The 55509-nt window shown below is 67.3% G+C and carries 57 protein-coding genes (1 of these 57 only partly in view); 42 read left to right on the forward strand and 15 right to left on the reverse strand.

What is annotated here, in order from left to right; translation table 11 throughout:
• Window positions 1-983: dihydrolipoyl dehydrogenase family protein (locus JC881_RS25755; protein WP_198788556.1), on the forward strand; the 983-nt coding region annotated here is incomplete at its 5' end.
• Window positions 984-1079: 96 nt separating this feature from the next.
• On the opposite strand, the gene JC881_RS25760 is transcribed toward JC881_RS25755, so the two are convergent.
• A complete protein-coding gene (locus JC881_RS25760; protein WP_198788557.1) occupies window positions 1080-1661 on the reverse strand; it encodes a C40 family peptidase in 582 nt (193 codons plus the stop codon).
• Between the two features lie 241 nt (window positions 1662-1902).
• On the opposite strand from JC881_RS25760, the gene JC881_RS25765 reads away from it, so the two are divergent.
• Window positions 1903-3033 (forward strand): PQQ-dependent sugar dehydrogenase, encoded by a 1131-nt coding sequence (locus JC881_RS25765; protein WP_198788558.1) that lies wholly within the window; start codon window positions 1903-1905, stop codon window positions 3031-3033.
• A gap of 9 nt (window positions 3034-3042) precedes the next feature.
• Here the strand turns inward: JC881_RS25765 and JC881_RS25770 are convergent, their stop codons facing one another.
• Together JC881_RS25770 and JC881_RS25775 are read right to left on the reverse strand one after the other, a co-directional pair.
• On the reverse strand, window positions 3043-3813 hold the full coding sequence (locus JC881_RS25770; RefSeq protein WP_198788559.1) for an alpha/beta fold hydrolase: 771 nt from the start codon (window positions 3811-3813) through the stop codon (window positions 3043-3045).
• 10 nt (window positions 3814-3823) lie between these two features.
• A complete protein-coding gene (locus JC881_RS25775; RefSeq protein ID WP_198788560.1) occupies window positions 3824-5461 on the reverse strand; it encodes a 4-hydroxyphenylacetate 3-hydroxylase family protein in 1638 nt (545 codons plus the stop codon).
• Between the two features lie 116 nt (window positions 5462-5577).
• Between JC881_RS25775 and JC881_RS25780 the strand changes: the two genes are divergently transcribed.
• The 9 genes from JC881_RS25780 (at window position 5578) to JC881_RS25820 (ending at window position 17062) form a co-directional block, all read left to right on the forward strand.
• Window positions 5578-6282 carry a TetR/AcrR family transcriptional regulator gene (locus tag JC881_RS25780; protein ID WP_198788561.1) on the forward strand — a complete coding sequence of 235 codons (705 nt, stop codon included), beginning with the start codon at window positions 5578-5580 and terminating at the stop codon, window positions 6280-6282.
• A 12-nt stretch (window positions 6283-6294) separates the two neighbouring features.
• Window positions 6295-6897: an isochorismatase family protein gene (locus tag JC881_RS25785; protein WP_198788562.1), complete on the forward strand. Its 603-nt coding sequence runs from the start codon at window positions 6295-6297 to the stop codon at window positions 6895-6897.
• Window positions 6898-6995: 98 nt separating this feature from the next.
• Window positions 6996-8963: a propionate--CoA ligase gene (locus JC881_RS25790; RefSeq protein WP_332875293.1), complete on the forward strand. Its 1968-nt coding sequence runs from the start codon at window positions 6996-6998 to the stop codon at window positions 8961-8963.
• A 179-nt stretch (window positions 8964-9142) separates the two neighbouring features.
• Window positions 9143-12019 (forward strand): 2-oxoglutarate dehydrogenase E1 component, encoded by a 2877-nt coding sequence (locus tag JC881_RS25795; RefSeq protein ID WP_198788564.1) that lies wholly within the window; start codon window positions 9143-9145, stop codon window positions 12017-12019.
• Between the two features lie 54 nt (window positions 12020-12073).
• Window positions 12074-13345 (forward strand): 2-oxoglutarate dehydrogenase complex dihydrolipoyllysine-residue succinyltransferase, encoded by a 1272-nt coding sequence (gene odhB / locus JC881_RS25800; protein WP_198788565.1) that lies wholly within the window; start codon window positions 12074-12076, stop codon window positions 13343-13345.
• 52 nt (window positions 13346-13397) lie between these two features.
• A complete protein-coding gene (locus JC881_RS25805) occupies window positions 13398-13841 on the forward strand; it encodes a GNAT family N-acetyltransferase (protein WP_332875287.1) in 444 nt (147 codons plus the stop codon).
• A 15-nt stretch (window positions 13842-13856) separates the two neighbouring features.
• Window positions 13857-15287, forward strand: a complete 1431-nt coding sequence (lpdA, locus tag JC881_RS25810; protein ID WP_198788567.1) for a dihydrolipoyl dehydrogenase — start codon at window positions 13857-13859, stop codon at window positions 15285-15287.
• A gap of 12 nt (window positions 15288-15299) precedes the next feature.
• Window positions 15300-16400: a cell division protein ZapE gene (gene zapE, locus JC881_RS25815; RefSeq protein WP_198788568.1), complete on the forward strand. Its 1101-nt coding sequence runs from the start codon at window positions 15300-15302 to the stop codon at window positions 16398-16400.
• A complete protein-coding gene (locus JC881_RS25820; protein WP_198788569.1) occupies window positions 16397-17062 on the forward strand; it encodes a hypothetical protein in 666 nt (221 codons plus the stop codon). The genes zapE and JC881_RS25820 overlap by 4 nt, the downstream gene beginning before the upstream one ends.
• An 11-nt stretch (window positions 17063-17073) precedes the next feature.
• Here the strand turns inward: JC881_RS25820 and JC881_RS25825 are convergent, their stop codons facing one another.
• The gene (locus tag JC881_RS25825) at window positions 17074-17862 is read right to left on the reverse strand and encodes a PP2C family protein-serine/threonine phosphatase (protein WP_198788570.1); all 789 of its coding nucleotides are present in this window, start codon (window positions 17860-17862) and stop codon (window positions 17074-17076) included.
• A 108-nt stretch (window positions 17863-17970) separates the two neighbouring features.
• Here JC881_RS25825 and JC881_RS25830 point away from each other — a divergent pair, with 108 nt between their 5' ends.
• Together JC881_RS25830 and JC881_RS25835 are read left to right on the forward strand one after the other, a co-directional pair.
• Complete coding sequence (locus JC881_RS25830; protein ID WP_041943815.1) at window positions 17971-18174, forward strand: YdcH family protein; 204 nt, start codon at window positions 17971-17973, stop codon at window positions 18172-18174.
• The gene (locus JC881_RS25835; RefSeq protein WP_198788571.1) at window positions 18171-20237 is read left to right on the forward strand and encodes an ATP-dependent DNA helicase; all 2067 of its coding nucleotides are present in this window, start codon (window positions 18171-18173) and stop codon (window positions 20235-20237) included. The genes JC881_RS25830 and JC881_RS25835 overlap by 4 nt, the downstream gene beginning before the upstream one ends.
• A gap of 14 nt (window positions 20238-20251) precedes the next feature.
• Here JC881_RS25835 and JC881_RS25840 read toward each other — a convergent pair whose 3' ends face one another.
• Window positions 20252-21058: an outer membrane protein assembly factor BamD gene (locus JC881_RS25840; RefSeq protein ID WP_198788572.1), complete on the reverse strand. Its 807-nt coding sequence runs from the start codon at window positions 21056-21058 to the stop codon at window positions 20252-20254.
• Window positions 21059-21129: 71 nt separating this feature from the next.
• Here JC881_RS25840 and JC881_RS25845 point away from each other — a divergent pair, with 71 nt between their 5' ends.
• The 20 genes from JC881_RS25845 (at window position 21130) to JC881_RS25940 (ending at window position 42084) form a co-directional block, all read left to right on the forward strand.
• Complete coding sequence (locus JC881_RS25845) at window positions 21130-22098, forward strand: RluA family pseudouridine synthase (protein ID WP_198788573.1); 969 nt, start codon at window positions 21130-21132, stop codon at window positions 22096-22098.
• Between the two features lie 129 nt (window positions 22099-22227).
• On the forward strand, window positions 22228-23136 hold the full coding sequence (scpB, locus tag JC881_RS25850; RefSeq protein ID WP_198788574.1) for an SMC-Scp complex subunit ScpB: 909 nt from the start codon (window positions 22228-22230) through the stop codon (window positions 23134-23136).
• Window positions 23123-24931 (forward strand): pseudouridine synthase, encoded by a 1809-nt coding sequence (locus JC881_RS25855; RefSeq protein ID WP_198788575.1) that lies wholly within the window; start codon window positions 23123-23125, stop codon window positions 24929-24931. Before scpB ends, JC881_RS25855 begins: the two co-directional genes overlap by 14 nt.
• A gap of 152 nt (window positions 24932-25083) precedes the next feature.
• Entirely contained in the window at window positions 25084-25509 is a 426-nt protein-coding gene (gene ndk / locus JC881_RS25860; RefSeq protein WP_013542117.1) for a nucleoside-diphosphate kinase, read from the forward strand.
• Window positions 25510-25530: 21 nt separating this feature from the next.
• Window positions 25531-26685: a 23S rRNA (adenine(2503)-C(2))-methyltransferase RlmN gene (gene rlmN / locus JC881_RS25865; RefSeq protein WP_198788576.1), complete on the forward strand. Its 1155-nt coding sequence runs from the start codon at window positions 25531-25533 to the stop codon at window positions 26683-26685.
• Between the two features lie 4 nt (window positions 26686-26689).
• A complete protein-coding gene (pilW, locus tag JC881_RS25870; protein WP_198788577.1) occupies window positions 26690-27544 on the forward strand; it encodes a type IV pilus biogenesis/stability protein PilW in 855 nt (284 codons plus the stop codon).
• The gene (locus JC881_RS25875; RefSeq protein ID WP_198788578.1) at window positions 27537-28502 is read left to right on the forward strand and encodes a helix-turn-helix domain-containing protein; all 966 of its coding nucleotides are present in this window, start codon (window positions 27537-27539) and stop codon (window positions 28500-28502) included. Before pilW ends, JC881_RS25875 begins: the two co-directional genes overlap by 8 nt.
• 5 nt (window positions 28503-28507) lie before the next feature.
• Window positions 28508-29809, forward strand: coding sequence for a flavodoxin-dependent (E)-4-hydroxy-3-methylbut-2-enyl-diphosphate synthase (gene ispG, locus JC881_RS25880; protein WP_198788658.1), 1302 nt, complete (start codon window positions 28508-28510; stop codon window positions 29807-29809).
• A gap of 16 nt (window positions 29810-29825) precedes the next feature.
• A complete protein-coding gene (gene hisS / locus JC881_RS25885) occupies window positions 29826-31136 on the forward strand; it encodes a histidine--tRNA ligase (protein WP_198788579.1) in 1311 nt (436 codons plus the stop codon).
• 6 nt (window positions 31137-31142) lie between these two features.
• Window positions 31143-31835, forward strand: a complete 693-nt coding sequence (locus JC881_RS25890; protein ID WP_198788580.1) for a YfgM family protein — start codon at window positions 31143-31145, stop codon at window positions 31833-31835.
• A gap of 7 nt (window positions 31836-31842) precedes the next feature.
• The gene (gene bamB, locus JC881_RS25895) at window positions 31843-32985 is read left to right on the forward strand and encodes an outer membrane protein assembly factor BamB (RefSeq protein ID WP_198788581.1); all 1143 of its coding nucleotides are present in this window, start codon (window positions 31843-31845) and stop codon (window positions 32983-32985) included.
• A gap of 60 nt (window positions 32986-33045) precedes the next feature.
• The gene (gene der / locus JC881_RS25900; protein WP_013542109.1) at window positions 33046-34389 is read left to right on the forward strand and encodes a ribosome biogenesis GTPase Der; all 1344 of its coding nucleotides are present in this window, start codon (window positions 33046-33048) and stop codon (window positions 34387-34389) included.
• A gap of 165 nt (window positions 34390-34554) precedes the next feature.
• Window positions 34555-34800, forward strand: coding sequence for an RNA chaperone Hfq (hfq, locus tag JC881_RS25905; protein ID WP_012747311.1), 246 nt, complete (start codon window positions 34555-34557; stop codon window positions 34798-34800).
• Window positions 34801-34856: 56 nt separating this feature from the next.
• Complete coding sequence (gene hflX, locus JC881_RS25910; RefSeq protein ID WP_198788582.1) at window positions 34857-36026, forward strand: GTPase HflX; 1170 nt, start codon at window positions 34857-34859, stop codon at window positions 36024-36026.
• Window positions 36027-36100: 74 nt separating this feature from the next.
• On the forward strand, window positions 36101-37483 hold the full coding sequence (hflK, locus tag JC881_RS25915; protein ID WP_198788583.1) for an FtsH protease activity modulator HflK: 1383 nt from the start codon (window positions 36101-36103) through the stop codon (window positions 37481-37483).
• A 17-nt stretch (window positions 37484-37500) separates the two neighbouring features.
• On the forward strand, window positions 37501-38400 hold the full coding sequence (gene hflC / locus JC881_RS25920; protein ID WP_042580877.1) for a protease modulator HflC: 900 nt from the start codon (window positions 37501-37503) through the stop codon (window positions 38398-38400).
• A gap of 16 nt (window positions 38401-38416) precedes the next feature.
• Complete coding sequence (locus JC881_RS25925; RefSeq protein ID WP_013542105.1) at window positions 38417-38605, forward strand: DUF2065 domain-containing protein; 189 nt, start codon at window positions 38417-38419, stop codon at window positions 38603-38605.
• Window positions 38606-38916: 311 nt separating this feature from the next.
• Window positions 38917-40077, forward strand: coding sequence for an ATP phosphoribosyltransferase regulatory subunit (locus JC881_RS25930; protein WP_198788584.1), 1161 nt, complete (start codon window positions 38917-38919; stop codon window positions 40075-40077).
• 22 nt (window positions 40078-40099) lie between these two features.
• Window positions 40100-41431: an adenylosuccinate synthase gene (locus JC881_RS25935; protein WP_198788585.1), complete on the forward strand. Its 1332-nt coding sequence runs from the start codon at window positions 40100-40102 to the stop codon at window positions 41429-41431.
• Window positions 41432-41559: 128 nt separating this feature from the next.
• Entirely contained in the window at window positions 41560-42084 is a 525-nt protein-coding gene (locus tag JC881_RS25940) for a phosphoribosyltransferase (RefSeq protein ID WP_013542102.1), read from the forward strand.
• Between the two features lie 11 nt (window positions 42085-42095).
• Here the strand turns inward: JC881_RS25940 and JC881_RS25945 are convergent, their stop codons facing one another.
• Window positions 42096-42569, reverse strand: coding sequence for a VOC family protein (locus JC881_RS25945; RefSeq protein ID WP_198788586.1), 474 nt, complete (start codon window positions 42567-42569; stop codon window positions 42096-42098).
• A 63-nt stretch (window positions 42570-42632) separates the two neighbouring features.
• On the reverse strand, window positions 42633-43505 hold the full coding sequence (locus JC881_RS25950) for a helix-turn-helix domain-containing protein (RefSeq protein ID WP_198788587.1): 873 nt from the start codon (window positions 43503-43505) through the stop codon (window positions 42633-42635).
• Window positions 43506-43594: 89 nt separating this feature from the next.
• Here JC881_RS25950 and JC881_RS25955 point away from each other — a divergent pair, with 89 nt between their 5' ends.
• The 3 genes from JC881_RS25955 (at window position 43595) to JC881_RS25965 (ending at window position 46033) form a co-directional block, all read left to right on the forward strand.
• Window positions 43595-44788, forward strand: a complete 1194-nt coding sequence (locus JC881_RS25955; RefSeq protein ID WP_198788588.1) for a PLP-dependent transferase — start codon at window positions 43595-43597, stop codon at window positions 44786-44788.
• A 105-nt stretch (window positions 44789-44893) separates the two neighbouring features.
• The gene (locus JC881_RS25960) at window positions 44894-45760 is read left to right on the forward strand and encodes a hypothetical protein (RefSeq protein ID WP_198788589.1); all 867 of its coding nucleotides are present in this window, start codon (window positions 44894-44896) and stop codon (window positions 45758-45760) included.
• 69 nt (window positions 45761-45829) lie between these two features.
• Entirely contained in the window at window positions 45830-46033 is a 204-nt protein-coding gene (locus JC881_RS25965) for a hypothetical protein (protein WP_042580885.1), read from the forward strand.
• Between the two features lie 77 nt (window positions 46034-46110).
• On the opposite strand, the gene JC881_RS25970 is transcribed toward JC881_RS25965, so the two are convergent.
• The gene (locus JC881_RS25970; protein WP_198788590.1) at window positions 46111-46746 is read right to left on the reverse strand and encodes an arylesterase; all 636 of its coding nucleotides are present in this window, start codon (window positions 46744-46746) and stop codon (window positions 46111-46113) included.
• 36 nt (window positions 46747-46782) lie between these two features.
• Between JC881_RS25970 and JC881_RS25975 the strand changes: the two genes are divergently transcribed.
• The 4 genes from JC881_RS25975 to rlmB are packed head-to-tail and all read left to right on the forward strand — an operon-like array spanning window position 46783 to window position 49823.
• Complete coding sequence (locus JC881_RS25975) at window positions 46783-47505, forward strand: ABC transporter ATP-binding protein (protein ID WP_042580887.1); 723 nt, start codon at window positions 46783-46785, stop codon at window positions 47503-47505.
• Window positions 47506-47544: 39 nt separating this feature from the next.
• A complete protein-coding gene (locus JC881_RS25980; protein ID WP_198788591.1) occupies window positions 47545-48048 on the forward strand; it encodes a ribosomal protein L7/L12 in 504 nt (167 codons plus the stop codon).
• 4 nt (window positions 48049-48052) lie between these two features.
• A complete protein-coding gene (locus JC881_RS25985) occupies window positions 48053-49033 on the forward strand; it encodes a hypothetical protein (protein ID WP_198788592.1) in 981 nt (326 codons plus the stop codon).
• Between the two features lie 43 nt (window positions 49034-49076).
• Complete coding sequence (gene rlmB, locus JC881_RS25990; protein WP_198788593.1) at window positions 49077-49823, forward strand: 23S rRNA (guanosine(2251)-2'-O)-methyltransferase RlmB; 747 nt, start codon at window positions 49077-49079, stop codon at window positions 49821-49823.
• 7 nt (window positions 49824-49830) lie between these two features.
• Here rlmB and JC881_RS25995 read toward each other — a convergent pair whose 3' ends face one another.
• The 3 genes from JC881_RS25995 to JC881_RS26005 form a co-directional block, all read right to left on the reverse strand.
• Window positions 49831-51033 carry an NAD(P)/FAD-dependent oxidoreductase gene (locus tag JC881_RS25995; RefSeq protein ID WP_198788594.1) on the reverse strand — a complete coding sequence of 401 codons (1203 nt, stop codon included), beginning with the start codon at window positions 51031-51033 and terminating at the stop codon, window positions 49831-49833.
• Between the two features lie 109 nt (window positions 51034-51142).
• Window positions 51143-51313 (reverse strand): hypothetical protein, encoded by a 171-nt coding sequence (locus tag JC881_RS26000; RefSeq protein ID WP_198788595.1) that lies wholly within the window; start codon window positions 51311-51313, stop codon window positions 51143-51145.
• Between the two features lie 102 nt (window positions 51314-51415).
• Window positions 51416-52018 (reverse strand): helix-turn-helix domain-containing protein, encoded by a 603-nt coding sequence (locus JC881_RS26005; RefSeq protein WP_198788596.1) that lies wholly within the window; start codon window positions 52016-52018, stop codon window positions 51416-51418.
• 42 nt (window positions 52019-52060) lie between these two features.
• On the opposite strand from JC881_RS26005, the gene JC881_RS26010 reads away from it, so the two are divergent.
• Window positions 52061-52582 carry a GNAT family N-acetyltransferase gene (locus tag JC881_RS26010; RefSeq protein WP_198788597.1) on the forward strand — a complete coding sequence of 174 codons (522 nt, stop codon included), beginning with the start codon at window positions 52061-52063 and terminating at the stop codon, window positions 52580-52582.
• Window positions 52583-52585: 3 nt separating this feature from the next.
• Here JC881_RS26010 and JC881_RS26015 read toward each other — a convergent pair whose 3' ends face one another.
• The 4 genes from JC881_RS26015 to JC881_RS26030 are packed head-to-tail and all read right to left on the reverse strand — an operon-like array spanning window position 52586 to window position 55342.
• Window positions 52586-53068, reverse strand: a complete 483-nt coding sequence (locus JC881_RS26015) for a DUF3237 domain-containing protein (protein WP_198788598.1) — start codon at window positions 53066-53068, stop codon at window positions 52586-52588.
• A 13-nt stretch (window positions 53069-53081) separates the two neighbouring features.
• On the reverse strand, window positions 53082-54050 hold the full coding sequence (locus JC881_RS26020; RefSeq protein ID WP_198788599.1) for an aldo/keto reductase: 969 nt from the start codon (window positions 54048-54050) through the stop codon (window positions 53082-53084).
• Between the two features lie 37 nt (window positions 54051-54087).
• A complete protein-coding gene (locus JC881_RS26025; RefSeq protein ID WP_198788600.1) occupies window positions 54088-54687 on the reverse strand; it encodes a chromate transporter in 600 nt (199 codons plus the stop codon).
• A 58-nt stretch (window positions 54688-54745) separates the two neighbouring features.
• Window positions 54746-55342 (reverse strand): chromate transporter, encoded by a 597-nt coding sequence (locus JC881_RS26030; protein ID WP_198788601.1) that lies wholly within the window; start codon window positions 55340-55342, stop codon window positions 54746-54748.
• 81 nt (window positions 55343-55423) lie between these two features.
• Between JC881_RS26030 and JC881_RS26035 the strand changes: the two genes are divergently transcribed.
• Window positions 55424-55509 carry the beginning of a YihY/virulence factor BrkB family protein gene (locus JC881_RS26035; RefSeq protein ID WP_198788602.1) on the forward strand. Its footprint extends 838 nt past the window's final position, so the window shows 86 of its 924 coding nt (coding positions 1-86); its start codon is at window positions 55424-55426; its stop codon lies beyond the right edge, outside the window.

The raw sequence follows: 55509 nt of genomic DNA on the forward strand, positions 1-55509 counted from the left end.
CCAAGGGCGATCCGCGCATCGTGGATTCCACCGGCGCGCTCGAAATGGGCACCGATCCCAAGCGCATGCTCGTCTTGGGCGGCGGCATCATCGGCTTGGAAATGGGCACCGTGTATTCCACGTTGGGCGCACGCCTGGATGTGGTCGAAATGCTCGACGGCCTGATGCAGGGCGCCGACCGCGACCTCGTGAAGGTCTGGCAGAAGATGAACGCGCCGCGCTTCGACAACATCATGTTGAAGACCAAGACAGTCGGCGCCGAAGCCACGAAGGAGGGCATCAAGGTCACCTTCGAGGGCGAAAACGCGCCCAAGGAGCCGCAGGTGTACGACCTCGTGCTGCAGGCCGTGGGCCGCAGCCCCAACGGCAAGAAGATCGGTGCCGAGAAGGCCGGCGTCACGGTGAGCGACCGCGGCTTCATCCCGGTGGACATCCAGATGCGCACCAACGTGCCGCACATCTTCGCCATCGGCGACATCGTGGGCCAGCCCATGCTGGCGCACAAGGCGGTGCACGAGGCCCACGTGGCGGCCGAGGTGATCGCCGGCGAGCAGAAGGGCGACAAGGAACTCTCCAGCGCCGCCTTCAATGCCCGCGTGATCCCCAGCGTGGCCTACACCGACCCCGAAGTGGCGTGGGTCGGCCTCACGGAAGACCAGGCCAAGGCCGAAGGCATCAAGGTCAAGAAGGGCCACTTCCCGTGGACCGCATCGGGCCGCGCCATCGCCAACGGCCGGGACGAAGGCTTCACCAAGCTGCTGTTCGATGCCGAGACGCACCGCATCCTGGGCGGCGGCATCGTCGGCACGCATGCGGGCGACATGATCGGCGAGATCGCGCTGGCCATCGAGATGGGCGCGGACGAGATCGACATCGGCAAGACCATCCACCCGCACCCGACGCTGGGCGAAAGCATCGGTATGGCGGCGGAAGTGGCGCACGGCACCTGCACCGACCTGCCGCCGGTGAAGAAGGCCGCCTGATAGCTCGGTAGAGGCAGAGGCGCTATCGGCGCCCATAAAAAAATCCCGCCTCGGCGGGATTTTTTTCGTCCTGATCCTTGAGGGATCGGAAGGTGATCAGTCGCCGGTACGGGCGTTGGCCGCTGCGGCCTTGATCTCTTCGGTCGGTGCGCCGCCGAGCACGCGGCGGGCGCCGTCGAAGCGGCGCTGCCAGTAGCTGCCGTTCATGTCTTCGACACGAACCTGGGCGCCCGAGCGGGGGGAATGGATGAACTTGCCTTCGCCGACGTAGATGCCGACATGGCTGAAAGCGCGGCGCATGGTGTTGAAGAACACGAGGTCGCCGGGCTTGAGCTGGCTGCGGTCGATCTTCTCGGTGGCGGCGGCTTGCTCTTCGGCGCGGCGGGGGAGCATGTGGCCGACGGTCTGGTTGTACATCGCGCGGACGAAGCCGCTGCAATCGAAACCGGATTCCGCCGTATTGCCGCCGCGGCGGTAAGGAACGCCCAGGAAGCCGATGGCGGTGACCACCAGGTCGGAAGTTCGTTCGGTGACGGTTTGACGGACCTGCTTGAGTTGCCCGATCAGACCCTTGTCTGCGAGCAAGCCGGCCAGTTCGTCATCGGTTCGGTCCTGTGAAGGGGCTGCATGGACAGCGACGGCAAACAGGAGGGACGCGGGTAGGACGAAAAAACGCATGGCGCGTAGGATATTGATGACGCGCAGTTATGTCAATTTAAACTGAATTAGCGAATGTGTCTGCAAATCATTGATTTGCTTGAATTTTTCCGATTCGGCCGAATAAAAAATGTAACGGTGGACCTTTATGTTCCATAAGTGGTTCGTTTCAAATGGGCCTTCGGGACCGAAGTGAACTGTCCGGTGGGGTAGATGCTGACGCTATTTCTCGCCAAGATGGCGCCAACTGCCCGGAAAAAACATGAACTTTCGGATTAACTTGGCCATTCGCCTCGCCGGCCGCGCCGTTTTCATTGCCGCGCTCGGAGTTGGCGGATTGTCTTTTGCCCAAGGGCGCCCCGAAACGGTGGCGAGCGGCCTCGAGAACCCATGGGGCGTGAGTTTTCTGCCGGGCGGCCGCTACATCGTCACCGAGCGCCCTGGTCGCATGCGGCTGATCGGCGCAGACGGCAAGATCGGCGCCCCCATCGCAGGCCTGCCCGCCATCGCCGCGGGCGGCCAGGGCGGTTTGCTCGACGTGCTGGCCGATTCGGGCTTCGAGAAGAACCGCACGCTGTACTTCTGCTTTTCCGAACCTGAGGCCAGCGGGTCCGGCAACAGCACCGCGCTGGCGAGCACGCAACTGTCGGCCGACGGCGCCCGGCTCGAGAACCTGAAGATCATCTTCAGCCAGAAACCCAAGGTGGCGAGCCGCTCGCATTTCGGCTGCCGCATCGTCGAGGCGCGCGACGGCACGCTGTTCCTCACGCTGGGCGACCGCTTCAGCCGCAAGGACGACGCGCAGAAGCTCGATAACCACCATGGCAAGGTCGTGCGGATCAACAAGGACGGCTCCGTGCCGAAGGACAACCCGTTCGTCGGCAAGCCGGGCGCGCTGCCCGAGATCTGGAGCTACGGCCATCGCAACGGGCAGGGCGCCACGCTCGCGCCCGACGGCCGCTTCTGGATGACCGAGCACGGCCCGCAGGGCGGCGACGAAATCAACATCCCGCAGGCCGGCCGCAACTACGGCTGGCCGGTGATCACCTACGGCGAGAACTACGGCGGCGGCAAGATCGGCGACGGCATCACGGCCAAGGACGGCATGGAGCAGCCGCTGCACTACTGGGTGCCGTCGATCGCGCCTTCGGGCATGGCGTTTCTCACGAGCGACCGCTATGGCGCGGCCTGGAAGGGAAACCTCTTCGTGGGCTCGCTGAAGTTCGGCTACCTCGACCGCATCGAACTGAAAGACGGCAAGGTGGTCGCCGAGCACAAGCTGCTGACCGACAGCCGGGCGCGCATCCGCGACGTGAAGCAGGGGCCGGACGGTTTGCTCTACGTGCTGACCGACGAGTCCGACGGCAAGCTGCTGCGCCTGCGCCCGAACTGAGGCGCCGCTTCAGCCGGGGCAGCCCGGCAGCGGCAGCGTCGGCAGCATGCGGCGCCAGAGCCGCGTCCACTCGGGCCAGTCGTGGCCGCCTTGCGTCGTGAAGACGCGGTCCGCCGGCAGCGCGGCCGCCAGCAGCCGGTGGCTGAAGGCAAAGCGGTCGTCCACCGCGTAGCCCAGATAGAGCGGCGGCCGCGCGCCGAAGGTGGCCGTGGTGCCCACGTAGCCGCGCATCCATCGCCAGAGCTGCGTTTCGTTCGGCGTGCGTGGATCGCTGCCGGGCGGATCGCTCAACGGGCCGGTCCAGCGGGCGATGCCGCCGGCATTGGCGATGTCGGTGCTGAGGCCGCGTTCGCCGAGATAGGGCGCAAGGGTGACGAGGCCCGCGAGCTCGCCGGGGTGTGTCTGCGCATAGAGCAGTCCGCCGAAGCCGCCGACCGAGATGCCGACGATCCAGATGGACTTGTAGCCTTGGCTGCGGGCCGGCGCCATCACGTCCTGGCTCAATCGCTCGAGGATGGTCTTGCTGTTGTAGTAGCCGAGGTGCGCATCGACCCGCATCACGTCCACCGCAAGGCGGTTGTCGTTCAGGGCGCTGACGAAGCCTTCGCGCACGAACTCGTCGGGGTGCGAGTACGCGCCGGGCAGCATCACGACGAGCGTGTCGGCGTTCCGCGTGCAGGTGCTTTTCTCGAGCGTGGTCTCCAGCGGCACCTTGGCCGTGCGCAGGCCGCCGCAGCCGGTGGCCAGGAGGGCCGCACAAAGCGCCGAGAGAATTCGCATCCGCCGGAGTCTAGGCGCGCTCGGCGCTCTCGTTGCGCCGCGAGGCCGGCAGGTCGACCATCACCGGCTGGCCGGGCGTGGTGCAGCCGGTGTCGCAGCATTTGCCGGGCTGGCGGTTCTTCGTGATGGCGCGTGCCGGGTCGTGTGGCGCCGCGGCCGGCGATCCGTCCGCCGCGATGCCGCGTTCCAGGATGCGCTCGACCAACTCGACCTTGGAGCCGACCGGGTAGTTGCGCCAGATCTCCTGCTTCATCGCCGCCGGCGAGCCGCCGCCGTGCAGGCTGATCACGCTGTACCAGCCGCCCTGGTAGCCGGCCGTCAGGTCTTCGATGAAGCGGGCCGTCTCGATCCGCTGCTCGTAGGGAATCGCCGGGTTGGCGCGCAGCACGTCCGACAGGCGCGCGGCGGTCTCGGGGTTGTGGTCTTCGTCGGGGCCGGGCAGCGTGACGATCAGGCCGCCGCTCACGTAGTGCGCGATGCGGTGCATGTCGTAGATCTTTGTCGCGAGCAACAGCTTGCCGATGTTGCTGAACACCGGGTCGGGCATGAAGACCTCGCAGTGTTCATCGGCCTTGCCGTAGACGCTGGCCGCCACGCCGCAGGCGAAGAAACTCTCGGTGATGGTGATGAGCTCGACCATCTGCTCGCGCAGGTGGCTTTCCTTGCCGGGGTCGAAGCCGTTGGCCTCGCACATCAGTGCGCCGGCGCCGATCAAGAGGTCGCCGAAACCCGCGCGCGCGCCGATGCAGCTGTGGCGATGGTGGGTGGCGTAGCTGTAGGTGAGGTGGCCCGAGTGTTCCCATTCGCCGGCGTAGAACACGCGCTCCCACGGCACGAACACGCGGTCGAACATGCACACGCCGGTGCTCTGGCCGTACTTGCGGCTGAAGAGGGCGTCGCCGTGCTCGAACTTCTCGCCGGGGCGGCCGGCAGGGCGCGCGACGATGGTGAGGCCGGGCGCGTCCAGCGGCACGGCGCAGCAGACGGCGAAGTCGGCGTCTTCCCGGCCCATGTTGCGGCAGGGCATGACCAGCAGTTCATGCACATAGGGCGCACCGGTCACGATCGCCTTGGTGCCCGAGATCACGATGCCGCGCGCATTGCGCTCGACCACGTGCAGGTAGCTGTCGACATTCGCCTGCTCGTGCGGCCGGCGGCTGCGGTCGCCCTTGGCGTCGGTCATGGCGACGCCCAACGTCAGGTCCTGGTCCTGCACGCGGTGCAGGTACTCGCGAAAGCGCGCGGTGTGCTCGGTGCTGCCGCGCGCGTCGTCGATGCGGGCCGACACCTGGGCGATGGCGTTGAGCGCGTCGTGCGTGAGGTAACGCTGGGCGCAGCCGGTTTCCTGGCAGACCAGCCGCACGGCCTCCAGCTTGTTGAGCAGGTCGCTCGAACTGGTGTTGATGTGCGAGAGCCGGTTCACCCGCTTGCCGCTGGTGTGCTGCACGGCGGTCATCAGGGGCTCGTACTGGGTCTTCAGCGCGTAGTCGTAGGTGAGGGCGATGGCATTGATGCCGGGCTGGAAGGCGGCTTCGTCGGCCACGCTGTCGACGCGGCGGCCATCGACAAACACGTTGGGGCTGTAGCGGCGCAGCGATTCGCGGTAGTCGGCGCCGGATATGAGGGCGGCGGGGAGCGGGGCGTTCATCGTTTTTTGTCTCCGGTTTTTTGATCGTCGGCGTAAATATTTGAACATCGTTCATTTTTTATATCAACGTTAAAAAATATGAACTGGCGCGCAATCCGGGGCTTATAGTGTCGCCCATGCACGCCAAGCTCCAACGCCGCCAGACCCTCACCGACGCCCGCCGTGCCCTGGTGCTCGACGCGGCCCGCACGGTGTTCTCGGAAGCGGGGATCGAGGGCGCGAGCATCCGCGAGATCGCGAAAAAGGCCGGCTACACGCCGGGCGCCATCTACTCGTACTTCGAGAGCAAGGAGGCGATCTACGCCGCGCTGCTCGATGAATCGCTGCTGCGCCTGCAGGCCGCGGTGGCCGAGGCGAAGGTGTCCAGGTCCCGGCCGGACAAGACCCTGGCTGCCAAGGCGCAGGCGTGGTTCGACTTCTACGCGGCGAACCCGCGCGACCTGGACCTCGGCTTCTACCTCGTGCATGGCATGCGCCCCCGCGGCCTGACCAGCGAGCTGGACCATGAACTGAACGACCGCCTCTACGACGCGCTGCGCCCCTGCGAAGACGCGCTGCTGGCCATGGGCCTGGACGCGGCGCTGGCGCTGCAGGAAAACACGGCCCTCTTCGCGCACGGCGTCGGCCTGCTGCTGATGCAGCACACCGGGCGCATCCGCATGTTCCGGCAGTCGGCCGATGCGCTGTTCAAGACCTACCTGGCGCAACTGACCGAGCGATCCGCCGCCCCGGCGACGAACGAAGACGCCACCGGGCCCGCCGAGGCGGGCCAACCCGATCTTTTCGGTGGTACGGTTCAGCCCCATCCAACCGATACCTGAAAGATCCCGTTCATGCTGCTCGATGCCTCGCTCTCCCAACTCGTTCTGGTCGACTACCAGGCGCGGCTGATGCCGGCGATCTTCGAGAGCGAAGCGGTCGCGCAGAACGCGGTGCGGCTGGGCAAGCTGGCGCGGCTGTTCGAGGTGCCGGTGTTCGGCACCGAGCACAACCCCTCCAAGCTGGGCGAGAACATGCCCGACATCCGCGCGCTGTGCCAGCGCACCCTGCCCAAGATGCATTTCAGCGGCGTGGAAGAGGGCCTGGGCGAGTGGCTGCGCGTGCCGGCCAAGGCGCCGCAGGGCAATGCCCGCAGCCTGCCCAAGCACCTGCAGAAGCCCGCCGCCGCGGCCGAGGAGCGCAACACCATCGTGATCGCCGGCTGCGAAGCCCATGTCTGCCTGTTGCAGACCGCGCTCGATTTGTTGGAAGACGAGTTCGAAGTCTGGGTGGTCACCGATGCCTGCGGCTCGCGCACCGAGCGCAACCGCGACGCCGCGTTCGACCGGCTGGCCGGCGCTGGCGCCGAGCTCGTGACGACCGAGATGGTTGCCTTCGAGTGGCTGCGCACCGCGGAACATCCGGCATTTCCTGAAGTGCTCGCGCTGGTCCGATAGCCCGATACCCCGATAGCTAAATTGCGGCCTGCCGGGCAGGGCTCGGCCGGATTGTTCCGGCCGTCAGCTTGCTGCAAGATCGGCCTCCATAATTATGAATTCAGTTTTGGCGAGGCTGCCGAAACCGGACCCATAACAGGAGACAAACCGAGATGAGCCGCTACGAAGAGTTCTACCGCCAGTCCGTCGACGCGCCCGAGGCCTTCTGGGCCGAGCAGGCGAAGCTGATCGACTGGCAGGCCCCCGCCACGCAGATCCTCGATGCCAGCCAGCCGCCGTTCGCGCGCTGGTTCGTGGGCGGCACCACCAACCTGTGCCACAACGCGGTCGACCGGCACCTGGCCGCGCGCGGCGACCAGCCCGCGCTGATCTTCGTTTCCACCGAAACCGGCGTGGAGAAGAGCTACAACTTCCAAGAACTGCACGCCGAGGTGCAGCGCACCGCCGCCAGCCTGGTCGAACTGGGCGTGGGGAAGGGCGACCGCGTGCTGATCTACATGCCGATGATTCCCGAGGCCGCCTTCGCGATGCTGGCCTGCGCGCGCATCGGCGCGATCCATTGCGTGGTGTTCGGCGGCTTCGCGAGCGGCTCGCTCGCCACGCGCATCGAAGATGCCGAGCCCAAGGTCGTCGTGAGCGCCGATGCGGGCTCGCGCGGCGGCAAGGTCATCGCGTACAAGCCACTGCTGGACGAGGCGATTCGCCTGTCGACGTACAAGCCGGCCGCCGTGCTGCTCACCGACCGCCGCCTCGCGCCCATGGACCTGACCGCCGGCCGCGACCACCTGGCCAGCGACCTGCGCCAGAAGCACATCGATGCCCAAGTGCCCTGCACGTGGCTCGCCTCGACCGACATCAGCTACACCATCTACACGAGCGGCACCACCGGCAAACCCAAGGGCGTGCAGCGCGACGTGGGCGGCTACGCCGTGGCGCTGGCCGCGAGCATGAAGCACATCTTCGACGGCCGGCCCGGCGAAACGTATTTCTCCACCAGCGACATCGGCTGGGTCGTGGGCCACAGCTACATCGTGTACGGCCCGCTGATCGCCGGCATGGCGACGATCCTGTACGAGGGGCTGCCCACCCAGGGCATCGACCAGCAGCCCGACGGCGGCATCTGGTGGCGCCTGGTCGAGAAGTACAAGGTGACGGTGATGTTCAGCGCGCCCACCGCGGTGCGCGTGCTCAAGAAGCAGGACCCGGCGCTGCTGAAGAAGTACGACCTCTCGACCCTGCGCGCGCTGTTCCTGGCGGGCGAGCCGCTCGACGAGCCGACGGCGCGCTGGATCAGCGAGGGCCTGGGCGTGCCGATCATCGACAACTACTGGCAGACCGAATCGGGCTGGCCGATGATCACCATCGCCAACGGCGTGGAGGCCAAGCCGAGCAAGTTCGGCAGCCCGGGCATCCCGATGTACGGCTACCGCATCAAGATCCTGCATGAATCGACGGGCGAGGAACTCACCGCGCCGAACGAGAAGGGCGTGGTGGTGGTCGAGGGCCCGACGCCGCCCGGCTTCATGCAGACCGTGTGGAAGGACGACAAGCGCTTCGTCGACACCTACTGGAAAAGCGTGCCCGGCAAGATGGTCTATTCGACCTTCGACTGGGGCATCCGCGACGCGGACGGCTATTTCTACATCCTCGGGCGCACCGACGACGTGATCAACGTCGCGGGCCACCGCCTGGGAACGCGCGAGATCGAGGAGAGCATCTCGGGCCATGCCAACGTGGCCGAGGTCGCGGTGGTGGGCGTGGCCGATGCGCTCAAGGGGCAGGTGGCGATGGCCTTCGTCGTGCCGAAGGACGGGCGCGCGGTGACCGACGCCGATGCGGCCCTGAAGCTCGAGGGCGAGATCATGAAAGTGGTGGCCGACCAGCTCGGGGCCCTCGCGCGGCCGGCGCGCGTGCGCTTCGTCTCGGGCCTGCCCAAGACCCGCAGCGGCAAATTGCTGCGCCGCGCCATCCAGGCCGTGTGCGAGGGGCGCGACCCGGGTGACCTCACCACCATCGACGACCCCGCCACGCTGCAGCAGATCAAACAGTTACTCGATAGAGGCTGATATCTTCCCCATGGGGGTTGCGGACCCCCATGCCGGCGTCATATGGTTGACGTGGCACAATGCCAAGGTACTCAGGCCCTTCCCCAGCCACAGTCGCATCCGCCAATCGGTTCAGCCGTGTCGCGGAAGGTTTCTTAACCAGCTAGTGCTTCCTTCAGGGAAGCGAAGGTCAGCGGATCATGAGCGATTCCTCTACGCCCACGGCGTACACCGCCTATCAAGGCAACACCTACCTCTTCGGCGGCAATGCGCCCTATGTCGAGGAGATGTACGAAAACTACCTCTCCAACCCCGGCAGCGTTCCCGACAACTGGCGTTCGTACTTCGACGCCCTGCAGAACGTTCCCGCGGCCGACGGCACCAACACCCGCGACGTCCCGCACCTGCCGGTCGTCAACGCGTTTGCAGAGCGCGCCAAGCAGGGCACGACCAAGGTCGTGCAGGCCAGCGGCGCCGACTCCGAACTCGGCCGCAAGCGCACCGCCGTCCAGCAGCTGATCGCCGCCTACCGCAATGTCGGCGCACGCTGGGCCGACCTGGATCCCCTGAAGCGCGCCGAGCGCCCGGCCATTCCGGAACTCGAGCCCTCGTTCTACGGCTTCACCGATGCCGACCTGGAGACGGTGTTCAACACCAGCAACACCTTCTTCGGCAAGGAGACCATGTCGCTGCGCGACCTGCTCAACGCCTTGCGCGAAACGTACTGCGGCACGATGGGCGCCGAGTACATGTACACCACCGACCAGAACCACAAGCGCTGGTGGCAGCAGCGGCTCGAAAGCGCCCGCACCAATCCGCAACTGAACGCGGACCAGAAGAAGCACGTGCTCAACCGCCTGACCGCGGCCGAGGGCCTGGAGCGCTTCCTTCACACCAAGTACGTCGGCCAGAAGCGCTTCTCGCTCGAAGGCGGCGAGAGCTTCATCGTCTCGATGGACGAACTGATCACCCAGGCCGGCGCCAAGGGCGTGCAGGAAATCGTGATCGGCATGGCCCACCGCGGCCGCCTGAACGTGCTGGTCAATTCGCTGGGCAAGATGCCCGCGGACCTGTTCGCCGAGTTCGACCACACCGCCCCCGAAGAGCTCCCCAGCGGCGACGTGAAGTACCACCAGGGCTTCAGCTCCGATGTGACCACCCCTGGCGGCCCGGTGCACCTGAGCCTGGCGTTCAACCCCTCGCACCTCGAGATCGTGAACCCCGTGGTCGAAGGCTCGGTGCGCGCCCGCATGGACCGCCGCGCAGACCCGCTGGGCAAGCAGGTGCTGCCAGTGATCGTGCACGGCGACGCCGCCTTCGCAGGCCAGGGCGTCGTGATGGAAACGCTGGCGCTGGCCGAAACCCGTGGCTATTCCACGGGCGGCACTGTGCACATCGTCATCAACAACCAGATCGGCTTCACCACCAGCGACCCGCGCGACAGCCGCTCGACGCTGTATTGCACCGACATCGTCAAGATGGTCGATGCGCCGGTGCTGCACGTGAACGGCGACGACCCCGAAGCCGTGGTGCTCGCCACCCAGCTCGCGCTGGACTTCCGCATGGAATTCCAGAAGGACGTGGTCGTGGACATCATCTGCTTCCGCAAGTTGGGCCACAACGAGCAGGACACCCCCTCGCTCACCCAGCCGCTCATGTACAAGAAGATCGCCCAGCACCCCGGCACGCGCAAGCTGTACGCCGACAAGCTGGCAGCTCAGGGCCTGGGCGACACGCTCGGCGACGACATGGTCAAGGCGCAGCGCGCGGCGTTCGACGAAGGCAAGAACACCGTCGATCCGGTGCTCACCAACTTCAAGAGCAAGTACGCCGTCGACTGGAGCCCGTACCTCAACAAGAAGTGGACCGACGCCGGCGACACTGCCATTCCGTCGTCCGAGTGGAAGCGCCTGGCCGAGAAGATCACCACGGTGCCGGCCGGCTTCACGGTGCACCCGCTCGTGAAGAAGGTGCTGGACGACCGCGCCGCCATGGGCCGCGGCGACGTGAACGTCGACTGGGGCATGGGCGAGCACATGGCCTTCGCGTCGCTGGTGGCCAGCGGCTATCCAGTGCGCCTGTCGGGCGAAGACTCGGGCCGCGGCACGTTCACGCACCGCCACGCCGTGCTGCACGACCAGAACCGCGAGAAGTTCGACACCGGCACCTTCACGCCGCTGCAGAACGTGGCCGAGAACCAGGCACCGTTCGTCGTCATCGACTCGATCCTGTCGGAAGAGGCCGTGCTCGCGTTCGAATACGGCTACGCCTCCAACGACCCGAACACGCTCGTCATCTGGGAAGCCCAGTTCGGCGACTTCGTGAACGGCGCGCAGGTGGTGATCGACCAGTTCATCGCCTCGGGCGAAGTGAAGTGGGGCCGCGTCAATGGCCTCACGATGATGCTGCCGCACGGCTACGAAGGCCAGGGCCCCGAGCACAGCTCGGCGCGCCTGGAGCGCTTCATGCAGCTGAGCGCGGACACCAACATGCAGGTGGTGCAGCCCACCACGGCCAGCCAGATCTTCCACGTGCTGCGCCGCCAGATGGTGCGCAACCTGCGCAAGCCGCTGATCATCATGACGCCCAAGTCGCTGCTGCGGAACAAGGACGCGACCTCGCCGCTGTCCGAGTTCACCAAGGGCAGCTTCCAGACCGTCATTCCCGACAGCAAGGGCCTGAAGGCCGAGAAGGTCAAGCGCCTGATCGCCTGCTCGGGCAAGGTGTACTACGACCTGGCCAAGAAGCGCGAAGAGCAGGGCAACGACGACGTGGCGATCATCCGCGTCGAGCAGCTCTATCCGTTCCCGCACAAGGCCTTCGCCGCCGAGATCAAGAAGTACCCGAACCTCGCGGACGTGGTGTGGTGCCAGGACGAGCCGCAGAACCAGGGCGCCTGGTTCTTCGTGCAGCACTACATCCACGAAAACATGCAGGACGGCCAGAAGCTGGGCTACTCCGGCCGCGCCGCTTCGGCATCGCCGGCGGTGGGGTACTCGCACCTGCACCAGGAACAGCAGAAGGCGCTCGTCGATGGCGCATTTGGCAAGCTCAAGGGCTTCGTGCTGACCAAGTAATCCAGGCCTCCTTTCACACGAACACCCTCAAGAAAAACACGGAGCAATCTCCAAATGTCTATCGTAGAAGTCAAAGTCCCCCAGCTTTCCGAATCCGTGGCCGAAGCCACCATGCTCACCTGGAAGAAGAAGGCCGGCGACGCCGTCGCCGTCGATGAAATCCTGATCGAGATCGAGACCGACAAGGTCGTGCTGGAAGTGCCCGCACCCTCGGCCGGCGTGCTGGCCGAAATCGTGCAGCCCGATGGCGCCACCGTGGTGGCCGACCAGCTGATCGCCAAGATCGACACCGAAGGCAAGGCCAGCGCCGCAGCGCCTGCTGCGGCACCCGCTGCCGCAGCCCCCGCTCCGGCCGCTGCTGCGCCGGCAGCCGCAGCAGCCGCCACCGGCGGTTCGAAGTCCGACGTTGCCATGCCCGCCGCCGCCAAGCTGCTGGCCGACAACAACCTGAAGACCGGCGACGTGGCCGGCACCGGCAAGGACGGCCGGGTCACCAAGGGCGACGTGCTCGGCGCCGTGGCTTCGGGCGCCAAGCCCGCAGCACCTGCTGCAGCCATTCCGGCACCGGCCGCCAAGCCCGCGCTGCCGCAGGTCGCGGCACCGGTCGGTGCGTCCGACCTGGGCGAGCGCCCGGAACAGCGCGTGCCGATGAGCCGCCTGCGCGCCCGCATCGCCGAGCGCCTGATCCAGTCGCAGTCGACCAACGCGATCCTCACCACGTTCAACGAAGTGAACATGGCGCCCGTCATGGAACTGCGCAAGCGCTTCCAGGACAGCTTCACCAAGGAACACGGCGTGAAGCTGGGCTTCATGTCCTTCTTCGTGAAGGCCGCGGTGCATGCGCTCAAGAAGTACCCGGTGATCAACGCCTCGGTCGACGGCAACGACATCCTGTACCACGGCTACTTCGACATCGGCATCGCCGTCGGTTCGCCGCGCGGCCTGGTGGTGCCGATCCTGCGCAACGCCGACCAGATGAGCTTTGCCGACATCGAGAAGAAGATCGCCGAGTACGGCAAGAAGGCGCAAGACGGCAAGCTGGGCATCGAAGAGATGACCGGCGGCACGTTCTCCATCTCCAACGGCGGCACCTTCGGCTCGATGCTCTCCACGCCGATCATCAACCCGCCGCAGTCGGCCATCCTGGGCGTGCACGCCACCAAGGACCGCGCCGTGGTGGAGAACGGCCAGATCGTCATCCGCCCGATGAACTACCTGGCCATGAGCTACGACCACCGCATCATCGACGGCCGCGAAGCCGTGCTGGGCCTGGTCGCGATGAAGGAAGCGCTGGAAGATCCGTCGCGCCTCCTGTTCGACATCTGATCCACGCGCGCTGCCGATGGAGTGGCATTGCAAGCCTTTCGACGCTTTGACGGTGTCGCAGCTCTACGCGATTCTGTCGGCGCGCAGCGAAGTCTTTGTCGTGGAGCAGCGCTGCGTGTACCTCGACCCCGACGGCAAGGACGCGCAGGCGCACCACCTCTTCGCGATGGACGATGTGAGCGGTGCGGACGGCGCACAGGGCCGGCCGCAGGTGGCTGCGTACCTGCGGCTCCTGCCGCCGGGCGTGTCCTACGAGGAGGCCTCGATCGGCCGCGTCCTCACGGGCACCGCGTACCGCGGCCGGGGCCTCGGGCAGGAGCTCCTGAACCGGGGTCTCGCACAGGCGAACGGGTTCTGGCCCAACGCCGCGCTGCGGATCGGCGCGCAGGCGTACCTGCAGAAGTTGTATGAGTCGGTGGGCTTTGCCTCGGTGGGCGAGCCCTACGACGAAGACGGGATACCGCACATCGAGATGGTGCGGCGCGTTCATCACTAAATTTTCGGAAATCAAATGACCACCAAACAATTCGACGTCATCGTCATCGGCGGCGGCCCCGGCGGCTACATCGCCGCGATCCGTGCGGCGCAGCTGGGCTTCAACGTGGCCTGCATCGACGAGTGGAAGAACGCCAAGGGCGGTCCCGCGCTCGGCGGCACCTGCACCAACGTCGGCTGCATTCCCTCGAAGGCGCTGCTGCAATCGTCGGAGCATTTCGAGCACGCCGGCCACGGCTTTGCGGACCATGGCATCAACGTGTCGGGCCTGTCGCTGGACATCGGCAAGATGCTGGCCCGCAAGGACCAGGTCGTGAAGCAGAACAACGACGGCATCACCTACTTGTTCAAGAAGAACAAGATCACGTCGTTCCACGGCCGTGGCTCGTTCGTGAAGGCCGCCGAAGGCGGCTACGAGATCAAGGTGGCGGGCGCCGCCGAGGAAACCATCGTCGGCAAGCACATCATCGTGGCCACGGGCTCCAATGCCCGCGCGCTGCCCGGTGCGGCCTTCGACGAAGAAAACATCCTGTCGAACGACGGCGCGCTGCGCGTCGGCGCCGTGCCCAAGAAGCTCGCGCTGATCGGCTCGGGCGTGATCGGCCTGGAAATGGGTTCGGTGTGGCGCCGTCTCGGCTCGGAAGTGACGGTGCTCGAAGCGCTGCCCACGTTCCTGGGCGCAGTGGACGAACAGATCGCCAAGGAAGCCAAGAAGGCGTTCGACAAGCAAGGCCTGAAGATCGAACTGGGCGTGAAGGTCGGCGAAATCAAGTCGGGCAAGAAGGGCGTCTCGATCGCCTGGACCAACGCCAAGGGCGAAGCCCAGGTGCTGGACGTCGACAAGCTGATCGTCTCGATCGGCCGCGTGCCCAACACCATCGGCCTCGCAGCCGATGCCGTGGGCCTGGCGCTGGACGAGCGCGGTGCGATCACCGTGGACAGCGACTGCAAGACGAACCTGCCCAACGTGTGGGCGATCGGCGACGTGGTGCGCGGCCCGATGCTGGCGCACAAGGCCGAGGAAGAGGGCGTTGCCGTGGCCGAGCGCATTGCCGGCCAGCACGGGCACGTCAACTTCAACACGATTCCGTGGGTGATCTACACGCACCCCGAAATCGCGTGGGTCGGCCAGACCGAGCAGCAGCTCAAGGCCGAAGGCCGCGCCTACAAGGCCGGCACCTTCCCGTTCCTGGCGAACGGCCGCGCACGCGCGCTGGGCGACACGACCGGCATGGTCAAGTTCCTGGCCGATGCGACGACGGACGAGATCCTGGGCGTGCACATGGTGGGCCCGCAGGTCAGCGAGCTGATCTCCGAAGCCGTGGTGGCCATGGAGTTCAAGGCCAGTGCCGAGGACATCGCACGCATCTGCCACGCGCACCCGTCGCTGTCGGAAGCCACGAAGGAAGCCGCTTTGGCGGTGGACAAGCGCACGCTCAACTTCTGATGCGCTGATCCCTTGGCCAGCGTCAAAGAGGCTTACGAGAAGGAACTCGCCGCGCGCGGGTTCCACAGCGATCCCGCGCAGCTGCATGCCGTGGCGGCGCTGGATCGCTGCGCGAACGAATGGGCCGAGTACAAGGCCCAGCGTTCCAACGCGCTGAAGAAGTTCATCAACCGGCCCGAGCTGCCGCGCGGCGTCTACATGTACGGTGGCGTCGGGCGGGGCAAGAGCTTCCTGATGGACTTGTTCTTCAACGCCGTGCCGCTGCGCCGCAAGACGCGGCTGCACTTCCACGAATTCATGCGCGAGGTGCACCGCGAACTGCGCGAATTGCAGGGCACGGTCAACCCGCTCGACGAATTGGGACTGCGGATTTCGAAGCGCTACAAGCTCATCTGCTTCGACGAGTTCCACGTGGCGGACATCACCGACGCGATGATTCTTCACCGTCTCTTGGTGTCGCTGTTCGAGAACGGCGTGGGCTTCGTCACTACCTCCAACTTCAAGCCCGACGACCTGTACCCCGGCGGGCTGCACCGCGACCGCATCCTGCCCGCGATCGCGCTGCTCAACGAGAAGCTCGAAGTGCTGAGCGTGGACAACGGCACCGACTACCGGCGCCGCACGCTCGAGCAACTGCGCATGTACCTCACGCCGAACGACGCGTCGGCCGAGAAGGAAATGCGCAAGGCCTTCGACAAGCTCGCAGAGACGGCCGACGAAAACCCGGTGCTGCACATCGAGGCGCGCGAGATTCGTGCGCGGCGCAAGGCCGGCGGCGTGGTCTGGTTCGACTTCAAGACGCTGTGCGGCGGACCGCGCTCGCAGAACGACTACCTGGAGATCGCCAGCCAGTTCCACACGGTGCTCCTGTCCGACGTGCCGCACATGCCGGTGCGCATGGCCTCGGAAGCACGCCGTTTCACCTGGCTGGTGGACGTCTTGTACGACCGGCGCGTGAAGCTCATCATGTCGGCTGAGGTTCCGCCCGAGGCGTTGTACACCGAGGGTCCGCTGGCGCACGAGTTTCCGCGCACGGTCTCCCGGCTCACCGAAATGCAGTCGAGCGAGTTCCTCTCCCTGGAACGCCGCATCGTCGATACCCGACTCACATGAAAAAAATCGCCCTTGCCTTGCTGATGACGTTGGCCAGCCTTCCGCTCTGGGCGCAGTCGAACGCCGCGGCCGGCAACGCCAACCTCGATGCCGAACGCAGCCGGCTCTCCAGCGAACGCGAAGCGATCGAAGCGCGCTTCGTGCTGGAGCGCACGGCCTGCTACAAGAAGTTCGCGGTCGAGGACTGCCTGCGCGAGAGCCGCGGCCGTCGGCGCACGGAGCTGGACAGCATCAAGCGCCAGGAAACGGCGATCAACGACATCCAGCGCCAGCGCGCCGGTGCCGCGGAGTTGCAGAAGCTCGACCAGAAGGCCGCGACGCAACGCCCGGCGGACACGAACGAAAAGAAAGAGCAGTCGCAGCAGGGCCAGAAGGACCGCGAGCAGCGCGCCGCCGACCATGCCACCAGCCGTGCCGCCACGGCCGCCGAGGCCGCCGAGCGCCAGCGGCAGTTCGACGACAAGCAGAAGGCGCACGCCGATGCACAGGCCAAGGCCGCACAGCGCCGCGCCGAGGCGCCGACCACCGCCGCGCAGTTCGCCGACAAGCAGAAGAAGGCCGAAGAGCACAGGGCGAGCCGCGAGCGGCAGAACGCCAACCGCACCAAGCCGCGCGGCGCGCCGCTGCCGCCGGCCACGGCCGCATCAGCGCCGGCGCGCTGAGCGCGATGCGATCAGGCGGTGGCCGCAGCGGCCGCCGTCTCCGGCAGCGAGTCGAACTTCAGCACGGCGATCGAGATGTTGTCGCCCGTGCCGCGAGCCCGGCGACGCGCTTCTCCCACCAGGATTTCGACCGCATCGCGCGGCGGCTGCGCATACAGCACGCTCGCCAACTCCGCGGGGCTGAAGTAGTGCCAAAGGCCGTCGCTGCAGGCCATCAGCAGGTCGCCCGGCTGCATCTTCGGGATGTAGTGGGGGTCTATGGGGGGCGGCGTCGTGGCCATGCCCAGGCACCCGAGCAGGATGTTGCCTTGCGGATGCACGTTGGCCTCGGCCTCGCTGATCTGGCCGCGGTCGACCAGCGCCTGTACGTACGAATGGTCGCGCGTGCGCTTGATGAGTTGCCCGTCGTGAAAGTGATAGATGCGCGAGTCGCCCGCATGAATCCAGGCGCAGTCGCCCTTGGGGTTCATGAGGAACGCGGCCAGCGTGCTGTGCGGTTCCTGCTCGCTGGAGATCGCCGTGAGCTTGATGACCGTGTGCGCGTCGTCGAGCAGTTGGCGCAGCACGGCCTCGGGGTCGTCGCGGTCAGGGTGGTAACGGGTGAAGAGCTGGCGCGCGGTCATCAGCACCTGGTCGGAGGCCTTGCGGCCACCGCTGCGGCCGCCCATGCCATCGGCGATGACGCCCAGGACACAGCCCGGCGTGCGCGGATGGCTCATCATCAACACCTGGTCCTGTTGATAGGGACGGTCTCCCTTGTGGAGGCCGGTGGCGGCGGCAAGTCGAAAGCCTTGGGTCATGAGCACATGTGCGCCGAAGGCGCGCTTCCTGTCTTCTCGTAAATTCGTATCAGGACGTATTATCGAATGAACATGCGCCGCGCAAACCCTGCGTTCGCACACCCACCGTTGGACTCCAATCTCCACTCCCTTTCCCGCCAGCTGATCGAACTGCGCATCGAGCACGCCGATCTGGACGCCACCATCGACCGCCTCGCCGAAGCCTCGCCGCAAGACGAGCTCCTGCTGCGGCGCCTGAAGAAGCGCCGTCTCGCGCTGCGCGACCAGATCACGCGCGTGGAGAACATGCTCGACCCGAGAGAGCCCGCGTGACCGATACGCTCGAGGACAAGGTGCGCGATGCGTTCGCGCAGGGCGGGGTGCTTTCGCACGCGGCCGAACAATTCCGCGAACGCTCGGGCCAGACCGACATGGCGATGGCGGTGGCCCGCACCATCGACCAGGGCGGCGTGCTGGTGGTCGAGGCCGGCACCGGTGTCGGCAAGACTTTTTCGTACCTCGTGCCGGCCCTGCTGAGCGGCGAGCGCGTGCTGCTGTCGACCGCCACCAAGACGCTCCAGGATCAATTGTTTGGCCGCGATCTGCCGCGGCTGGTCGAAGCCTTCGGGCTGCCGGTGCGCACGGCCCTCTTGAAGGGGCGCGGCAGCTACCTGTGCCTGCACCGGCTCGACACGGCGCGCCACGACGCCTCGCTGCCCGAGCGCGGGAGCCTGCGCACGCTCGCCAAGATCGAGCAATGGTCCAAGGCCACGCGCACCGGCGACCTGGCCGAGCTGCCGGGGCTGGACGAGCGCTCGCCGCTCATTCCGCTGATCACGTCCACGCGCGAGAACTGCCTGGGCGCGCAGTGCCCGCAGTTCAAGCCCTGCCACGTCAACCTGGCGCGGCGCGAGGCGCTGGCGGCCGACATCGTGGTCATCAACCATCACCTGTTCTTCGCCGATCTCGCGGTGCGCGAGACCGGCATGGCCGAACTGCTGCCGACCGTGAGCGTGGTGGTGTTCGACGAGGCACATCAACTCAACGAGACCGGCGTGCAGTTTCTCGGCGCGCAACTGGGCAGCGGCCAGGCGCTCGACTTCGCGCGCGACATGCTGGGCGCCGGCCTGCAGCATGCGCGCGGGCTGGTCGATTGGCAGCAGCTGGTGGCGGCGGTCGAACGTGCCGCGCGCGAACTTCGGCTCGTGGTCGGCAAGCAATGGCCCGGCGCCAAGCTGCGCTGGTTGGGGCAGTCGCCAGAGGGCGTCGATCCGGGTGCCTGGCAGGGGGCGCTCGAAGACCTGCAGCATTCGTTCGAGGCCGCCGCCGAGGGGCTCGATACCGTCAGCGAAATTTCTCCGGACTTCGTGCGCCTGAATGAGCGCGCGCAGCAGCTCGCCAAGCGCGCGGCACGCTTCGCGCTGCCATGCGCGGTCGATTCGGTGCGCTGGGTGGACGTGGGCTCGCAACTGCGGCTGATCGAATCGCCGCTCGACATCGCCGAGGCGATGCGCAAGCGCGTGCTCAAGATCAGCGAGCCGGGCGACGAAGACGACAGCGACACCGACGCCTACGGCGAGCGCCCCGCGGTGCAGGAGCGGGAGCCCGACCGCCGCGCTTGGGTCTTCACCTCCGCCACGCTGGGCGACGAGCCCACGTTGCGCTGGTTCACCGAGCCCTGCGGGCTGGGCGATGCCGAGGTGCTGCGCGTGCAGAGCCCGTTCGACTACGCATCGCAAGCGGCGCTCTACGTGCCGCGCGTTTTTCCGAAACCCAACGACGCTTCGCACAGCGCGAAGGTCGCGCAACTTGCTGCACGCGGCGCCGCCGAACTCGGCGGCCGCACGCTGGTGCTGACGACCACGCTGCGCGCGTTGCGCACCATCGGCGACGCGATGAAGCAGCACTTCGAACTGCTCGATGCGGCGGTGCGGCCCGAGGTGCTGGTGCAAGGCGAACTGCCCAAGCGCGTGCTGATGGAGCGATTCCGCGAAGGCGCAAACGAGGGGCGTGCCGGCTGCGTGCTGGTGGCGTCGGCGTCGTTCTGGGAAGGCTTCGATGCGCCCGGCGATGCGCTGCAACTGGTGGTCATCGACAAGCTGCCGTTCCCGCCGCCCAACGATCCCCTGGTCGAAGCACGCTCGCAGCGCCTGGAAGCGCAAGGGCGCAGCTCGTTCAGCGACTATTCGTTGCCAGAGGCGGCCGTGGCGCTCAAGCAGGGGGCGGGGCGTTTGATTCGCCGCGAGACCGACAGCGGCGTGCTCGCGATCTGCGACACGCGGCTGGTGGCGATGGGCTATGGCCGCCGCCTGCTGGCGGCGCTGCCGCCGATGCGGCGGCTGGAAACCGAAGCGGATTTCGAGAGCGCCATCGGCGCCCTCAAGAATCCTTACTAGGCGTTAGAAGCGCCTTACCAGAGCTTCCACCAGGGGTCGTTGTTGCCCTTGAAGCCGTTGGCCAGGTAGGTGCTCTGCGGATAGTTGGTGGTCAGCACGCGCTGGGCGTCGTCGCGCAGGTCGTTCATGCCGAGGGCGTCGTACGACTTCACCATGATGTACAGGGCTTCTTCGAGCGCCGGCACTTCGCGGTAGTCGGACAGCGCGATTTGCGCCCGATTGATGGCCGCCAGGTAGGCGCCACGCGAGTAGTAGTAGCGCGCCACGTGAACTTCGTACTGCGCGAGCGAGTTCACGATGTAGTTCATGCGCTGGCGCGCGTCGGGCGCGTAGCGCGAATCGGGAAAGCGCGTGACGAGGTCACGGAACGATTCGAACGATTCCTTGGCGGCCTTCTGGTCGCGCTCGGACAGGTCCTGGCGCGTGAGGAACGCGAACATGCCCAGGTCGTCGTTGAAGTTGATCACGCCCTTCAGGTACAGCGCGTAATCGAGAGCCGGGCTGGCCGGATGCAGCTTCATGAAGCGGTCGATGGTGGCGATGGCATTGGCCTTTTCGCCGCCCTTGTACTGGGCGTAGGCCTTTTCCAGCTGGGCCTGCTGCGCGAGCGGGGTGCCGGCGGCGCGGCCTTCGAGCTTCTCGTACAGGGGCACGGCCTTGTCGTAGGCGCCCGAGCTGGATTCTTCCTTGGCTTCCGAGTAAATGCGGTTGGGGCTCCAGCCGGCGGTCTTGTCTTCCTTGGTGGAAGAGCAGCCGGTAGCGAGCAGAGCCGCCGCGCTGAGCGCGATCCAAGCGGGGACCGATAATTTGGCGCGAAACATCACATACGGCTTTCGTGAAACAGTTGCCTTCAATTATATCGACCGACCCTTCAGCCGATCCCCCGGAAACCATGGAGCTCGAAGAGGGCGCCGATCCGGTCGAGCCGAGCGAACTGCGCCCCTTTGCCATCAGCCAAGCGCAGCATGGCCAGCGGCTCGACCGGGCGCTGGCCGTCCTGGTGCCCGAATTTTCCAGGAGTTACCTGCAGCAATTGATCGAAGCCGGCGCGGTCGAGCTTCAGGGCCGCGCGCTCACCAAGGCCTCGGCCACCGTGCGCGCGGGACAGGCGGGCCACATCGAACTGCGGCCCACGCCCCAGAGCCAGGCCTTCCGGCCCGAGCCGATGGACCTCGTCACCGTATTCGAGGACGAGCACCTGCGCATCGTCGACAAGCCGGCCGGGCTGGTCGTGCATCCGGCCCCGGGCCATTGGAGCGGCACGCTCCTGAACGGGCTGCTGGCGCTGGATGCGAAGGCCGTGCTGCTGCCGCGCGCGGGCATCGTGCACCGGCTCGACCGCGATACCAGCGGGCTGATGGTGGTCGCGCGCACCCGCGCCGCGATGGACGCGATGGTGGCGCTGATCGCCGCGCGCGAGGTCAAGCGGCAGTACCTGGCGATCGGGCACAAGCCGTGGGCCGGCGCCGCCGCGCGCCAGGTCGATGCCCCGATCGGGCGCGATCCGCGCAACCGGCTGCGGATGGCAGTGGTCGACCTGGAGCGCCAGTCGGGCAAGACGGCCCGCACGCTGATCGAGCGGCTCGACAGCCATTCGGAAGGCTGCGTGGTGCGCTGCACGCTCGAGACCGGCCGTACCCACCAGATTCGCGTGCACATGGCGTCGATCGGCCATCCGCTGGTGGGCGACGCGCTGTACGGCGGCGCCCCGGCCGTCGGCCTGGCGCGTCAGGGGCTTCATGCGTTCCGGCTCGCGTTCGTGCATCCCGTCACGCAAGCGGCGCTGGAGTTCCGCTCGCCGCCGCCGCCGGACCTCGTTCAGGCTTTGCAGTCCTGGGGGCTGGACTACAATCGCGCCTGACGGCCCGAGGGCCGCGCCGGCCCCCCGATGCCGGCCCTGCGTTGCACTCGCCGCGTGCCGGCAACGCCTCCTTCTTTCATCCTTCTGAACAAGCGCCCCCGAGGCGCCTTTTCCCGGATAACGCGAACCATGAATACGGCGGATGCCAAGCGCATTCTCGAAACCGCCTTGATCTGTTCGAGCCAGCCGTTGCCGGTGCGCGATCTGCGCGTGCTGTTCGACGACGAACTGGGTGTGGACACCATCAAGGTGCTGTTGCTTGAACTGCAGGAAGACTGGGCGCAACGCGGCCTGGAGCTGGTGAGCGTCGGCAGCGGCTGGCGCTTCCAGAGCCGGCCCGAAATGCGCGACCACCTCGATCGCCTGCACCCCGAGAAGCCGCCGCGCTACACGCGCGCCGCCCTCGAAACGCTGGCCATCATTGCCTACCGCCAGCCGGCCACGCGCGGCGACATGGAAGACATCCGCGGCGTCACGATCAACTCGCTGATCTTGAAGCAGCTCGAGGACCGCGGCTGGGTCGAGGTGATCGGCCACCGCGAAACCGTCGGCCGGCCCGCGTTGTACGCGACCACGCGCCAGTTCCTCGACGACCTCGGTCTCGCCTCGCTCGACCAACTCCCGCTGATCGAAACCCCCGCGCAGCAGGCCGCGCTGGTCGACGCGCTCGAGCAGGCCTCCGGCAACCAGCCGGGCCTGCCGATGGACGCCGTGGCCGAGTCCGATGCCGACGCGTCCGGCGATGGCGACGCGGACGTGACGCCGGGCGAAGCGACGCAAGAAGCTCCCTCGACAGCCGACGGCACGATCGAAGCCGCCCCCGAAGTGGTGGAAGCTGCAGCAGCGCAGGTGGCCGAAGACGCCGCAGCGGCCGACGTGGCCGAAGCAAATGAAGCCCCGCTTCCCGCAGCCGACGAAGCTGGGTCTCCCGCCGAAGCCGAGCCCACCCCCGTCACCGATTCCGACCCCGATGCCGCGTCCCAGGACGAGGCCGACCCCCACGCAGTTCCTCCGGAAAAACCCCATGAGCCCATCTGACACCGACGACGCGGGAATTCCGCCGGTCGCGCCTGAATCCGAGAAAAAGGAGGCGCCAGCGACCGAGCAGGCTGCGGATGCGGGCATCGATTCCGCAGCGCCTGCCGATGGCGAGGCTCCCAAGAAGCGGCGCCCGCGCAAGAAGAAGGTGATCGAGGTGGCTGCCGATGAGGCCGAGGCATCGCCCGTGGCCGAGCAGGCCGAGCCCGTAGAGCCCGTGCTCCAGGCGCCGGTTGTCGCAAGTGCATCCGAAGAAGTCCAACCGGTCGAAGCCGCTCGCCAGGAGCGCCCCGCAGAGGAAGCTCCCCGCGGTGACCAGAACGATCAGGGTGACGACGAGGACGAAGACGAAGAGCCCGACGAGGAAGAAGACGACCTCGACCGCGCCCGCCGTGCCGCCGAGCGCGAGCAGCGCAATGCACCGCCGCCAGAGCCGATCCGCTTCGCGGACGTCATCTCGGGCCAGTTCGACGCTGACGAGGAAAGCCCCGAGGTGCCGCCGCTCAAGCGCGTGCTGCTGCCCGAAGCCGATTCGCCCAAGCTGCACAAGGTGCTGGCGCAAGCGGGCCTGGGTTCGCGGCTCGAGATGGAGTCGCTGATCCTGCAGGGCCGCATTTCCGTCAACAACGAGCCCGCGCACATCGGCCAGCGCATCCAGTACGGCGACCAGGTCAAGATCAACGGCAAGCCGATCCGCTACCGCATCGCACCGCCGCCGCCGCGCGTGATCGCGTACCACAAGCCCGTGGGCGAAGTGGTCACGCATGACGATCCGCAGAACCGGCCCACGGTGTTTCGCAAGCTCCCGCGCCTGCAGCAGGGCAAGTGGCAATCGGTCGGCCGCCTCGATCTGAACACCGAAGGCCTGTTGCTGTTCAGCAGCTCCGGCGACCTGGCCAATCAACTGATGCACCCGCGCTTCGGCCTGGAGCGCGAGTACGCGGTGCGCGTGCTGGGTGCGCTCAGCAGCGAAGAGAAGCAGAAGCTGCTCGACGGCGTGCGCCTGGAAGACGGCATGGCGCAGTTCGGCACCATCGAAGAGGGCGGCGGCGAGGGCTCCAATTGCTGGTACCGCGTGACCATTTCCGAAGGCCGCAACCGCGAAGTGCGCCGGCTGTTCGAGTCGGTGGGCCATGCGGTCAGCCGGCTGATCCGCATCCGCTACGGCGCGATGGTGCTGCCGCGCGGCCTGAAGCGCGGTGCCTGGATGGAGCTGGACGAGCGCGACATCCGCGCGCTGTTCCAGGCCTCCGGCGGTGCGGCTGTGCGCCCCGCGGCGCCCCAGCAACGTGGCCCCGGCGGCCCCGAGGGCGGTGGCCGCAACGGGCGCAACAAGAAGCGCCGCGGCAACCGCAACGGCGGTGGCCAGGGTCAGGGGCAAGGACAGCAGCCGCGCGAAATGCGCGATGACGGGCGCGAGGCGCCCATTCCGAATCCGTTGGGTGACGGCCGTGCGCCGCGCGGCGATCGCGGTGGCCGTGCCAATCGCGGCGGCGGTGGTGGTGGTGGTGGCGGCAACGGCGGCCCGCCGCAGCAGCGCCGCGGCAATGCCGGCGGCAACAACCGTAAGGGGCAGGGCGGCGGCAATCGCCAGCAGGGCGACGATCGTCAGCCGAGCGGTGCCAACCAACCCGACCCGATGAAGACCTCGCTGGGCTACATCGGCGCCGACAGCTTCTCGCGCCAGCGCAAGGAGCAGCGCGGAGGGCCGGGGGGGCGCCGCAGCGGCGGCGGTGGCGCTCCGGGCGGCGGCGGTTACGGCGGCCCGGCCGGCTCGCGCCGCCGCGGACGCTGAAAGCCAGCCGTCACGGCGCGGCTTTCGCGGGGTTTTCACCAACCCCGGGGGCCGCGCCGGTTAAAATCAGAGGCTTTGTCGACTGGTGGCGAAACAAATTCGTTGCAGTTGTGACAAAACACTTCAAAATCAAAGCTGCAGGAAGCATTTCAATGGCTATCGAACGTACTCTCTCCATCATCAAGCCCGACGCCGTTGCCAAGAACGTCATCGGCAAGATCGTCTCCCGCTTCGAAGCTGCCGGCCTCAAGATCGTCGCTGCCAAGCTGGTGCATCTGTCGCGCAACGAAGCCGAACAGTTCTACTCGGTCCACAAGGAGCGTCCCTTCTTCAAGGACCTGGTCGAATTCATGATCTCGGGCCCCGTGTTCGTGCAAGTGCTCGAAGGCGAAAACGCCATCGCCAAGAACCGTGACCTGATGGGCGCCACCGACCCCAAGAAGGCAGCCGCCGGCACCATCCGCGCCGACTTCGCCGACAGCATCGACGCCAACGCCGTGCACGGTTCGGACGCTCCTGAAACCGCAGCGAACGAAGTCTCGTTCTTCTTCGCCGGCCTCAACGTCTACGCACGCTGAAGCTGTCTGCCGACTGATTCCATGACCACGGCCAACCTGCTCGACTTCGATCTCGAGGGTTTGGCTGCGTTCTGCGAAAAACTCGGCGAGAAGCGTTTCCGCGCCACGCAGCTGTTCCGCTGGATCCACCAGCGTGGCGCCAGCGACTTCACCCAGATGACCGATCTGGCCAAGTCGCTGCGCGAGAAACTCGCGACCACCGCGCGCGTGGAGGCCTTGCCGGTCCTCACGCAGCACGAATCCAAGGACGGCACGATCAAGTGGCTGTTCGACGTCGGCGACGGCAATGCCGTCGAAGCCGTATTCATTCCCGAGGACGACCGCGGCACGCTGTGCGTGTCGTCCCAGGCCGGCTGTGCGGTCGGTTGCCGCTTTTGCTCGACCGGGCATCAGGGCTTCAGCCGCAACCTGAGCACGGGCGAAATCGTCGCCCAGCTCTGGTTTGCCGAACACTTCCTGCGCAAGCACCTGAAGCGCGCCGAACGTGTCATCTCCAACGTGGTGATGATGGGCATGGGCGAGCCGCTGCAGAACTACACCGCGCTGGTGCCCGCGCTGCGCACCATGCTCGACGACAACGCCTACGGGCTGTCGCGCCGCCGTGTCACCGTATCGACCTCCGGCGTCGTGCCGATGATCGACCGCCTGGGCTCCGACTGCGCCGTGGCCATGGCCGTTTCTCTGCACGCGCCCAACGATGCGCTGCGCGACGACCTCGTGCCGCTCAATCGCAAGTACCCGATCGCCGAACTGCTCGAGGCCTGCAAGCGCTACCTCGAACACGCGCCGCGTGACTTCATCACCTTCGAGTACTGCATGCTCGACGGCGTGAACGACCAGCCCGAGCACGCGCGCCAGCTGATCGAACTCGTGCGCAGGCACGACGTCTCGTGCAAGTTCAACCTGATTCCGTTCAACCCGTTTCCGGCCTCGGGCCTGCTGCGTTCGCCGCAGCCGCGCGTGCTGGCGTTCGCCCGGGCGCTGAGCGAGGCGGGCCTCGTGACCACTGTGCGCAAGACGCGCGGCGATGACATCGATGCCGCCTGCGGGCAGCTCGCCGGCGACGTCAAGGACCGCACCCGCGCCGCCGAACGCATGGCCCAGCGCCGTGCAACCGAACGTCCCGTCGTCTTGCATCCGATGCGCAAGACCCCCACCGTCCCCCAGGAGCATTGAAGCGATGAGCATGGCCTTTCCGATGACCACCGCGAGCACGCAGCGCCTGCTGGCTGCCAGCCTTGCCGGTGTCGCCGTGGCGTTTCTGCTCGCCGGCTGCGTCAACACGCGGACCACCACCACCAGCCTGGCCGACACCAGCTCGGGCAAGGGCAACGAGATCGTCACCGAGTCCGACGAGACCAGCCGGCAGCGCCGCGCGCGCCTGCGCATGGAGCTGGCCTCCGGTTATTTCGAACACGGCCAGACCACCGTTGCGCTCGACGAGATCAAGCAGGCGCTGGTGGCCGACCCCAACTATGCGGACGCCTACAACCTGCGCGGCCTCGTCTACATGCGCCTGGAAGATGCGGGCCTGGCCGAGGACAGCTTCCGCCGCGCGATCGCGATCGCGCCGCGCGACCCCAACATCCGCCACAACTACGGCTGGCTGCTGTGCCAGCAGAACCGTTTCGGCGATGCGGCGCAGCAGTTCACCGAAGCGCTCGCCGTGCCCAGCTACAACGACCGCGCCAAGACCCTCATGACGCAGGGCGTCTGCGAGCTCAAGGCCGGACTGCGCCCGCAGGCCGAGCGCAGTCTCTTGCAGGCCTATGAAATCGATGCCGGCAATCCGGTGGTCGGCTTCAACCTGGCGTCGGTGCTGGCGCAGCGCGAAGAGTGGCAGCGCGCGCAGTTCTACATCCGCCGCGTCAACAACAGTCCCTCGGCCAGTGCCGAGACGCTCTGGCTGGGCATCAAGATCGAACGCAAGCTCAACAACCGCGAAGCCATCGCGCAGTTGGGAGGCCAACTGCAACGCCGCTTCCCCCAATCGCGGGAGGCATCAGCGTACGAGCGCGGGAATTTCAATGACTGAACGGGTTTCGGAGTTCGGCACTTCCGCGGCGCTGCCGCTCGAGGAAGGCGACATCACGCACAAGACGGCCGGCGACCTGTTGCGCGAGGCGCGCGAGGCGCACGGACTGCATATCGATATGGTTGCCGCCGCCCTCAAGGTGCCACCGCAAAAACTCATGGCGCTGGAGGCGGACGACATCGCTTCGTTGCCCGACCCGGTCTTTGCGCGCGCGCTGGCCAGCAGCGTCTGCCGCGCCTTGCGCATCGATCCGGCGCCCGTGCTCGCCAAGTTGCCGAACACCACGCACACGGCGCTGGCCGTGGCCGACCGCACCCTCAAGACCAACATCGTCTCCGGCACGCCGCGCTGGAACGGCGGCCGCTCCAGCGTGCTGCCATCGCGGGCGCTGCTGACGGTGGTCGTGCTGCTGTTGATCGGCGCCGGCGCGCTCTTCTGGCTGCCGCAGTCGGTCTTCGACCAGATCGGCGTCTCGGTGTCGCGTCTCACGTCGCGCAGCGACACCGATGCGGGGGCGGGTGCGGCGGGCGACGCGCCCGGCTCGGCTGCGGGCACGCCGGGCGTTGTTGCCGAGAGCGTTCCCGTGCAGGCCGTCGCGCCGACGGGCCCGGCGGGCGATGCATCCGCCACGGCCGCCACTGCAAATCCGGCAAACGCGGCTGCCCCTGCAACCGTCGCGCCTGGCGCGGCGTCTCCCGTTGCCGCCGCCAACAGCAGCCAACAACTGGTTTTCGTCGCACGCGAAGAGTGCTGGATCACCGTGACCGAAGCCGGCGGCAAGCAACTGCTGCGCCGCAGCCTGCAGGCCGGCGAAACCGTCGGGCTGTCGGGCACGCTGCCGCTTTCGGTGGTGGTGGGGCGCGCTTCGGCCGTGGACGTGCAGGTGCGCGGAAAAGCCTACGATCTGAAGCCTGTCACGCGCGGTGGCGGCGTGGCGCGTTTCGAGGTGACATCGTGACCGACTTGACTGACTGCACTCCCCAACCCATCGGATCGGCCGTCGAATCAGCCATCGAATCGGCGGCGCCCAAGGCGCGCCGCTCGCGCCAGGCGAGCGTGGCCTGGGGCCCGCGCATCGTCACGGTGGGCGGCGATGCGCCGGTGCGCGTGCAGTCGATGACCAACACCGACACGGTCGATGCCATCGGCACCGCGATCCAGGTCAAGGAGCTCGCCATCGCGGGCTCCGAGATGGTCCGCATCACGGTCAACACGCCCGAGGCGGCGGCCCAGGTGCCCTACATCCGCGAGCAGCTCGACCGCATGGGCATCGACGTGCCGCTGATCGGCGACTTCCACTACAACGGCCACCGCCTGCTCACCGACTATCCGGCCTGCGCCGAGGCGCTGAGCAAGTACCGCATCAACCCCGGCAACGTGGGCAAGGGCGACAAGAAGGATAAGCAGTTCGGCCAGATGATCGACGCCGCGATGCGCTGGAACAAGCCGGTGCGCATCGGCGTGAACTGGGGCAGCCTCGACCAGGAACTGCTCGCCAGCCTGATGGACACCAACAGCCAGCGCGCCCAGCCCTGGGACGCCAAGCAGGTGATGTACGAGGCGCTGATCACCTCGGCCATCGAATCGGCCAAGCTGGCCGAATCGATGGGCATGGCCGGCAACCAGGTCATCCTGTCGTGCAAGGTGAGCGGCGTGCAGGACCTGATCTCGGTGTACCGCGAACTGGCCAGGCGCTGCGACTATCCGCTGCACCTGGGCCTCACCGAAGCCGGCATGGGCACCAAGGGCACGGTGGCGTCGGCCACGGCGCTGTCGATTCTTCTGCAGGAGGGCATCGGCGACACGATTCGCGTGTCGCTCACGCCGCAGCCGGGCGAGTCGCGCACCCAGGAAGTGCTGATCGCCAACGAAATTCTCCAGGCCCTGGGCCTGCGCGTGTTCGTGCCGAGCGTCACGGCCTGCCCGGGCTGCGGCCGCACCACGAGCACCACCTTCCAGGAACTGGCCAAGCAGATCGACGATTACCTGCGCCTGCAGATGCCGGTCTGGCGCAAGAAATACCCGGGCGTGGAGACGCTGAAGGTGGCCGTCATGGGCTGCATCGTCAACGGCCCCGGCGAGAGCAAGCACGCCGACATCGGCATCAGCCTGCCCGGCACCGGCGAGGCGCCCGCCGCGCCGGTCTTCATTGACGGCGAGAAGGCCCTTACGCTGCGCGGCGACAATATCGCCAACGAGTTCCACCAGCTCGTCGAAACCTACATCGAAAAGCGCTTCGGCGGCGAGCACGCCGTCGCTGCCTGACACCTCCGCGAGACTCATGGCTGAAAAATTGAATGCCGTCAAAGGCATGAACGACATATTGCCGCCCGAATCGGCGCGCTGGGAGTGGCTCGAGGCCACCGTGCGCGACCTGATGGGGCGCTATGCGTACCGCAATGTGCGCACGCCGATCCTGGAGCACACCGCGCTCTTCGTGCGCGGCATCGGCGAGGTCACGGACATCGTCGAAAAAGAGATGTATGCCTTCGAGGACCGCGCCGACAAGCACGGCCAGGCCGAGCACCTCGCGATGCGTCCCGAGAACACCGCCGGTCTCGTGCGTGCCGTGATCGAGCACAACATGCTCTACGACGGCCCCCGGCGCCTTTGGTACACGGGCCCGATGTTCCGCCGCGAGAAGCCGCAGCGCGGGCGCTATCGCCAGTTCCACCAGATCGGTGCCGAGGCACTGGGTTTTGCCGGGCCCGATGTCGATGCGGAGTTGATCCTGCTGGCCAGCGCGCTGTGGAAGGCCATCGGCCTGACCGACGTGCGGCTCGAACTCAACAGCCTGGGCCAGCCCGCAGAGCGTGCGCTGCACCGCGCCCAGCTCATCGCCCACTTCGAGCAGCATGCCGACAAGCTCGACGAAGACGGCAAGCGCCGCTTGCACAGCAATCCGCTGCGCATCCTCGATACCAAGAATCCGGCCATGAAGGACGTGGTCGAGTCGGCGCCCAAGCTGAGCGAGTTCCTCGGTGCCGAATCGCTCGCGCACTTCGAGGGGCTGCAGGCCATTCTCCGTGCCAACGACATCGCCTACACGATCAACCCGCGTCTCGTGCGCGGGCTCGACTATTACAACCTCACGGTGTTCGAGTTCGTCACCGACCGCCTTGGTGCGCAAGGCACCGTCTGCGGCGGCGGGCGCTACGACGGCCTGATCGAGCAGATCGGCGGCAAGCCCGCGCCGGCCGTGGGATGGGCCATGGGCGTGGAGCGCATCCTCGACCTGCTGAAAGAGCAGGGCGTGGACATGCCCGCACCGCTGCCCGATGCCTACGCCATCGTGCCCGACGCGTCCTCCATGCCGCTGGTGCTGCGCACGCTGCAGCAACTGCGCGAAGCTGGCGTGCGCGTGCAGATGCATGGTGCGACGGCCGAGGGCCTGGCGAGCTTCAAGTCGCAGATGAAGAAAGCCGACAACAGCGGCGCCACCTACGCCCTGATCTTCGGCGCCGATGAACTTGCGCGCGGCGAAGTGACTCTCAAGGCCCTGCGCGACGGCGTCGGTGCGCAAACCTCGCGGCCGCTCGCCGAAGTGGCCACCTGGGCCACCACCCTACAATCCCCGGCTCCCAACACCTGACAGCGCATGGCAACCCATCTCGATCTCGAAGAACAGGAACAGCTCGACCAGCTCAAGCATTTCTGGAACACCTACGGCACCCTGATCACCTGGGCCGTGCTGCTCGTTGCCGGCGCCTTCGTGGCCTGGAACGGCTGGCAGTATTTCCAGCGCAGCAAGGCAGCCCAGGCCGCGGCCCTCTACGACGAGGTCGAGCGCAGCACGCAATCCGGCGACGTCGAGCGCATCCAGCGCGTGCTGGGCGACATGAAGGAACGCTTCGCCGGCACCGCCTATGCGCAGCAGGCGGGCCTCCTGGCCGCGAAGACGCTGTACGAAAAGGGCAAGGTCGAGGAATCGCGTGCCGCGCTGGGCTGGGTGGCGCAGAGCGCCATCGATCCGGGCTACCAGGCCATCGCGAAGCTGCGGCTCGCGGCCGAGTTGCTCGATGGCAAGTCGTACGACGAAGCCCTGAAGCAACTGGACGGCAAGGTGCCCAAGGAATTCGAACCGCTGGTGGCCGACCGCAAGGGCGACATCTACATGGCGCAGGGCAAGCGCGACGAGGCGCAGCAGGAATACCGCAAGGCCTGGACGGGCCTGGGCGCGACCTCCGACTACCGCCGCCTGGTCGAGATCAAGCTGAACGCGGTCGGTGTCGACCCGAAGAGCCTGGCGCCGACCATCACTGTCACACCCGCAGCCCCCAAAACTCCCTGACCGCATCATGAATCTCAAGCGTCTCATGCCTGAATCGGCCGCCCTGCGCGCGGGTTCTGCTCTCGTTCTGGTCGCGCTCCTGGCCGCCTGCTCGGGCTCCGGCAAGCCGAAGCCGGCCGAGCTGCCCGCCAACCCTTCGACGCTCGGCGTGCGCCAGGCCTGGAGCGTGAAGATTCCGGAAGTGGGCTTCCCGCTCACCACCGACGTCAGCGGCGACATCGTGACCGTGGCCGGCAGCGACGGCACTGTCGTGGCGATCGACGCCCGTGCCGGCCGCGAAACCTGGCGTGCCAACGCGGGCGCCACGCTGGCGGCAGGCGTCGGCAGCGACGGCTCCATGGCCGCGGTCGTCACCACCAACAACGAGCTCGTCGCCATCGAAGGCGGCAAGGTCCTGTGGAAGCAGAAGCTCTCGGCGCAAGCCTTCACCGCACCGCTGGTCGCTGGCCGCCGCGTGTTCGTGCAGACCGCCGACCGCAGCATCAGCGCCTGGGACGGCCAGAGCGGCCGCCGCCTCTGGCTGCAGCAGCGCCCCGGTGAAAACCTGGTGCTGCGCAAGTCGGGCGTGCTGATCGCCGTGGGCGACACGCTGGTCGCGGGCATCGGCGGCCGGCTGGTCGGCATCAACCCGGCCAATGGCACCTCGCGCTGGGAATCGCCCATTGCGGCGCCGCGCGGCACCAACGACGTGGAGCGCCTGGTCGACCTGACCGGCAGCGTGAGCCGCTTCGGCGACGGCGTCTGCGCGCGGGCCTACTACGCCAGCGTCGGATGCGTCGAGACGCAGCGCGGCGCGCTGGTCTGGAGCAAGCCGGCCTCGGGCGCGGACGGCGTCACCGGCGACGAAGGCTTTGTCTACGGCACCGAATCCGACGGCAGCGTGACGGCCTGGCGCCGCGGCGACGGTGAGCGCGCCTGGCAGTCGACCCGCTTCAAGAACCGTGTGCTGACCTCGCCGCTCGCGGTGGGCCGCTCGCTGATCATCGGCGAGGACACCGGGTCCCTGCATTTCGTTTCGCGCGAAGATGGCGCGCTGCTCAATCGCGTCACGCCCGATGGCTCGGCCATCACCGTTGCGCCGGTCCTGGCCGGCAACACGGTCGTGGTCGTGACCGCCAAGGGCGGCGTGTTTGGCTATCGCCCTGAATAATTTCTTCTTTTCCCACTCTCAAGGCCCGACCATGAAAACCGCGCCATCGAAAGGCCGGCCATGAAGCCGGTCGTGGCCCTGGTCGGCCGTCCCAACGTCGGCAAGTCGACGCTCTTCAACCGCCTGACCCAGACGCGCGACGCCATCGTCGCCGACTACGCCGGCCTCACGCGCGACCGCCACTATGGCAACGGCCGCCTGGGCAAGCACGAGTTCATCGTGATCGACACTGGCGGCTTCGAGCCCGATGCCGGCAGCGGCATCTACAAGGAAATGGCCAAGCAGACGCGGCAGGCCGTGGCCGAGGCCGACGTGGTGATCTTCGTGGTCGATGCGCGCGAAGGCCTCTCGGCGCAGGACCACGACATCGCCAACGAGCTGCGCCGGCTGGGCAAGCCCTGCGTGCTGGCGGCCAACAAGGCCGAAGGCATGCACGACGGCACCAAGCTGGTCGATTTCTACGAGCTGGGCTTCGGCGACGTGCACGGCGTGTCCGCGGCGCACGGGCAGGGCATGCGCGACCTGGTCGAGCTGGCGCTCGAACCGCTGAACCTGCCGGACCCGGACGACGAGACCGACGAAGACGACGTCAACAAGCCCATCAAGCTGGCAGTGGCCGGCCGGCCCAACGTCGGCAAGTCCACGCTGATCAACACCTGGCTTGGCGAAGAGCGCCTGGTGGCCTTCGACATGCCGGGCACCACGCGCGACGCCATCTCGGTGCCGTTCGAGCGCAACGGCCAGCGCTTCGAGCTGATCGACACGGCAGGCCTGCGCCGCAAGGGCAAGGTGTTCGAGGCGATCGAGAAGTTCTCGGTGGTCAAGACGCTGCAAGCCATCGAATCGGCCAACGTCGTGCTGCTGCTGCTGGACGCCACGCAGGGCGTGACCGACCAGGACGCGCACATCGCCGGCTACATCCTGGAGAGCGGCCGCGCGGTGGTGATCGCCATCAACAAGTGGGACGCGGTCGACAGCTACCAGCGCGAGCAGATCCAGCGGCAGATCGAAACCCGGCTGCCGTTCCTGAAGTTCGCTTCGCTGCATTTCATCTCGGCCATCAAGCGCCAGGGGCTCGGTCCGGTGTGGCAGGCCATTGCGCAGGCCCACAAGTCGGCCACGCGCAAGATGTCAACGCCGGTGCTCACGCGCCTCTTGCTGGAGGCGGTGCAATTCCAGGCGCCCCAGCGCGGCGGCATGTTCCGGCCCAAGCTGCGCTATGCGCACCAGGGCGGCATGAATCCGCCGGTGATCATCATCCACGGCAATTCACTGGAGCACGTGACCGATGCGTACAAGCGTTTCCTGGAAGGGCGCTTCCGCAAGGAATTCGACCTGGTGGGCACGCCCTTGCGTATCCAGTTCAAAAGCTCGCAAAATCCCTTTGCGGACAAGGACAGCTAAAGCGGGCTTGGCCGCCGATGGCGGCCGATGAGTTGCAGCTGGAACGGAAGTTCCGTCTTTTGAGAGCCGTTATTTTCTCAAGGCTTTTGGGTCCGATTGCTGCAGCGCAGAAACCCTGTGTTAAGGTCATCTCTCCAACAACTACTCTTGAACACGGAGAATATCGTGAGCAATAAAGGGCAACTTCTGCAAGACCCGTTTCTGAACACCCTGCGTCGCGAGCATGTGCCGGTTTCCATTTATTTGGTGAACGGCATCAAGCTGCAGGGCCAGATCGAGTCTTTTGACCAATACGTCGTGTTGCTCCGCAACACAGTGACGCAAATGGTCTACAAGCACGCCATTTCCACCATCGTGCCGGGTCGTGCCGTCAACTTCTCGGCTGCCGAGAACGACGACGCCGCAGCCTGATCGCGCGGAGCGCGGCGGAGTCCCCTCCGTCGCGCTTTTTCATTTTCTGATTCCGCTTGTCTGAACTGATCCACCGCCAGGAAGGCGCCGCCGTTCTCGTCGGCGTCGACTTTGGGCTGCCCCATTTCGACAGCGAACTCGAGGAACTCGGCCTGCTCGCGCAGACCGCGGGTCTCACGCCTGTCGCCCGAATCACCTGCAAACGCAAGGCGCCCGATGCGGCGCTGTTCGTGGGCAGCGGCAAGGCCGACGAGATCAAGGAGCTCGCCGCCATGCATCAGGCGAGCGAGGTCATCTTCGACCAGTCCCTGAGCCCGGCGCAGCAGCGCAACCTCGAGCGCCAGCTGGACATCGCGGTCTACGACCGCACCTTCCTCATCCTCGAAATCTTCGCCCAGCGCGCGCGTTCGCATGAAGGCAAGCTGCAGGTCGAGCTGGCTCGCCTGCAGTACCTGAGCACGCGGCTGGTCCGCCGCTGGTCCCACCTGGAGCGCCAGACCGGTGGCGCTGGTGTGCGCGGCGGTCCGGGCGAAAAGCAGATCGAGCTCGATCGCCGGATGATCGGCGAGTCGATCAAGCGCACACGCGAGCGCCTGGCCAAGGTGCAGAAGCAGCGCGGCACGCAGCGCCGGCAGCGGGAGCGCCGCGAGACCTTCAACATCTCGCTGGTGGGCTATACGAACGCGGGCAAGTCGTCGATCTTCAATGCGCTGGTCAAGGCGCGCGCCTATGCGGCCGACCAGCTCTTCGCCACGCTCGACACCACCACGCGCAACCTCTACTTGGGCGACGCGAAACGCCAGGTGTCGATCTCCGACACCGTCGGCTTCATCCGCGACCTGCCGCACGGCCTGGTCGACGCGTTCAAGGCCACGTTGCAGGAGGCGGTCGATGCCGACCTGCTGCTGCATGTGATCGACGCCTCCAACCCCCATTACCCCGAGCAGATGGCCGAGGTGCAGACCGTCCTGCGCGAGATCGGCGCGGACGCCGTTCCGCAACTGTTGGTATTCAACAAGCTCGATGCTCTTGAAAGCGCGCAACGTCCGCTGCATCTGCAGGACGAGATGGAAATCGACGGCGTTCAGGTCCCCCGCATCTTCCTCAGCGCCAAAAGCGGCGAGGGCGTGCCGTTGCTGCGCGCCGAGCTGGCCCGGCAATCGGGCTCCGTAGCCGATACGATGACCCCTGCGGACGACACTGAATTGCACGATGCCGCCCTTTGATTGGGCACAATCCCGCCACTGACAAGAGAACGAAGCGAATGAATGCAAAGCCAGCGTGGAGAGGGTTTCTGGGCATGTTCAACCTGAACGATGGCCGATGGGGTCGCGGCGACGAGCCGTCCTCCAACGGCGACCGCCCAGCCGGCAACCGGCCCCCCGATGCCGATCCTCCGGGCGCACCGACGCCCCCGCCTTCGGGCAACAACAATAACAACGGCAACCGCCCGCGTGGCCAGGGTCCCAACCAGGGCCCGCCCGACCTCGATGAACTCTGGCGCGACCTCAATCGCAAGCTCGGCGGTTTCTTCGGCGGCGGCAAGGGCGGTGGCAATCGCCCCAACGGCAGCAATGGCGGCAGCGGTGGCGGTGGCGGCAACGGCTACAGACCCGACATGAAAAACGCAGGATTCGGCCTCGGCCTGGTGGCTGCCGTGGCGATCCTCATCTGGCTCGGCACCGGCTTCTTCATCGTGAACGAAGGCCAGCAGGCCGTGGTCACGCAGTTCGGCCGCTACAAGTCGACGGTGAACGCCGGCTTCAACTGGCGCCTGCCGTACCCCATCCAGCGCCACGAAGTGGTGGTGACCACGCAGATCCGTTCGACGGATGTGGGCCGCGACGCCATCGTGCGTTCCACGGGCCTGCGCGAATCGGCCATGCTGACCGAAGACGAGAACATCGTCGAGATCAAGTTCGCCGTGCAGTACCGCCTGAGCAACGCACAGGCCTGGCTCTACGAGAGCAAGTCGCCGGCTGAAACCATCGTGCAGGTGGCCGAGAGCTCCGTGCGCGAAGTGGTCGGCAAGATGAAGATGGATGCAGCCCTCGCCGAGGAGCGCGATCAGATCGCCCCGCGCGTGCGGCAATTGATGCAGACCATCCTGGACCGCTACAAGATCGGCGTCGAAGTCGTCGGCATCAATCTGCAGCAGGGCGGTGTGCGTCCTCCCGAGCAGGTGCAGGCGGCGTTCGACGACGTGCTCAAGGCCGGCCAGGAGCGCGAGCGCGCCAAGAACGATGCACAGGCCTACGCCAACAACGTGGTGCCGCTGGCCACCGGTACGTCTTCGCGCCTGAAGGAAGAGTCCGAAGCCTACAAGGCGCGCATCGTGGCCCAGGCGCAAGGCGATGCCGGCCGCTTCAGCGCGGTGCTGGCCGAATACCAGAAGGCGCCGCAGGTCACCCGCGACCGCATGTACACCGACGCCATGCAGCAGATCTACGCCAGCACCACCAAGGTCCTGGTCGACACCAAGGCCGGCTCCAACCTGTTGTACCTGCCTCTGGACAAGATCATGCAGCTGGGCGGCAACAATGCGGCCGCCACACCCGTCGATGCTGCCAGCCCGAGCGTGGCCGGCACCGCGCCGGCCCAGTCGTCGGTGATCCCGGTGGCGCCGCCCACGGGCGAGACCCGTGCACGTGACGGTCGTTCGCGTGAACGCGACGTGCGCTGAAAAAGGCCAAGAAGAACATGAACAGAATCGGATTCATCGCCTCGTCGATCCTCGTCTTGCTCGTGCTGCTGAGCTCGACCCTCTTCGTGGTCGACCAGCGCCAGTTCGGCGTCGTCTACGCGCTTGGCCAGATCAAGAGCGTCATCACCGAGCCCGGCCTCAATTTCAAGCTGCCGCCGCCGTTCCAGAACGTGTCGTACATCGACAAGCGCCTCCTGACGCTGTCCAGCATCGACACCGAACCCATGCTCACTGCTGAAAAGCAGCGCGTGGTGATCGACTGGTATGTGCGCTGGCGCATCAGCGATCCGCAGGCCTACATCCGCAACGTCGGGCTCGACGAAAACGCGGGTGCCATGCAGCTGAACCGCGTGGTGCGCAACGCGTTCCAGGAAAACATCAACAAGCGCACCGTGCGCGACCTCATCTCGTTGCGCCGCGAGGCCTTGATGGCCGACGTGCAGCGCGAGGTGCTGGCCGTGGTGAAGGGCGCCAAGCCCTGGGGCGTGGATGTGGTCGACGTGCGGATCACCCGCGTGGACTACGTGGAAGCCATCACCGAATCGGTCTATCGCCGCATGGAGGCCGAGCGCAAGCGCGTGGCCAACGAGCTGCGCTCGACCGGTACGGCCGAAGGCGAAAAGATCCGCGCCGATGCCGACCGCCAACGCGAAGTGATCGTGGCGAACGCCTACCGCGACGCCCAGAAGATCAAGGGCGAGGGCGATGCCCAGGCCGCCAGCGCCTACAGCGAGGCCTTCGGCCGCGACCCGCAGTTCGCCCAGTTCTATCGCAGCCTCGAAGCCTACAAGCAGAGCTTCAACAAGAAGAGCGACGTGATGGTGGTCGATCCGTCGTCCGACTTCTTCCGCGCCATGCAGGGCTCCGGCTCGGCGGGCAACGCACCGCGCCGCTGATCCGCTCCGGGGCTTCGTGAGCGCCGAGACTTTCTGGAGCGCGCTGGCGCTCGTCCTGGTGATCGAGGGCATCCTGCCCTTCGTGTCGCCGGGAGGGTGGCGCCGCGGCTTCGGGCAGTTGATGCAGCTGCGCGATGGCCAGCTGCGGTTCTTCGGTCTTTGCAGCATCTTGCTGGGTTTGGTCCTCCTTTGGGTTTTGGCTTAGGGTCTGCCGCCAATTGAACGCCTGCGCGAGACCCTGCAGCGCGGCGCAGTGCAAGGCGCCCTGAGTGCCGCGTAGCACAGCTACGCAAGCGAAGGGCAACGCCGCAATGCGCCGCGCTGCAGGGTCTCCCTCCGGGCTGGTCCCGCCATACGGCGCGTGCTTTGTCGGCTGGCTTGCCCATGGGTGGCCATGGGCTGCGCCACCCTTCGCGCACCCACCGCATGGCGGGACCAGCGCGCAGGCGTTCAATTGGCGGCAGACCCTGGGCGCGGTCCCGGTAGAATCCCGGTTTAACCACGCCCCCGATCCCCATGTCCGCCTGGGTCCTCCCGGATCACATTGCCGATGTGCTGCCTTCCGAGGCGCGCCACATCGAAGAACTTCGACGCCAGCTGCTCGATACCGCCCGTGGCTATGGCTACGAGCTGGTGATGCCGCCGCTGCTCGAGCACCTGGAGTCGCTGCTTTCGGGCACCGGCGAAGCGCTCGACCTCCAGACCTTCAAGCTCGTGGACCAGCTCTCCGGCCGCAGCATGGGCCTTCGCGCCGACACCACCCCCCAGGTGGCGCGCATCGATGCCCACCTGCTCAACCGCGACGGCGTGGCGCGCCTGTGCTACTGCGGCCCGGTGCTCCACACCCGGCCCGACCGTCCGCATGCGACGCGCGAGCCGCTGCAGTTCGGCGCCGAGATCTACGGCCACGCCGGCCTCGAAGCCGACACCGAAACGCTGCTGCTGGCACTCGACTGCCTGGATGCCGCGGGCCTGCGCGACGGTGTGATCGTCGACCTGGCCGATGCCCGCATCGTGCGCGCGCTGTTCGCCGGCGTGCCGGTCGATGCCGCCGCGCTCGCCCGCGTGCATGCGGCGCTCGCCGCCAAGGACGCGAGCGAGCTGCACGTGCTCACCAAGGATTTCCCGGCCGCCTCGCGCGACGGGTTGCGCGCGCTGGTCCAGCTCTACGGCGATGCGTCGGTGCTCGACGAAGCGGCCAAGGCCCTGAAGGGCACGCCGGCCGTGGCCGCCGCACTGGCCGACCTGAAACAGCTCGCTGCCGGCCTGAACGGCACAGCCGGGCGCGAAATCAGCTTCGACCTGGCCGACCTGCGCGGCTACGCCTACTACAGCGGCATGCGCTTCGGCATCTACGTGCCGGGCGCCGCCGATTCGCTGGTGCGCGGCGGCCGCTACGACGAGGTGGGCGCCGTGTTCGGCCGCAACCGCCCGGCCGTCGGCTTCAGCCTCGATGTGCGCGAACTGGTCGGCGTGCTGCCAGCACGCCCGCTGCGCGCCGCCATCCGCGCGCCCTGGAGCGATGCGACCGGCCTGCGCCAGGCCATCGCCCAACTGCGCAAGGCCGGTGAAACGGTTGTCTGTGTGCTGCCGGGACACGGCAGCGAAATCGATGAATTCCATTGCGACCGCGAGCTCGTCGAGCAGGCGGGCCAGTGGAATGTCCGAGCGATCTGAATTTTTAAGCAATGGAACGAGCATGAGCGTAACCACCGGAAGAAACGTGGTCGTCGTCGGCACCCAGTGGGGCGATGAAGGCAAGGGCAAGCTGGTCGATTGGCTGACGGAGAGCGCCCAGGGCGTGGTCCGCTTCCAGGGCGGCCACAACGCGGGCCACACGCTGGTCATCAACGGCGTGAAGACCGCGTTGCACCTGATCCCGAGCGGCATCATGCGGCCCGGCGTCAAGTGCTACATCGGCAACGGCGTGGTGCTGTCGGCGGCTAAGCTGTTCGAGGAAATCGAAGGCCTGGAAAAAGCCGGCGTCGAAGTGCGCTCGCGCCTGCGCATCAGCGAGGCCTGCCCGCTGATCCTGCCGTTCCACGCCGCGCTGGACATCGCGCGCGAGGCCTACCGCGAGAAGGGCGGCGTCGAGAAGATCGGCACCACCGGCCGCGGCATCGGCCCGGCCTACGAAGACAAGATCGCCCGCCGCGCGCTGCGCGTGCAGGACCTGAAGCACCCCGAGCGCTTCGCCACCAAGCTGCGCGTGCTGCTCGACCTGCACAACCACGTGCTCACGCAGGTGCTGGGCGCGCCGGCCGTCGATTTCGACACCGTGTTCGACGAAGCCATGCGCCACGCCGTACTGCTCAAGCCGATGATGGCCGACGTCTCGCGCGAACTGAACGACGCCCACAAGGCCGGCGCCAACCTGCTGTTCGAAGGCGCGCAGGGCACGCTGCTCGACGTGGACCACGGCACCTATCCGTACGTCACCTCCAGCAACTGCGTGGCCGGCAACGCCGCCGCCGGTTCGGGCGTGGGCCCGGGCATGCTGCACTACATCCTGGGCATCACGAAGGCCTACTGCACGCGCGTGGGCGGCGGTCCGTTCCCCACCGAACTGGACTGGGCCACGCCCGGCACCCCCGGCTATCACATGAGCACCGTGGGCGCCGAAAAGGGCGTGACCACCGGCCGCAGCCGCCGTTGCGGCTGGTTCGACGCCGCGCTGCTCAAGCGCTCGGCGCAGGTCAATGGCCTGTCGGGCCTGTGCATCACCAAGCTGGACGTGCTGGACGGCCTCGAGAAGCTCGAACTGTGCACCGGCTACGAACTCGACGGCGAAACCACCGACATCCTGCCGATGGGCGCCGACGAAATCGAGCGCTGCACGCCGATCTACGAGACGCTGGAAGGCTGGAGCGAAAGCACCGTGGGCGTCACGCAGTACGACAAGCTGCCGGTCAATGCGCGCCTCTACCTGCAGCGCATCGAGCAGATCACCGGCGTGCCGATCCACATGGTTTCCACGAGCCCGGATCGCGACCACACCATCATGATGCGTCACCCCTACCTGGCCGACTGATCAGGTTCACCCCCAGGCTTGCCCACTTCGTGTGGCCGCCAACCCCCTTCCGGGGGCAACACCAGCGGCCCGGCAAAGCCGGTTCCGCGGTGTTCCACGAATGAGAAAAGACTGAAGGAATCCAGACCATGTTGACCGAAGACGGCAAACATCTCTACGTCAGCTACGACGAGTACCACAACCTGATCGAGAAGCTCGCGATCAAGGTGCACCAGTCGGGCTGGGAGTTCGACACCATCCTGTGCCTCGCGCGCGGCGGCATGCGCCCGGGCGACGTGCTCTCGCGCATCTTCGACAAGCCGCTGGCGATCATGTCGACCAGCTCGTACCGCGCCGACGCCGGCACGGTGCAGGGCCATCTGGACATCGCCCGCTTCATCACCACGCCCAAGGGCGAGATCGCCGGCAAGGTGCTGCTGGTGGACGACCTGGCCGACTCGGGCCACACGCTGCATGCCGTGATGGACATGCTGCGCAACAACTACAAGCCCATCACCGAGCTGCGCAGCGCGGTGATCTGGACCAAGGCGCTGTCCACCTTCACGCCCGACTACTCGGTCGAGTACCTGGCGACCAACCCCTGGATCCACCAGCCCTTCGAGGGCTACGACTCGCTCGGCGCCGAGAAGCTGCTGGAGAAGTGGTCGGTCTGATCAGGCCTTGATCACGACTGTCCGGCCTGGCACGACCCGTCGCCGGAAGTGAGCATCGCGGTGTAGCGCCGCTGCATCTCTTCCGGCGTGAGTTTCTCGATGCTGTGGCCCACGTTCCAGCGGTGGCCGAAAGGGTCGCGAAACACCCCCGAGCGCTCGCCGTAGAACTGGTCCTGCGGCGCCATGTCCAGCGTCGCGCCGGCCGCCACGGCCCGCGCCACCACCGCATCCGCATCGTCCACATGCAGGTGCAGCGTCACCGCGCTGCCGCCCAGCGTCTTGGCGCTGCGGATGTTGTATTCGGCGAACTCGTCCGAAATCATCAGGATCGCGCCGTTGTGGAAGTCCAGCTCCGCGTGGCCGATGCGCCCGCTGGGTTCGGTGAGACGGAAGATTTCCTTCACCTCGAACACCTCGCAATAGAAGTCGATGGCCGCGCCGGCATCGTCGACGCAGAGGTACGGGAACAGTTCGTGGATCGCCATGAGAGTTGCCTTTCGAGAAGAGGAAAGCAGTTGTCGTGGCGCCGATTCTGGGCCGCCGCGCCGCTAGCGTCTTGAACGAATTTGACCTGCCGTCGCGCCCGCCGGCACATGCCGCGGCGACGCGGCCCCGGTCCGCCGCCACGCCTGCGGCGACATGCCCGCCAGCGCCGAGAACTCGCGGCTCAGGTGCGCCTGATCGCTGTAGCCGGCGGTGAGCGCGATCTCCGCCCAGCCTTGCGCCGGGTCGGCAGCCAGCGTCAGCGCGCGGTCGAAACGCATCACGCGTGCGTACTCCTTGGGACTGAGGCCGATGGCGCCGCGAAAGAGCGCGATGAAGCGGCGGTGGCTGTAGCCGCTGCGCGTCACCAGCCCGGCGATCGACGGGTTCTCGTGGGCCAGCGGTCCGAGCGTTGCGGCGATGGCCGGATGCAGGCCGCGCAGGTCATGCGGGCCTCCGAGCGCATCGAGGACACGCTGCGCGAGCAGGGCTTCGAAGACCGCCAGCTGCCGTTCGAGGTCGACCGCCGCGTGGACCTGTTCGAGCGCGGCATCGGTCTGCCGCGCGCCCCAGAGCGCATCGAGCGGCGTGTGCTGGCTGGCCAGCGCGTCCTCGGGCGCGCCGAGCAGCGCGCGTGCGGCGCCGGGCTGCAACTGCGCGCCGACGGATCGCGTGGCCACCGACACATCGCGCATGTAGGCGGCGGCACGCGCGCCGCCGACGATCGCGTAGCCGCAGGTCTGGCCGCGCAGGTCGTCGGGGCCGCCGAACAGCTTCAGCGGCGGTCCCGACAGCCGGAACACCAGGTGCATGCCGCCCGTGGGCAGCACATGCTCGCGCGCGCCCGGCCGATCGGCCGAGGCGCCGTCGGGCGACGATGCCCACAGCAGCTTGATGAACGGCTGCAGGTGAGGAGGAGGGGGCCGCGTCAGCTGCATGCTGCGAGACCCGGCTGGAACAGGCTGTAGCCCATCGGCGCATTGTGCGATGGGGGCGCCCGGCAGGCCAGTCGCGCTAGCATCGGCACATGAGCAAGCCATCGACGACCCTGATCCACCACCCCTACGTCCCACCCGCCAAGTTCGCCGCGCCGCAGCCCGGCGTGTTCAAGGCATCGACCGTCTTCTTCGCCGACGTGGCCGCCATGCGCGCGCGCGACTGGAAGACCAAGGCCGGCTACACCTACGGCCTGCACGGCACGCCGACCACCTTCACGCTCGAGGAGCGCCTGGCCACGCTCGAAGGCGGCACCGAATGCCTGCTGGTGCCCAGCGGCCTGGCCGCCATCTCGCTGGTCTCGTTCGCGTTTCTGAAGACCGGCGACGAGGTGCTGATTCCCGACAACGCCTACGGCCCCAACAAGGCGCTGGCCACCGGCGAGCTGGCCAACTTCGGCATCACCCACCGCCTGTACGACGCGATGAACCCGGCCGACCTGGAGGCCAAGATCTCGCACCGCACGCGCCTCGTGTGGGTCGAGGCGGCGGGCTCGGTCACGATGGAATTCCCGAACCTGCCCGCGCTCGTGGACGTCTGCCGCGCGCGCGGCGTGGTGACGGCGCTGGACAACACCTGGGGCGCGGGCCTGGCCTTCGCGCCCTTCGACTTCAACGGCACGGGGCAGGGCGTGGACATCTCGGTGCACGCGCTCACCAAGTACCCGAGCGGCGGCGGCGACGTGCTGATGGGCAGCGTGGTCACCAACGACGAGCGGCTGCACCGCGCGCTCAAGCTGGCGCACATGCGCATCGGTTTCGGCATCGGCGTGGGTGATGTGGAAACGCTGCTGCGATCGCTCCCGAGCATCGGCCTGCGCTACGCCGCGCACGACCGCGCGGCGCGCGAGCTGGCCGGCTGGCTCAACGGCTGCGAGGAGATTGCGCAGGTGCTGCACCCCGCGCTGGAAGACTCGCCCGGCCACGCCAACTGGCGCGCGCTGTGCGGCGCCACCGACCTGGCCGCGGGCCTGTTCTCGGTGGTGTTCGACGAGCGCTACAGCACCGAGCAGGTCGACCGTTTCTGCGACAGCCTGAAGCTCTTTCGCCTCGGCTATTCGTGGGGCGGACCGATCAGCCTGGTGGTGCCCTACGACATCGGCCTGATGCGCGACGCGAGCGTGGCGCGCTGGCCCTACAAGGGCACGCTGGTGCGCTTCTCGGTCGGGCTGGAAGACGTCGACGACCTGCGCGCCGACCTGCAGCAGGCGCTGTTGCGGATGTAGGCGCCACTGCGCGCAGTGGGCAGAAAAAACCGCAAGAGCCAGTACGTCGCGCCGCCTGTGGCGCGCGATGCGATGTCGTCCGCGTCCCGGGCCGTCGCGTCCCGTGTGCTGACCGTGCCCGCGCATGTGCTGGAGGCGCTCGCGCAGGCCGGCCCGTTGGAAGGCGTTCCCGACCTGCGTGCCACGCGGCTTTTCATCGGCGGCTTCGTGGCGCTTTTCGCGTCGATCGCGGTGGGATTGGGCACGGCTGCAGTGTTGCAGGACGACGGGTCCAACGCGCGCGGCAACGAGGCGGTCCTCATGCTGCTCGGGTTGGCGCTCTTCGCGTTGCTGGGCGGCGGCATCTGGTACCTGCTGCGCCAGCTTCCGCGGGTGGGCGACGGAGTGTTCCGCATCGACGCGCAAGGCATGCGATGGGGCGATCCGGCCTCGCCGCGGGTCATGGCATGGCGCGACGTGTGCCGCGCACCCGTGGGCTTGTGCGACGTGAAAACGGAGTTCGTCTCGAGCGAAGCCATCGTCAAGCGGCTGGTCTTCCAGCAGGCCGTGCGCGGTGACGAATCCGGTGAAGTCCGGCTGCCTTTGGCGCTGACCGCCGACACCGGCCGCGTGCTTCGCTTTCGCAACCGGGCTGCGTTGCTGCGCGCGCTGCTGCTGCATCTGGCCACCCAGCCCCGGCCGCGCCTGCGCTTCGACGCCGAGGTCTTCATCGATGCCGGCATCGATCCGCAAACCTGGCAGCCCATGCCCGCGCCGAGGCGCTGGATGTGGCTTTCGACCCTCGTCGGACTGGTGCCGGTGCTGGCCGTGATCGTCCTCTGGCCGGTGGGCGAACACATAGGCTGGATGGTGGTGGCGATGGTCCTGGCCATGGGGGCCGGCGCGGGTGCGATGGGCTGGTTCATGCACCGGCGCTACCCCGGTTTGCAAGGTTTGTTCGAGTTCGAAACGGCACCCGGCGCCGCGCCTTGAGACTGCACCGTTATCGCTTACAGTAGGAGACGCACAGTCACGGTGACTGTCTCGCCTCAAGGAGAAGCAGTGGCAACACCAAATTACGGCTACGAGAAGCGCCAGAAAGAGCTGGCCAAGAAGAAGAAGAAGGAAGACAAGCTCCGCGAGAAGCAATATCGCAAGCTCAGCCCGAGCAGCGACGGACTGGCTCCCGGAGACCCGGAGACCGACGTGGCATCGCTCGAACGCGATCCCCCCACGGTGCCCGAGTTGCCCACCAAGAACGGTTGATCCGCTCCTGGCGTCCCCATCGAAAAGCCGCCGCAGGCCTGCGCCTGCGGCGGCTTTTTTCTGGGCCGCGCCGCAGGTTATTTCGGCAGCAGCTTGCGCAGTTCGGGCCAGACGTTGTCGAGCAATTGGGGCTGCGCCACGGCCGTTGGGTGGATGCGGTCGGCCTGGAACAGCGACATCGCATTCGGCGCATCGGCCACGCCCTTGAGCAGGAAGGGCACGAGCGCCGATTTCGTCGCGCCGGCCACCTTGGAGAACACCGCCTCGAAGCGCCGCGTGTAGTCGCCGCCGTAGTTCGGCGGCACCTGGATGCCGACGATCAGCACCTTCGCGCCCGCGGCCTGCGCGGCCTTGGCGATCTGCAGCAGGTTGCTCTCGGTGTCCGGGAGCGGCAGGCCGCGCAGCGCGTCGTTGGCGCCCAGCTCCACCACCACGTGGCTGGGCTTGTGCTGAGCGAGCAGGGCGGGAAAGCGGGCGCGTCCGCCGGAGCTGGTGTCGCCGCTGATGCTGGCGTTGACCACGGTGGCCGCGATCTTCTGCTGGGCAAGCCTTTTTTCCAGCAAGGGTACCCAGCCTTCGCCGCGCTTCAAGCCGTACTCTGCGCTCAGCGAATCGCCCAGCACCAGGATGACCGGCTTGCCGGCCGCGTTGGTGGCCTGGGCCTGCGCCGCGGCCGTCCATGCCCCCGCGCTGCCGAGCGCGGCGGTGGTCAAGATAAAGTCACGTCGATTCAAAACCAAAGCCTTTCCATGTCCCAACCCCCGTCTGATGCCATTGTCGCCGTCGAGCATGTCTTCAAGTCCGTCACCGATTCGACCGGCACGCTGGACATTCTGCAGGACATCGATTTCACCCTCGGCGCGCGGGAAACCGCCGCCATCGTCGGCGCCTCGGGCTCCGGCAAGAGCACCTTGCTGTCGATCATCGCGGGGCTCGATACGCCCACGCGCGGCACGGTCAAGCTCGCGGGCGACGACATCTTCGCCATCGACGAGGACGAGCGCGCGGCCCTCCGCGCCCAGCGCGTGGGCTTCGTGTTCCAGAGCTTCCAGCTGCTGGGCAACCTGAGCGCACTCGAGAACGTGATGCTCCCGCTGGAGCTGGCCAACCGCAAGGACGCGCGCAAGGCCGCCACCGAGATGCTCGGCCGCGTCGGCCTCGGGCAGCGCCTGGGCCACTACCCCAAGGTGCTTTCGGGCGGCGAGCAGCAGCGCGTGGCGCTCGCGCGGGCCTTCGTGGTCCAGCCGGCCCTGCTCTTGGCCGACGAGCCCACCGGCAGCCTCGACTTCGCGACCGGCGAGCAGGTGATGAAGCTCATGTTCGACCTCAACCGCGAACTGGGCACGACGCTGGTGCTGGTCACCCACGACCGCGGCATCGCGTCGCGTTGCGAGCGCCGCATCACCATCGAGGCCGGGCGCGTGTCGCTCAACGAGAAAACGCCTGTCTCGACGGTCGAGCAGGCGGCCTGAGCCACCCCCCAAACAACAACGACACCCGAGGAGAGGTCCATGGACAAGCTTCCACCCGAAGCCGTCGCGGCATTGCAGCGCGGCAGCCTGATCGAGGCGATCAAGATCGTGCGCGACAAGACCGGCCTGGACCTCAAGTCGGCCAAGGAAGCCGTCGAGCGCTACGCCAACGGCGAAGGCGGGGCGGCGGACTGGCAGGAGGGCGACTGGGGCCGCAGCGAACCCGAGGGCGCGGGCATGCAGGGCAACGGGCCCGCGGCGGTGCCGCCGGCCGCGCTCGCGGCCCTGGCCAAGGGCAACAAGCTCGAGGCCGTCCGCCTCACGCGCGAGGCTACGGGCCTGGGCCTGGCCGAAGCCAAGCAACTGGTCGAGAACCACCAGAACCCGGCGGCCGGCGATTTCGGGCACTTGCCATCGAGCATGCCGACGCACCCGATGGCCGAGCCGGGACGGGTGCCGCAAGGGGGCTTCAGGTGGCTGCCTATCGTCATCGTCCTCCTGGTCGCGGCGCTGGCCTGGCTGTATTTCGTCAAGGGCGCCTGAAGCGATGATCGTTCCCCAGTTCTGGGCCGAGGGCCGCATCCAGGAGCGCGTTGCAGGCAAGCAGATCACGGTGCGGCGCTACGGCTGGTCCGACGACAGCCCGCTGGCCGCGCAGGCGCATGCCGACCAGCGCACCCGCGAGGCCTTCGACCGTATCGTGAGCGGCGAACAACTGGAGCGCCGCGAACGCAAGCTGGCCTACAACGGCGCCGACGGCGTGCCGATCCGCGAGGAAATCGTCGAGCGGCAGGGCGAGAGCGTCATCACCCGCAACGGCTACGGCGCGCGCTGCCTGAACACGCCCGACGTGATGTTCGTCGACATCGATTTCGACGAACCCCTGCGCACCAGCGTGTTCGGCTTTGCGCTGGTGCCGGCGCTCATCGCTGGCATCGTCGGCGGCTGGACGGCCAAGACCTGGGTGGGCGGGCTGATCGCCGCCGTCGTGGTCTTCGTCGTCGCCTACCGCATCGGCCTGGCCAAGAAGCGCGGGGAGGCCAGCACCAACCCCGCGCCCGAGAAGCGGGCGATCGAGCGCATCGGGCGCTTCGTGCACCAGCATCCCGACTGGCACCTGCGCGTGTACCGCACGCCCGCGGGCTTCCGGCTGCTGGCGATGCACGATGTGTTCAGCCCGGCGGACATGGCCGTGGCCGACTGCTTCCAGGCGCTGGGCGTGGACAAGGTCTACGCGCGCATGTGCCGCAACCAGAACTGCTTTCGCGCCCGCCTGAGCGCCAAGCCCTGGCGCATCGGCATCGGCGAGCACATGCGGCCGCAGCCGGGCGTGTGGCCCGTCTCGCCCGAGAAGCTGCCCGCGCGCGACGCCTGGATCGCGCAGTACGAAAAGGCCGCCGAAGGCCGCGCCGCCTGCCAGTACCTGGAGAGCGTCGGCAACACCGAGCGGGTGCATCCGAACGCCCAAGCGGTGCAGGAACTGCACGACGAGCGCACGCGCGCGCTCAGCGGTCTTCCTATCGCCTGAGGCGGCCTGAAGGGCGATCCCCGGGGGTAGGGATAATCAGGGGATGTCTTCCCCCAAAGTGATCTTCGGCTTCCATGCCGTGGGCGTGCGAATCAAGACCGCGCCGAAATCGGTGCTCGAGGTTCTGTTCGACGCCAGCCGGCGCGATGCGCGCATGAAACAGTTCATCGCGCGTGCGCAGGAAGCCGGCGTGCGGCTGGTCGAGGCCGACAGCCTGCGCATCGCCAAGCTCGCCGGCAGCCACGGCCACCAGGGCGTGGCGGCGCGGGTCGAGCCCACGGCGCAAATCCATTCGCTCGACGAACTGCTCGAAGGCCTCGAAGAGGCCGGCACCGTGCCCCTCCTGCTGGTGCTGGACGGCGTGACCGATCCGCACAACCTGGGCGCGTGCCTGCGCGTGGCCGACGGCGCCGGCGCCCATGCGGTGATCGCCCCCAAGGACCATGCGGCCGGCATCAACGCCACCGTGGCCAAGGTGGCCAGCGGCGCGGCCGAGACGGTGCCGTATTTCATGGTGACCAATCTCGCGCGCACGCTCAACGAGCTCAAGGAACGCAGCATCTGGTGCGTGGGCACGAGCGACGACGCACCGGGCACGATCTACCAAAGCGACCTGAAGCGCCCGCTGGCGCTGGTGCTGGGCGCCGAGGGCGAAGGCATGCGCCAGCTGACCCGCAAGACCTGCGACGAGCTCGTGAGCATCCCGATGGCCGGCGCCGTCGAGAGCCTGAACGTCTCGGTGGCCAGCGGCGTGTGCCTCTACGAAGCGATGCGCCAGCGCAGCGTTTGATCGCGCGCTAGTCCTTCTTCGGCAGCGGTCCGCCTTTGCGGTGGAAGTACACGAGTTCGGCCATGCGCCGCATCTGCGGCGTGCCGAGCAGGTGATTGAACATCCAGTCGCTCTGGAAGTGGTCGAAGGCCCAGCGCAGCGACCGCTTGAGCACGAAGCGCGGATAGCTGCGCACGAACCACGTCGCCGGATCGCCGACCTCGCCGCGCACGAAGCGCGCCACCGCCTCGCCCGCGCGCTCGCCGTGCTGCAGTGCGGTGTGGATGCCGCCGGCCGTGACCGGCGACACCATGCCGGCCGCATCGCCCACCAGCAGCGCACGATCGCGCGCCACGACCGGGAGCACGCCGCCGCAGGGGATCATCCCGGCGCGCACGGCCACCGGGGGCGCGTCGCCCGGCGACACCACCGATTCGATCTTCTTCAGGAAAGGCGCGAGCCGCAGCGCGTTCGCGTCGTTCTGGCCCATGCGGCGCGCCAGGCCGATCTGGCTCACGCCCACGCCGTCGAGTGCCCAGCCGATGTAGCCGGGCGCGAGCTTGCGGTCGATGAAGCAGTGCAGGAGGTCGGGCGCCATGCGGGCGCCCTGGTATTCGTGCTCGACGCCGTAGAGAAAGCGCGTGTTGCGGGAGAGCCCCAGCACCTTGGCCACGCGTGAATGCGGGCCGTCGGCGCCGACGAGGTAGGTGGCGGTGATGCAGGGGCCGTGCAACACGGGGACTTCCCACCGGTCGTTCATCCACAGCGCCTGCTCGAACAGCGTGCCCAGGCGCACATCGACGCCGCAGGCCCGGGCGGAATCCACCATCCAGTCGAGCAGCGCGGGGGCATCGGTGGCCCAGAACCAGTAGCCCGGGGCGTGCAGGTCGACGTGCCGCATGTTCGGTGCATAGAGCCGCACGCCTTCGATGCGCCGCACCAGCGCGGGTGGCACTTCGGCCAGCCAGGGGACGCTGTCGACCGCGTCCTTCACGATGATGCCGGTGGTGTGGAGCTTGGCGCCGGCGCTGGTTTTCTTCTCCAGCACCATCACGCTCAATCCGGCCAGCGCCGCGGCGCGGGCGCAGGCGAGGCCCGCGAAGCTCGCGCCGACGACGAGCAGGTCCACCTTGATGTTGGCAAGGCCGCCGCTCGCGGTGGGTGACGCGGGACAGGGCGCCGTGGATGAAGTGGAGAGCGGGGAAAAAAGACTGGAAGAGGAGGAGTGCATGGGCAGCTGACTGAAGCAACGCGCACCACGGTGTGTGGTGCGCGTGCGAAGTTAGCTACGCCATGTGCGCTCGGCGTGAAGGCTGCGTGAACCCTGTCGGCTCAGCGTGTCAGGACGGGTCCTTGCTGCGCGTGCGGCCCACCGCGCTGAAGATGCCGATGCCCAGGAGGATCAACGTGCCGATGCCGATATAGAGCGTGGGAACGCCCGCGACGGAAGCACCCCAGGCGACGCCGCCCAGGAAGATCAGGAAGCCGATCATGTAAAGCGCAAAAGACATCATGTCCTCCGGTAGCTGAGATGCCTTGGTGTATCCCGGCCGCCCTCCCGGCCCGAACCGGCCTGGACCGCCTCTGCGTGTGGGAGCGTGCCTACCGTTCGGCTAGTCCGGACACGCCACCAGCAGGTACCGGCAGGCCGTGCGCCCCAGCGCCTTGAAGACCAGCGGCCGGTCCACGCCGAAGTCCAGGCAATCGCCGGGCGCCAGCTCGAAGCGCTCGTCGCCGTAGTCCACCCGCAGCGCGCCTTCGAGCATCCAGAGGCATTGGCGATAGAGCTTGCCGCTCCACCGTGGATAGCCGACCTGCGCGGAGCGCGGCAGCTCGACCTCGACGAGCTCCACGCCGCTGCCCGCGCTGCGTTCGGCGACCTGGCGGCGCAGATAGCCCGCTTCGGGATCGCGCCAGACTTCCTGCATGGCCTTCGTGCGCAGCCGCTGGGGGCTTTCGTTTTCCTCGGTGAGCAGCTGCGCCAGCGACACGCCAAGGCCCGCGGCCAGCCGGCCCAGCAGCACGGCGGTGGGGCTGCTCTGCGCGCGCTCCACCTTCGAGATCATGGCCTTGCTCACGCCCGACAGCTCGGCCAGTTCGGCCAGGCTGAGCCCCTTGGCCTGCCGCAGCGCCAGCAACCGGGTGGCGATGAGGGCGTCGATGTGGCCGGGAGTGTCGCCAGGGGTGTTGCCGGAAGGGGGTGATTCGTTTCTCATATGAGATTATTATTCTCTTATATTGAACGACAGAGAAGCACCATGCGCCTCATTGCCTGCACCGAAGAAGCCCACGCCGGCGCCATCCTCGCCATCCTCAACGACGCCATCGTCACCTCCACCGCGCTGTACGACTACAAGCCGCGCACGCCCGAGAACATGGTCGCGTGGTTCGCCACCAAGCGCGCCAACGGCTTTCCGGTGATCGGCGCGGTGGACGAGAACGGCAAGCTGCTGGGCTTTGCGAGCTACGGCGCCTTCCGCGCCTTTCCCGCCTACAAGTACACGGTCGAGCACTCGGTGTACGTCGAGGCCGGCCACCGCGGCGCGGGGCTCGGGCGCACGCTCATGGAGGCGATCATCGCGGCGGCGATCGCGCGCGACGTGCATGTGATGGTCGGCGCCATCGACGCCGCGAATGTGGGCAGCATCGGCCTGCACGAGCGCCTGGGCTTCGCGCATTCGGGCACGGTGCGGCAGGCCGGCTTCAAGTTCGGCCGCTGGCTCGACGTGGCGTTCTACCAGCGGATTCTTGCGACGCCGCTGAATCCGGTCGACGGCTGAAGGCTAGTTCAGCACGAAGAAGCGCATCACGACTTCGGCCGGGTGCCTGACACCGGCGCCGACGAACATGCGTTCGTTGATCCACCGCAGCGCGGGCGATGCCGTCTCGAAGCGCGGGTTGCAGCGGAAATAGACCTGCGCCGGATCGACCGCTTCGCCGCGCATGAGCTTGGCCATCACCTCCGGCGCGGCCGAGCGCACCGCATGGTTCTGCACGTAGACGAGGTCGCCCGCGTCGGTCTCGAGGCCGTAGCGCGCGTCGAGCTCGGAGAGCGTGTCGCTCACGATCAACTGGAAGTCGCTGCCGCCCGGCAGCACGCGTGCGCGCCAGCCGTGGCCCGAGGCCTCGCCGCCCGTGATGGGCACCACGCGGCGCAGGCCCCGCGCGCTCTGGCCCAGCACCTGCGGCACGCCCACTTCCACGCGCAGGTCGGCGAAGTGGTCGAGCGCCGGTGCGGCGATCGAATCGAAGAGGTTGCTGCTCATCGCCGGAAGCAGTTCAGGCGGCTGTCGTTTCCGCGCTCGCGCGGTCGAGCATCTCGATGGTGCCCGCGTCGAGCTTCAGCTGCGTGGCCACAACCAGTTCTTCGAGCTGCGCGATCGAGGTGGCGCTGGCGATGGGTGCCGTCACGCCCGGCCGCGCGATCTGCCATGCGATGGCGACCTGGCCCGGCTTGGCGTTGTACTGCTGCGCCACCTTGTCGAGCGCATCGAGGATGCGCAGGCCGCGCTCGTTGAGGTACTTCTTCGTCGTGTTGGCGCCGCGCGCGCTCTTCGATGCATCGGCCTCGGTGCGGTACTTGCCGGTCAAAAAGCCGGCCGCGAGCGCGTAGAAATTGATCACGCCCACTTCGCGCTTCACGCACAGGGGCTCGAGTTCATCCTCGAACACGGCGCGGTCGTACAGGTTGTAGAGCGGCTGCAGGCTCTCGTAGCGCGCGATGCCCAGGCGCTCCGACACGTCCAGCGCCTCGGCCAGCCGGGGCGCGGTGTAGTTGGAGGCGCCGATGGCGCGCACCTTGCCCTCCTTGATGAGCGCATCGAAGGCGCCGAGCGAATCCTCCAGCGGCGTGCTGGCGTCGTCGTCGTGCGACTGGTAGAGGTCGATGTGGTCCGTCTGCAGGCGCTTGAGCGAGGCCTCGACCGCCTCGCGGATGTACTTGGGCGAGAGGCCCACCTTGCCTTCGCCCATCGGCTTGCCGACCTTGGTGGCCAGCACCACGCGGTTGCGCTTGCCGCTCTGCTTGAGCCACTTGCCGATGATGGTTTCCGACTCACCGCCGGTGTGGCCCGGCACCCAGGCCGAGTAGACGTCGGCGGTGTCCACGAAGTTGAAGCCCGCGTCCAGCCAGGCGTCGAGCAGCTTGAACGAGGCGGCCTCGTCGACCGTCCAGCCGAACACGTTGCCACCGAAGGCGAGCGGCGAAACCAGGAGGCCGGAGCGGCCGAGCGGGCGAAGTTGCGACATGACGAAGTTTCCTGAAGAAGAATAACGGAGGGAAGGATCAGACGAAGCCCACGGCGCCGAGCAGCGCACCCGCGCCCAGCAGCCAGAGCAGGTGGAGGCGCGTGCGCCAGACGATAAGCGCGGCCACGCCGGTCAGGAGCCACAGGTGCCAGGCAGGCGCGTCGCCGGCATGGTTACCGGTGGCCAGCACCCAGCCGGTGGCGATCAGGAGACCCACCACCACCGGCGCCATGCCCTGCTTGAAGGCGCGCACCTCGCGGCGGGTGCGGTTGCGGTGGCCCCAGCGGGTGGCGAAATAGGTGAGGGTGGTGCTCGGCACCATGATGCCGAGCATGGTCACCATGAGGCCGAAGAAGCCGAGCAGCCAGGCCATCGGCCCGGCGCCGATGCCGCCGCCCGCGTTGAGCCCGACGTTCCAGCCCATCAGCGCGACGAACAGCACATTGGGCCCGGGCGCCGCCTGCGCGATGGCGACCGACGAGCTGAACTGCGCATCGGTGAGCCAGCCGTGCTGGGTGACGAGGTAGCGGTGCATGTCGGGCACCGTGGTGATGGCGCCGCTGATCGACAGCAGCGAGAGCAGCAGGTACTGCCCGAAGAGCGCCAGCCAGTCGTGCCATTGCATCGCAATGGTCATTGGAAAACCTCCGCCTTCGGCTGCGGTGCGAGCTTGCTTGGGGCGGCCCGGCGCGCGCTCATGGCGCGATCCTCTTCCAGGTCCAGACGCAGGCCACGCCGCCGACCACCAGCAGCACCCAGCCGAGCGGCACCTTGAACACCGCGATCGCCGCGAACACCAGTGCCATGAACGCAAGGCAGACCGGAAAGCCCAGCGGGTGCTTGCGCAGTTGCGGAATCAGCTTGATGCCCGTGGCGGCGATCAGCCCGCCCGAGACCGCGCCCATGCCCCGCAGCGCCGCCGCCACCTGCGGGTTGCCCGCGTAGTGCGCATAGAGCACGGCCAGCGCGAGGATCACGACCAGGGGGATGGTCAGCATGCCCGCCACGGCGGCCAGCGCACCGCGCAGGCCGAAGTAGCGGTCGCCGATCATGAGGCCCAGGTTGATCACGTTGGGCCCGGGCATCACCTGGGCCACGGCCCAGTCCTCGAGGAACTGCTCGGGGGTGAGCCACTTCTTCTTCTCGACCATTTCGCGCTGGACGATGGCCAGGACGCCGCCGAAGCCCTGCAGCGCGAGCCAGGTGAATGAAACAAAAAGGTCGCCTGGCGACCGGGGCTGTGGCTGCGAGGGGGCTGGCGGCGTTGCCGCGTCGGAGAGGGGCGGGTGCATGGGGATGCGATTATCGTAGGCAGGCCTGCAAGATGCCGGGCATCGGGCCGACATGCCCGAGCGATTCAACAGGGACACTCCATGCTCATGCAAATCCGCGCGCTCTTCGATCTCTGCAAACGGGCCTTCGCGTCGTGGTCCAACGACTACGCACCCAGCATGGGCGC

The sequence above is a fragment of the Variovorax sp. IB41 genome, from assembly GCF_016405905.1.
Lineage (GTDB): Bacteria > Pseudomonadota > Gammaproteobacteria > Burkholderiales > Burkholderiaceae_C > Variovorax.

Bases quoted from the DNA above. Each gene is read 5' to 3' on its own strand.
- der (WP_013542109.1), top strand. From the start codon at position 33,046: ATGAAGCCGGTCGTGGCCCTGGTCGGCCGTCCCAACGTCGGCAAGTCG.
- ndk (WP_013542117.1), top strand. From the start codon at position 25,084: ATGGCTATCGAACGTACTCTCTCCATCATCAAGCCCGACGCCGTTGCC.
- JC881_RS25875 (WP_198788578.1), top strand. From the start codon at position 27,537: ATGACTGAACGGGTTTCGGAGTTCGGCACTTCCGCGGCGCTGCCGCTC.
- rlmN (WP_198788576.1), top strand. From the start codon at position 25,531: ATGACCACGGCCAACCTGCTCGACTTCGATCTCGAGGGTTTGGCTGCG.
- JC881_RS25930 (WP_198788584.1), top strand. From the start codon at position 38,917: ATGTCCGCCTGGGTCCTCCCGGATCACATTGCCGATGTGCTGCCTTCC.
- hisS (WP_198788579.1), top strand. From the start codon at position 29,826: ATGGCTGAAAAATTGAATGCCGTCAAAGGCATGAACGACATATTGCCG.
- JC881_RS25935 (WP_198788585.1), top strand. From the start codon at position 40,100: ATGAGCGTAACCACCGGAAGAAACGTGGTCGTCGTCGGCACCCAGTGG.
- lpdA (WP_198788567.1), top strand. From the start codon at position 13,857: ATGACCACCAAACAATTCGACGTCATCGTCATCGGCGGCGGCCCCGGC.
- JC881_RS25845 (WP_198788573.1), top strand. From the start codon at position 21,130: ATGGAGCTCGAAGAGGGCGCCGATCCGGTCGAGCCGAGCGAACTGCGC.
- JC881_RS25975 (WP_042580887.1), top strand. From the start codon at position 46,783: ATGTCCCAACCCCCGTCTGATGCCATTGTCGCCGTCGAGCATGTCTTC.
- JC881_RS26010 (WP_198788597.1), top strand. From the start codon at position 52,061: ATGCGCCTCATTGCCTGCACCGAAGAAGCCCACGCCGGCGCCATCCTC.
- JC881_RS26005 (WP_198788596.1), bottom strand. From the start codon at position 52,018: ATGAGAAACGAATCACCCCCTTCCGGCAACACCCCTGGCGACACTCCC.
- JC881_RS25780 (WP_198788561.1), top strand. From the start codon at position 5,578: ATGCACGCCAAGCTCCAACGCCGCCAGACCCTCACCGACGCCCGCCGT.
- JC881_RS25855 (WP_198788575.1), top strand. From the start codon at position 23,123: ATGAGCCCATCTGACACCGACGACGCGGGAATTCCGCCGGTCGCGCCT.
- JC881_RS26030 (WP_198788601.1), bottom strand. From the start codon at position 55,342: ATGCACCCGCCCCTCTCCGACGCGGCAACGCCGCCAGCCCCCTCGCAG.
- JC881_RS25785 (WP_198788562.1), top strand. From the start codon at position 6,295: ATGCTGCTCGATGCCTCGCTCTCCCAACTCGTTCTGGTCGACTACCAG.
- odhB (WP_198788565.1), top strand. From the start codon at position 12,074: ATGTCTATCGTAGAAGTCAAAGTCCCCCAGCTTTCCGAATCCGTGGCC.
- JC881_RS25945 (WP_198788586.1), bottom strand. From the start codon at position 42,569: ATGGCGATCCACGAACTGTTCCCGTACCTCTGCGTCGACGATGCCGGC.
- JC881_RS25825 (WP_198788570.1), bottom strand. From the start codon at position 17,862: ATGACCCAAGGCTTTCGACTTGCCGCCGCCACCGGCCTCCACAAGGGA.
- JC881_RS25795 (WP_198788564.1), top strand. From the start codon at position 9,143: ATGAGCGATTCCTCTACGCCCACGGCGTACACCGCCTATCAAGGCAAC.
- JC881_RS25775 (WP_198788560.1), bottom strand. From the start codon at position 5,461: ATGAACGCCCCGCTCCCCGCCGCCCTCATATCCGGCGCCGACTACCGC.
- hflC (WP_042580877.1), top strand. From the start codon at position 37,501: ATGAACAGAATCGGATTCATCGCCTCGTCGATCCTCGTCTTGCTCGTG.
- JC881_RS25995 (WP_198788594.1), bottom strand. From the start codon at position 51,033: ATGCACTCCTCCTCTTCCAGTCTTTTTTCCCCGCTCTCCACTTCATCC.
- JC881_RS25770 (WP_198788559.1), bottom strand. From the start codon at position 3,813: ATGCGAATTCTCTCGGCGCTTTGTGCGGCCCTCCTGGCCACCGGCTGC.
- JC881_RS25940 (WP_013542102.1), top strand. From the start codon at position 41,560: ATGTTGACCGAAGACGGCAAACATCTCTACGTCAGCTACGACGAGTAC.
- JC881_RS25840 (WP_198788572.1), bottom strand. From the start codon at position 21,058: ATGTTTCGCGCCAAATTATCGGTCCCCGCTTGGATCGCGCTCAGCGCG.
- pilW (WP_198788577.1), top strand. From the start codon at position 26,690: ATGAGCATGGCCTTTCCGATGACCACCGCGAGCACGCAGCGCCTGCTG.
- JC881_RS25950 (WP_198788587.1), bottom strand. From the start codon at position 43,505: ATGCAGCTGACGCGGCCCCCTCCTCCTCACCTGCAGCCGTTCATCAAG.
- hflK (WP_198788583.1), top strand. From the start codon at position 36,101: ATGTTCAACCTGAACGATGGCCGATGGGGTCGCGGCGACGAGCCGTCC.
- JC881_RS26020 (WP_198788599.1), bottom strand. From the start codon at position 54,050: ATGTCGCAACTTCGCCCGCTCGGCCGCTCCGGCCTCCTGGTTTCGCCG.
- JC881_RS26015 (WP_198788598.1), bottom strand. From the start codon at position 53,068: ATGAGCAGCAACCTCTTCGATTCGATCGCCGCACCGGCGCTCGACCAC.
- JC881_RS25980 (WP_198788591.1), top strand. From the start codon at position 47,545: ATGGACAAGCTTCCACCCGAAGCCGTCGCGGCATTGCAGCGCGGCAGC.
- bamB (WP_198788581.1), top strand. From the start codon at position 31,843: ATGAATCTCAAGCGTCTCATGCCTGAATCGGCCGCCCTGCGCGCGGGT.
- scpB (WP_198788574.1), top strand. From the start codon at position 22,228: ATGAATACGGCGGATGCCAAGCGCATTCTCGAAACCGCCTTGATCTGT.
- JC881_RS25820 (WP_198788569.1), top strand. From the start codon at position 16,397: ATGAAAAAAATCGCCCTTGCCTTGCTGATGACGTTGGCCAGCCTTCCG.
- JC881_RS26000 (WP_198788595.1), bottom strand. From the start codon at position 51,313: ATGTCTTTTGCGCTTTACATGATCGGCTTCCTGATCTTCCTGGGCGGC.
- JC881_RS25955 (WP_198788588.1), top strand. From the start codon at position 43,595: ATGAGCAAGCCATCGACGACCCTGATCCACCACCCCTACGTCCCACCC.
- JC881_RS25765 (WP_198788558.1), top strand. From the start codon at position 1,903: ATGAACTTTCGGATTAACTTGGCCATTCGCCTCGCCGGCCGCGCCGTT.
- JC881_RS26025 (WP_198788600.1), bottom strand. From the start codon at position 54,687: ATGACCATTGCGATGCAATGGCACGACTGGCTGGCGCTCTTCGGGCAG.
- JC881_RS25890 (WP_198788580.1), top strand. From the start codon at position 31,143: ATGGCAACCCATCTCGATCTCGAAGAACAGGAACAGCTCGACCAGCTC.
- JC881_RS25985 (WP_198788592.1), top strand. From the start codon at position 48,053: ATGATCGTTCCCCAGTTCTGGGCCGAGGGCCGCATCCAGGAGCGCGTT.
- JC881_RS25760 (WP_198788557.1), bottom strand. From the start codon at position 1,661: ATGCGTTTTTTCGTCCTACCCGCGTCCCTCCTGTTTGCCGTCGCTGTC.
- rlmB (WP_198788593.1), top strand. From the start codon at position 49,077: ATGTCTTCCCCCAAAGTGATCTTCGGCTTCCATGCCGTGGGCGTGCGA.